Genomic DNA, 57,671 nt, shown 5'->3' on the forward strand with positions numbered 1-57,671 from the left:
AGCTCATAGTGCAAACGTTCAGTTAATTTTTTGTTTGACATGGTAGTCTCCTTTTCGCTTTTTTTCAGTGTAAAACAAGCAAGCTTAAGGATTGATTAACAAAGAGCTTTTTTACATAAAAATTATTTTCACCGTTGTTGAAACAACCTCTTTGCGTAGTCTCTTTAGCAATTGCAGCCTCTTAATGAACCCTTAATGTTCATGACGTATAATTTATAATCAATTATAAGTTTTTCCGTCTTGGAGACGTTATGTTACCTCTTAATTTTAAGACACAAGGAAGTCTTGTTGTTCCACCCAACATTTCAGTTCCTTTAGTTTTCCCTGGAGTACGCGGAAAAATAAGAAAAACCATTCAATTACCTAATGGCAAGTCATTAAACGAGAATAGCTTAGCAATAATACAGCCACTGAATTTAGATAAGCCAGAAGAGGCTCAGAGATTTAGGATAACTCCTTATGTACCTATGGGGGCAAGCCGCGACGATTTACCTGAAAATCAAAGAAATATCTCCATTGATGAGAAAAACAGTTGTGACATTGAATTAGATGATCCTGAAAAGTATTTAGGATATAACATCGAGCAATATCAACAATCCAACGCGCCTTTATTTGCTGAGGGTTCTCCTTCGATAGAAGATGTTAGGCAAAGCAAAGTTCCTGACTGCTTTTTTTTAGCGTCGCTAGCAGCCCTTTTGAGCCAGCCTGATGGAGCCAGCTACATACGCAGTATGTTGCGACAAAATGATGATGGCACAACGACCGTTCGTTTATTTAATCCTAAAACGTTAGAACCATTTTATATTCGAGTTCAAAATTCGTATATTGTAGATCAACAAGGTAGCTTAAATAGACACACTGGCTTATGGGTCGATATACTTGAGAAAGCAGCAGCATCCGTCCCTGAGTTCTTCGGAAACACGAATCAATCCATGAGTGGTGCGCTGAAAGGTGGTTCAGAATCTCTGGCATTGAAAGTATTAACAGGTCGTCCTTCTAAAGAAAAATATATTAATTATGATAAATTTTTTGCTTGGGATATAGAACACTTTTTTGCTGATGAGCTGGTACAGCTTACTGTGTTAAATCAACAAAAGAAGCTCATGCAAGAAGAGTTAGGAGAAGAACATCAATCAGGAACAGATGAAATTATTACAGAAATGTTATCAACAAGAATTCGAGTATTTGAAGAAATTTTTGATGAACACGCAGAAGAAAACTGTTTGAAATTAATCGACTTTTATTCAGAAAACACGGCAGAGTGGGAAAGAATATACAATCAATACAGTAATAGCCAACAGCGTCTTGAACACTTAATAGCACACTTCTCACAAGATGAGAAAAACAAACCCGTAGTGGATATCTTACAAAAACTCTTTACTTATTATCATGAAGACGTAGAAAAAGGCGTGCGACGAGATAATCAAGAGCTCTTTAGTGGCGTTTATTCACCTGAAGAACTTCATGTTTTTAACGATATAAAAGAAAAAATTGCTCAGGGTGAATCCTTAACCGCCGGCACACCCCACCGATATGACGAAAAAGTACCAGGCTTAAGAGCGATGCATGCCTATACCATTGTTGGTGTTGTTGAAACGCTCCGACCAGTCGATAAAGATGGGGATGAAATGCGTCCAATTAAAATGATACGCATTAGAAATCCATGGGGCGTAACTGGGCGGCTTTATTTACCGAACATGGAAAATCCTGAGCAAATTGACATCAAAGAAGAACGCGTTGCAGGTACTTTTGATTTAGAACTTAAAGATTTTTGTCGTTATTATGAAAGTTACACCAGCACGCAACAATTTCCTAATGTTCGAGTAGTGACTGAAAAAAGAGAACGCTTGGCTTTAAAAATGCAAAACCTCTTAAAAAGAGATGATACTTCTGTAGAGAAAGATGTCCAGCATGATGTATTGTCAAAAATAGATGCTTATTTTGAATGCAGGAATGATTTAGTTGATATTCAAATAAGTGCTGCTGAACTATTGGACGATAAAATTAAAGAGCAAATCACGGAGGTATTCAGTGACAAGCAAAAAACACATCTAGAGGTTCAGGACTCATTAAATAGAATTATTGAAGCAAACAAAATAGTAATGATGAACATTTTTCAAACTTCAGATTGTGCATTAATTGCTGCATCAATTACCTACTGGTGGAAAAACTCGAACCAAAAGCTTTCCCAAGAAGAGCAACAAGCCTACCAACATCAATTGATTGATTCTGTTAGTAAAAACAATTTGCTTTGGGGTAAATTCATTGAAAACCATCAGATAAATGCTTCTCTAGCGTTCGTACCCTTGAATAAATCACGGCGATTAATTGATGACTTATTTGCAAGTATTCAGGAAACACAACGATTGCTGCAAACATTATCTCCAGGTGATGAGGGTTATGAACAATCGCTAAAGGCACTATTGCTCCAGAACGATTTGCTTCAGCAACATTTTAATTGTCTTGAAAAAAATGAAGAACTGTTACAACGATGGAATATTGAAATAGATACCATTCGCGAGAAACTAGCACAACTTCATGCTTATCTAGAAGAGTTGGAAAAAAATCCGATAGTCCATCAGCTTAAAACAAAATTACCGCAACAAAGTGACGATTTGACTTCTAATACTCAATCAATTTTAAAGAATTTAAAGGAGATGCAATTAGTTTTACACCAATATCATGAAGTAGAACAAAACACCACTACCTCAAGCGAACACCATGAAAGTGAACAACAAAAATCGAAATACTTACCCCAATGGCTAGTTTCTTTAGAAAACATAATAGAGCGAGTTATTAAGGCAATTGCGAGATGGAAAACCCCTCAGCCAATTCAGCATGAACAATTGCCTGGGTATAATCGTCCTGCATCGGATTCAAAATATCCTGGTCGAACGGAATTTGGCTTTTTTGAGCCGATCCATACTGAAGAGTCCGCCCCTTCTGATGCGCTCTTAAAAACAAACTCACCAATTCAGAGCAGTAATTAAGCTTCAAGCGGCCTGATAAGCCGCTTTATTTTTTGATTGAAGTCATTTGCTGCAGATAAATCAAAATCAATAAAATCCCTTGCATTAAAGTGAAAACTATATTCAGTGATGTTATGATTTGCGCATGCAATTAACAATGGATTGATATAAAAATGCCCAACGCTAAAGAACTATTATTAAATGTCTTAAATAGAAAAAAAACGACTCTTGAAGGCAAAATCCCCCCCTTTCAAATAGAATGCCTCGATATGTTTCAAAAAAAGATTATGGCCATTCAAGTGGATGAAACTGCAGAAATGGATTTACAAATTTGTAGTGTTCTTCTCGATAAGTGTTTTTGTGACTTAGATAATGTAGTGCCAAGTGAAAGTAGAATTATCGGCCTTATAAATAAAGCAAATTGTACTAATGATGATTTTTATACGAAAGTAACCGAAATTTTTGATAGTGAAATTCAAAGATTAAATCATTCTGTAAAAGACACATTTTATGACCAAACATTTAAATACGTAAAAACGATCTTGGTTGATATGAAAGCTGAATTGGCGCGTTTAAAAGTTGCATTGGCCCAACAAGATCTTGATATAACAACGTCCAACAATTATTAATTCAGTAATGAATGGAGTCTCAAAATGTCACAAATTGCAATGATTACGGGAGCAAGTAGTGGTATAGGACAAGCACTCACATTAGAGCTCGTCTCACAAGGAGTCACAGTAATCGCGATTGCAAGAAATAACACAGAGTTACTTAAATTAAAGGATAAGCATTCGGAGAAAATTAGGATAATACCAGCAGATATTACTACTGATGAAAGTTTAAAAAGAATTGTAAATGAAATTAAAAATTTAAAAATCAATTACTTGATTCATAATGCGGGTACTATTTCCCCTCTTGGCTCATTACATCAAGCAGCGGCTGACGATATAAAGAAAATAATTGAAACCAACCTTATAGCACCTATATTGCTCACCCAAAGCGTACTCCCTTATTTTTCAACAAAAGACGGTCGTATTTTAAATATCACTTCTGTGGCAGGAGAAACAGCCGTTCTAGGTGCAGGTGCTTACTGCATTTCCAAATCAGCACTGAACATGTGGACCCGCGTATTACAGATTGAATTACCCCATGGAATTGTAGCAACAGATGTGATTCCTGGTGAAGTCGACACCGGGATGCAAAAGAATTTGCGCGAATGTCCTGTAGAACAGTTTCCATTGGCTGTCGAGTTTCAAGAGGCTTACCAAGAAAAAACCTTGATATCACCTGCTGTCTGCGCTGAGTTTTTAGCTTTTATCTTATTAAAAACAACTCCTAAAGAATTTTCCGAGAAAAGGTGGAATATTTATAAACACCATACAAAGCCAATTCCACTTCCCTTAAATAAAGAAAAACTTAATGATTAGGCGCCGTTACAATTTTATTATCATGAACGAATTATAAACAGCCCCTAAGAATGCCTCAATTGAAATGGCTCAACTATTCAAAAAGCAAAGCCATAAAAATATGATGTTCGTATATACCATCAATACGGACAGCATTTTTATGTACCCCTTCTTTGACAAATCCATATTTTTCATACAACGAGATTGCCGCTTTATTTTGTTCGCGCACCGTAAGCTCTATACGCGTTAAGCCTTTTAACTGAGCCATTTGCAATGCAGTGCTTAATAAAGCCTCACCAATTCCCTGTCCTCGGTATGAGGCAAGCACACCAATCCCTAAACTGCCAACATGGGCAAAAACCGGTCGATCTAGCGCGCTGATATCACACCAACCAATTACTTGGTCCTCATGCATCGCGACAACTTGGGGCCAGCCCTCTTTAATATGCTCTAAAACGAAATCTCGAGTTAATTCAATAGGAGGTCCTTCTAAAAAAGCTAAAAATTTACGTTCACGTGCAACGCTATCTACAGCGGTCCAAAATGCTTCAATATGTTTTTCTTCGATGGGGACAATAGTAAATTGCATAGAAGTCCAAATAATTAATCTTAATGTTAGGGTCTGTAAACAGACTCTAGTAAAAAGGAGATTCATTCTGGAGTCAATAAACGATTACCAGATGGCTGTAATGCGAGCAGCCAAAATTAAAGATCAAGTGATAAGAACATGTTATAGTGTAAAATCTAATCTCAGTAAAAACGAGAAGCATATGCAAGAAATTACTATTTATCATAATCCTCGATGCTCTAAATCAAGACAAGCTTTGGAGCTTTTGCAAAGTAAAGGTTTTAAACCCGTTATTATTGAATACCTAAAAACCCCTCTGAGTTTGGAGCAATTAAACGTCTTAAAAAAACACTTTATGCTTAAAGATTTTGTTCGTACCGATGAGCATGTTTTTAAAGAATTGGGATTATCGCTGGATAATGAAACTCAGGTATTAAATGCGATGTTCAAAGAGCCCATATTAATGCAACGCCCCATTGTCACCTATAAAGACCAAGCAGTTATTGGACGCCCACCTGAGAAAGTTCTGGAGTTGTTTGAATAGTATTTAGATAGATTAATCTACCATAGCAGAAAAGCGCCCTCTCCCACAAACAGGATCAGGGATCTACACGTGCGTTTATATCCCTTCTCTATAGCAGGAAGAAGGTGCCCACCAGAGCCGATGAGGGGCACCAATTGTTTATCTTGATATTTCGTGTGTCTACAAAGTCACTACTTCAACGCAAACTGATTGGGGCAACCTGATTCGTGGAAGGATACCAACGCATTATAGATCTCTTGGTAATCTGCAAATGCATTTTTATTCGCTTTGATGTCATCAAAAACTAAGTTTGTTCGGCTACAAGTTCCTTGTTCTGCAATATTTAAATGATCACCACTCGCTTTTTTGTAAGCAATAAATTTCTCACCACAATGTAAATGGGGGCGTTTGCTCCCAGCATTTCCTAAATATTCCTGATTACCACAGAACGTTTTCTTGAAATTGAGCATAAGATCAGACGCATTGGCAAATGAAGAAACAGAAGCCAAAAAAATAGCGCAACTTACTGTCAAAATTGATTTTTTATTTATCATAGAGCACCAGAAAAAATGTTAAAAAGCAAATTTAACACATCCAAGCTCAGTAACCAAGCTCACTTTGAGTGGTGCTCTATTCTGTCGCACACGGTTTATGATAATACCGTCAAATACTCCAAAAATAACTTCGTTGGCAAATGCTCTCCTACGCCAAAAATATTCATCCAAATCACAATAACTCCTTGGCTTTGTGGGTTGTACATCACTACAGCAGAATACCCGAAAAACTCTGCGGTATGTCCTATCCACCCCGAAAGTTCACCTATTCCCAGCCCATAACGGTTATATTCAGGACAAGTGACCAACGGTCGACCAGGTACAGTATCTGGACACGGAGCAAACACGATAGGCTGCAAACTGGCAATACGTTGTGCTTGCATGGCAGGAGTTAATACAAGTCCCTGTCCTAAAGCTACAGCCCATCGCTTTAAATCGTCAAGACGTGAAATCATTGCTCCTGACGCGCCAGCAAAAGAGGGATTAGTATTGGTTACATCTTCTAAAGGTGAGAAACCATAGCCATGAGCAAAAGGAGTTGGTAAATCAAGCGTTAACGGATAAAACGTATTTTTTAGACCTAAAGGCGTAAGGATTCGCTGTTCAATTTCTTGCCATATAGGGCGTTGACTTAACTGCTCTATAATGGACCCTATAATTACCGTATTCGTATTTGAATAATGCCAATCAGCGCCTGCTGGAAAATAAGGCAAATTCTGATTTGCCGCATTAATTAATTGCGCTGGAAGCCAGAAACGAGTCAGATCTTGAAATAACTCTTCATCAAGTGCAGCATCTTCAGTGAAATTAAAAATACCACTACGCATGTCAGCTAATTGAGCCATAGTTGCGTTGCTGTTTTGCAAAGCGGGCATAAACGCGCTTAGCATGGTTTGCAATGACAGTTTACCCTCACTAATCAATTGCAACATCACAGTGACAGTAAATGACTTTGTAATACTGCCAATACGCACATGATCAAGACGTGATACAGGTGTTAAGCTGTTCAGATCAGCATAACCCTCCTCAATAATCAGCTCGCCTTGTCCAGGTAACCAAACCCCCGCGACAACAGCAGGGATCCCAAATTGTTGACGATATGCCGTCGTTAATTGACGCAATGACGAAGCCAAAGCGTTAGGCAAACAACGACCGCTTGTACAAGGCAATACCTTCACATCCAAACTGTCGCTTTCTGAGGGTTGAGCACATAGAAATGAACTAGGTCTAGGATCATTAGGACCGCGTGTCTTACAGATGACAGGACCTTTTTTCCTTATTCCTCTCCCCATTTGACTCGCATTAAGTTTTAAATTGAGCTGACAACTCTCCCCGGGTGCTAATGTGAATGGCAAAGTGCACGCTTCACTTTGTCCAGGATTGTATACGGTAACGCCAGAAATGGAGCGCATGGTTAATTGTCGCGTATGTAATGTTTCATTCTTTACTAAATATTGAATGGAAAGAATGCTGTTGGCCATCACCTCTTTGGGTAAATTATTCTGTGTAACAATGGTAAATACCGGTTTGGCAGCAATCAGCTCCGAAGCACAAAATAAAAGCCCACAAAAAAAACCATATAAACCCATTTTGTTGCATTTTTTTGACGACATAGTTCCCTCATGATGTTCGAATTTTTCATTTTGATTTTTAACATTTAGTATGAAAAAAAATGAGGAAAGAAACAATAAACAAATACCCTATCTCTCTGAAAGATAGGGTATTAAAGCGATTTAGTTCATTTTTGCATCACATACTTTCCTGGAGCAGGAGGTAATGATGAATCAATCTTGGGAGGTGAAACATGCCTTTGCGAGCTGTTGTTGACCAACCAATCATGCCATGCAATCCACCAAGAGCCATCTCTTTTTTTTGCTTTACTTATCCATTTCTTCGGCCCCATATAGGGCATTTTCTTTTTGCTTTCCAAAATAGAATAATAACGTCCAGGATGATTGGGTTCACTGACAATTCCTGCATTGTGACCACCACTTGCTAACACAAAGGTAATATCCGTATGCATCATTAAGTGAATTTTGTATACAGACTCCCATGGTGCAATATGGTCATGCTCTGTACTCACTGCAAAAATAGGTAAATGAACATTTTTAGGAGCCACTATTTCATCTTCGACACGAAAATGCCCCTCAGAAAAATCATTTTGCAAAAATAGTTTTTCCAGATATTCCGTATGCATTTTATAAGGCATACGGGTGGCATCGGCATTCCAGGCAAGCAGATCGATCATCCCGCGCTTTTCACCAGTCATATAATCATCAATCATTTTTGACCAAATCAAATCATAAGTACGTAACATTTGAAACGAACCGGCCATATGTTTAGGATCAAGATAACCTTTTTCCCACATCATATTCTTGAGGAAAGCTATTTCACTCTCTGTAATAAACAGCATAAGCTCACCTGCTTTTGTAAAATCGCCTTGTGCCGCCAATAGTGAAAGACTTTTAAGGCGATGATCTTTATCGCGTGCCATGGCTGCAGCAGTAATCATTGCTAAAGTGCCACCAAGGCAATATCCCATTAAATGAATTTTGGGATTCGATAAAATAGCACTCACAGCATCGATTGCAGCCATCGCACCTTGACGATAATAATCATCCATTCCTAAATCACTGTCTTTCTCATCGGGATTACGCCATGAAATGATGAATACCGTATGCCCTTGTCCCACGAGCCATTTAACTAACGAGTTTCCAGGAGATAAATCCAAAATATAATATTTCATGATCCATGCAGGTATGATGAGGATTGGCTCTTTAAAAACAGTTTCTGTTTGCGGCTCATATTGAATTAATTCAATTAAATGGTTACTAAATACTACTTTCCCTGGAGTAATCGCCACATTCTTACCTGGTTTGAATTTTCCAGCACCAGGAGGAGGTAGACCTGCCAATCGTCTCAAAGTATGTTCAAACGCAATTTCCGTACCTTGAATCAAGTTGACACCACCAGAACGAATTGTTTCGTAAAAAAGATCTGGATTGGTTAAGACAAAGTTGGAAGGCGATAACGCATCAAGTAGCTGGCGAATATAAAATGAAACCGTACGCTCGGCTCTCCCTGAAAGGCCTGGAACCTTTCGCGTTGCATAACCCCACCACTCTTCACTCTGAAGAAAAACCTCAGCATAAAGACGCCAGGGCATCAATTGCCAATTCTCTTTATGAAAACGAACATCTGTTCCTTGAGCGGGTTGTCTATCACACAGTAGATGCGAAAGAAACTCATCGGAGTGTGTTAGATGATAAAAAAGCAATGCCAATAGATGTCCAGGTGATTGAGCTAATTGTAAAAGCCAAGCACAATGAGCAGTTCCTATTACGGCAGGACTCATCCCCATGGTGAACTTACCAAGATTTGCTTGATATAGTTTATTGATATAGTAAAAAAAATCATCCAATTGATTCTTATATTGTACATACTGAGGTTTAGTAACACTCTCAGTTGGAAGAGCAGATTGATGCGTAGCGCGTCGTAATCGTGTTGGAGCGTTCTTCTTCTCAGTTCCTTTCATAGTCAATGTCCTTGGGATCCATCCCGCAATGATTGGGTGATTTAAGTGTGTGCTATAAATTATAGTATTCTTTTCCAGAGAGTGCGTGATTCATCCTAAATACTGCCCTACACCGACACATAAGCTTCCATTCCTTTAGGTTGTAGCGCTTTGGTCACAATTTTCAACGTAACATCTTCTGCATCTTGTTTAATTGCAAAACCAAAGTGGGTGGCCAATTTCAACATATCGGCATTCACGGAAAGCACCGAACCTTCCATAATTTTTAAATTTTGGATTTCGGCGGCACGAATTAAACACGCCATTAAACGACTGCCAATACCCTTATTTTGCCATTCATCTGCAACAACTACAGCGAACTCACAGGTGTGCATATCCAAATTAGCAACATATTCGGCAATCCCTATAATAAAATCTTTTGCATCACGCTGAATCACCGCGACCATCGCCATTTCTCGGTCGTAATCAATCTGAGTTGTCCGACGCAGCATTTCAGGACTTAAGACTTGCAATATACCCATAAAACGGAAACGTTTCGTATTGTCTGATAAATGACGAATAAATTTCTGCTTCACATGAGCATCTTCAGGACGAATAGGACGAATCAGCAAGCGTTCCCTTCCAGGTAATTGGCATTCTGAAACTAAATAATGAGGATAGGAGTGAATGGATATATGACTGTAAGGAATAGTCATAACTTCATTATTAATTGCCATATGGGTATTACAGGCGCTAATTTTCTTATCACTGACGATCAAGGGGTCAATAACCATTTCTTGAATTTGTGGTAATTCACACACCATTTCTGAAACACGTAATAACAGATCTTCCAAACCTTGGATAGTTACTGGCGGCTTATTACGAAACGCACCAAGAATTGGCGCGATGTGTAATTGCGCAATCAAACTCTTAAGCTCATGCTGATTTAATGGAGGTAGGGCCAAAACACGTTCTGGTACTAATTCTGCGAGCTTTCCACCAGCGCCCAAAGTGATGATACGGCCAAAGGTAGGATCATTTAAAATACCCACCATTAACTCCCTATCATTTACCGTTAGATTGGGGCTTTGCACTGACTTTATCCCAAAGGCCGTGAGAATATCCTGTGACTCGATTGGTGTTAATAAATTTCTCTGTTCGAGTATGGCCTTCTCTATGATTAATTGGGCACCAGCAATATCAGGTTGGTTAGAGGGCAATCGCGTATCGGGTATTTGCATCAATAATTGTTGATTATGATAATAATCCGCTAAATAAGAACAAGCTTTTATCGCACTCTCTGGGGAACTAAAATGAGGAATTTCATGTTTTGCAAACAAAGCCCAGGATGATTTAACCTGCTGTTGTCCGATCCAACACGCAAGGATGGGTTTATTAGTCTGTTTACTTAACTCAATGAGTTTTTTGGCTACTTTAAAAGGCTGCGATAAAGCAGTAGGAATTAATAAGACCAGTAAGGCATGACTCTGTTCATCTTGTAAACAAGCCTCCATAACGGTGAAATAATCCTCAGGGCTCGCATGCTCCGATATATCAATTGGATTGTAGCCAGCTTCCTGATTAGGCCATGATGCCTTTATTTTCTCTACGGTATAGGTACTCAACTTAGGTAATTGGATTTTTAAATCCATCGCAAAATCAGCAGCTATAATTCCCGCACTGCGACTATTGGTGATAATGGTTAAACCTTCCCCTTTGCTCCGGCATTTGCTTGCAAACACTTCCGCCGCCGAAAAAAACTCTTTCATCCCCATCACCCGTATGGCGCCAGTTCGACTTAGCGCGGTATCAAAAACATCGTCTTCAGAAATAACAGTACCTGTATGAGATAAGATCGTATTAGTACTCTGCGCATTGCGCCCTGATTTAATCACCACCACGGGTTTAAGCTGTGACGCAGCGCGAAGACCGCCTATAAAGCGGCGTGCATCGCGAATGCGTTCCACATACAGCAAAATGCAATCCGTCTGATTATCGAGTGCTAAATAATCAAGCAACTCACCAAAACTAAGATCTGCCGTATTACCTAGGGAAACTAGAGTAGAGAATCCGATTTGTTTTGCCGCAGCCCAATCCAAAACTGCCGCCATTAACGTCTTTGATTGTGAAATAAAAGCCAGATTTCCTCTTAAAACAGAATGAGACTCAAAAGTTGCATTTAACCCCACCCATGGCCGCATTATCCCTAAGCTATTGGGACCAATAAAGCGAATATTAAACTGACGTGCTATGGCACAAAGCTGCTCTTCTAAATGCGCTCCCCGCTCCCCCTGCTCACTAAACCCATCGGAAAGAATAATGGCCTTTTGAATACGTTTTTTCCCACAATCAGTTAATATTTGCGGTGTTGTGGCCGCTGGAGTCGCAATAATCGCCAGATCAATGTCTTGTGGAATCGCTTTGACAGAAGAAAAACATGATTTTCCTTGAATAGAGGCATGATGCAAATTAACAGGAAATAAAGCGCCAGAAAAACCATGATGCAACAAATTACCAAACACCGTCGCACCTGGTGATGGTTTATTGCTAGCACCTATCACAGCAATAGAGCGAGGATTAAATAGCCTCTCCAGATAATTTTTTTCCATAGTAATTCTCTAGGATACCCAACGAAAGTAAATGCCCCTCATCATTCATCCTATACCTTCAACTATAGTGTCTGCTCTTAAAAAGTCAAAATGCGATCAGATTACAAAATGTGAAGACAGTATTGACTCTTTTAATCCATTTTACCCTAAATTGCTGTCATTCCCGCGTAGGCGTGAATGACATGTTATTGAGATAAGAGAGGTTTGACAGAAAAAGCTTTTTAAATCACGTAATTGGAGGGCGCATGCCCTCCGATATTTTAGTTCCGAATCACTAATATAAATACACAATAGAAGAAGATTTACTCATTGTTATGGCCGAGATGAATCGATGATTTTGGCTCGTCTGCTTCTGGTTTAACACTTGCTAGTTCTCCCTTCAATCTTGTTTGTTGCTCGAAGCGTTGTCTTTCTGCGATTTCAGCAGGATTATCCGCAAAATACTTCTTATCCCAATTAACTAGAGCGTCCCATAGTCTTTCTAATCCACCCCGAACATTAGCAGGCTGTACTTTTAAAACATCCTCAGGTAATTCTCTTTTAAACTGCTTCACAGCAGCTGCGTACTGCTCAAACGATTGTGCTTTATCTAATGCGCTCTGGAAATTCAACAATGCCTGATAAGGTGTTGGTTTACCAAATAAAGATGGATCTTCTGTTCTCTTACGATGTTTTGTTTTCTCATATGGCTCAAGGGCTGCTGTTATCATAGGTTGCAAAAGGACTTTGTTTGCTGCAGCCAGTTCATTTAAATTTTTCCTGTCTTTCCCTAACGCTATATCGGTGATGCCAGTCCGCAACTCCTCAATGCCTACCCCATTTTTAGCGCTCGTTTCAATCGTCTCAGATACAATTTTTTTTCTCTTTTTGAGATCTTCAATTTCTTCATTTGTAACTGCTCTTTCGGCTTCTCTATCCATTTGCGTAAGGACAATAACAATTTTAGCATTCTCACCGTGCACTTTTTGAATTGAATCTATATAGCCTTCAGCTTGCTTTAATGAAGCCTTATCACAAGAATTGATGCAAACAACACTTATGTCTGACATTGGCATATACGCATGCTCTGCTACAGACTTATATCGTTCTTGTCCTGAAACATCTGAAATAGTAAGTGGAACACCTTTTACATTTGACGTCGCTGTGAAAAACGACATACCCATTGTAGGAAAATAATCCTTAAGAAATCTTGGCATTCCTTTTAAATCCGGTTCAGCTAATAACCCACGAGCAAGTTGGGTCTTTCCACTATCCGAACTGCCATAAAATCCAACTTTTATTTTTGTTTCTACTTTATCTGTAGCCATAATTATTCTCGCAATTATTTGCCATTATGTGAATTATAGATGCATATTGATTTATTTGTTGTGAAAATGAATTAATTAAGCCAACTTGACTCAATAAAAACAAAAAATGTTGTTTCTTTTTAGCAGAACAAAGAAAGCTCCATGCCAGAAATTTTCAAGGTTATGTTTGCACCTTCCTCCAGGCTACAACTGGAGTTATATTTTTTTAGCCAGCTTTACTCAAGGCTTATCATGGTATAAAACAATCAGTTCCTTACTGGAAGCACAGCCTAATAACTCCATGGTCTTCGCTAAAGTTCCTTCTACAGTTCTATATGAAATATGCATATCTCGTGCAATTTCTTTTGAGCTTTTTCCTTGTGCAAGTAATCGTAGACAGACTGCTTGTTGTGCTGACAAACGTGTTGGTATATGCGATGATTTATGGAAAAGAACTAGATCCTTTTCATTTAAGAAAATTGGCGGGTTTTTTTCTGTTTTATTTTCAGTAACATGCTTCAAGGCGTTGAATACATGTTCTTCTAATGCATTATCATTGGTATCTAGAGAGATGTTCGCTAGATTTTCGAATAATTGGTCTCGCTCCAGGTGTAGCGTATCAAAAAAGGTTTGGAGATCAGTGGTTAATAATGGCATGGGATTTCGTGAAACACGCCCTATTTGTACGGCAGTACTTACTTGTAAAAATACGACAAATTCGGCAGACAACAATTGTCGAATACCTTCGTTACAGACAATGCTTGCATCCGTGGCTGCTACAATATGTTCTTTTGCTTGCAGTGCTGTCAATATCTCTTTTTGGCATTGGTAAAACTCCTTTAGTCCCTCTGCACTAAAAATCTCATTTAAAGTACGTCCGACATGATACTCTATTCCTAGATCCGCATCGACAAACTGCCAACCCAGTTTTTCAGCCAAAAGTTTTGCAAATAAGCCTTTGCCAGCACCAGGTAAACCGACAATAAAAATACGTTTAGGTTGATTCATCATTCTCTCCCATGCGTGGCTTCTAATAAGCTTTGAATCTACTTATAGTATAAAAACGTATTCAAATTGCAGCAATACGTAGAAATACGTATCAAAAACATGTTTTTTTATACAGAAAAATCTTTTAGTTACTCGTCTCTGCTAACATTTTTTTAACTGTTAACAAATCAAGATAGGCCTTTTTCTTATCGGCTGGGTTTCGTAAAAGATATGCAGGATGATAGCTTACGACGAAAGGGATGTTGTTGTAGCGATGTAGTGTATTACGCAATTGTTTTAGAGGCAGAGGCTTATTCAGTAAGAATTGCCCCGCAAAGCGCCCTAGGGCCAAGATCAAATGCGGTTGAATCAGCTCGATTTGACGTGCAAGATAAGAACTACATTGAGTAATTTCTTCCAACTGCGGATCTCTGTTATTGGGTGGTCTGCATTTCAATACATTGGCAATGTAGACATCTGGTTCCATCATCTCAATGCTCTGCAACATGTGATTTAGTAAACTTCCCGCTTTCCCCACAAACGGTAACCCTTGTTGATCCTCATAAAAACCTGGGGCTTCACCAATAATCATCAATTTTGCATTGGAACTACCACGGCAAAAAACGGTTTGTGTGCGCGTTTTATGTAAAGAACAGCGAGTACAGGCAGCAACTTCTTTAGCTAAAACAGATAATCCCTGTGTATCCGAAGACGGCGAGCTACGTAGCTCCCAGAGATCAATTCCCATAGCCTGTAAATAATAACGATTTAAAGTGTCTGACATAAAAGACTCATTTCACACAATAAGTGCCAGAGAACAGTTGGACGCTTATTTTCGTTTTTAATTTTTGATAAATCAATGCTTACTTAATTAAAAGATCAACTGACATCTTGTAGCCTGGATGTCGCACAGCGGAGTCCGGGGATCGAACAGGTGTAAATCTACTAATCCTGGGTTTCGCTACGCTGCACATAGGCTACGAAGCACCAAGACAACAAGAGCTATCTATATAAATTGAGTTGCTTCCTCAAGCATCACCTCACGAACCTGTGCAAATCGTGCCTCATTCCAAATGTTTTCTATAAGCAATGTCCCCTGATTGAGGCATTCCTCATAAGCAGCAAGTCCAATCAAGATGTGGGAAAATTTTATTTTTCTAAACACGCTCAACGCATCAAATAAGGTCAGACGTTCAATTGTAGATCCTGAAATATCATCACCAAACTCACCGCCAACCCCTTTAAACTTCACCTGCAACCAATCTTCCAAAGGTTGCCCCGTCATGATAAACGCGTGAGATGTTTGTGACCCACCCAGTACGCGAGTATCCAGATACTGCTGAATATCCACACAAAGAGTATTTTTCTTTAGGTACGCACATGCCTCCCTAAATAACGGGGTCAATTCAAAGGGTATGACTTGCACCATAGCGCGTAGTTCAATCAATGTCCTGAACGTATTTTGCTCCCGCACTTGCCTTTCTTTAGGATGGGCCTCTATGTGTCTATCCAGTTCAGCGACTATTTTTTTTAAACGAACTGAATGAGTTCCTGCAATTAAAATGTGCTCTTGCAACCAACGGCGTAACTCTGCAGGCAAAGATTGGGCTTGCTTGCTTGATAATGCTTTTGTTAATGCGCTATTAAAATCATCTGCAGTTAATTGATCATAGAGTTCAGCTGCTTTGATATGAAGATTGGCATGCTCTTCTTCCAGATGTTCCTCTAACATTTTTCGCTCCCAAGCATCCATTTTAGCGGCGTTGCTTAGTTCAATCATCCCACCTCCAGGTAGGAGATAAAAACCATGATGCTTGGCAAAGCGAATTTGTCCCTGTGCATTGACATTAATTCTATCCACTGCCTCATTGTTAAGCTTTCCGCCCATTTGAATCTGAATTGGGTATAATTGATTGGCAGGAGGATGAGAAATATCAAGTTGATCCAAATTAAAAAGATGAGATTTGTTCGTTTTCTCCAGATGTCTCTTTTGTGCTGTACGAAATTGTTCCCAAATCGCGAAGGTGTACTCATGAAGTGGATGTTTTAATCGCATCTGCCCCGGAATTTTACCAAACTCAAACCAAGCATTTAATTCTTCATCCATCTCCATATTATAAAAATCGAATAAAATCTCAAAATACTGTTGGTTCTCGATACGTTGCAACACATCCGCATAGCAAATCAAGGTCGCTGCATAAGCCAATACTGCATAATGCGTTGTTGCCTGACGCTTATGAGTCACCTGCCCCGAAAGCTTTTTAATGTCCGCAACTTTATTCCGCATCATGGCTTGTCGCGCTTGAGCGTCGGCTTCTTTATATTGAATCAACATCGGACCGATATCAGTAAATAACTGCACCATGATTTTCCTTATCAGATATTTAATGTCAGTTTATAACAAAAATGTAAAATTTGAACACATTGCGCAGGAATCAATTTACAATCCAATTTGGCCATATTTTATACCCACATTATGCCTATAGTTATAGATTCGCAAAATATTGCACATAATGAATGGATTTGGAATTTTCTAGAGTCTCAGCGTCGTATAGGGAAGGCGTTTTGGAAACCCAATGAAGTATATCACTACAATGGTACTTCTTTTACATTCCAACAAACCGTTTTCGCAAGGCAAAGAAAAAATGCAACCCGAGGATGCGCCTATGAAATGATATCCCCAACATGCCTGGGATCAGGGGCATTTGGGGCCGTGTTTCGCATTTCCTGCACAATAAGCCTTGGAAAAACAAATACGTTCCAGGCTAAAGACAAGCATCGAGTGGTCAAATATCAATATTCTAACAGTGCTCTATATGAGTATCAAATTGCACGTTATGCCAAACATTTGCATGTTAAAGCACCAACCGGGCCCTTTCTCGTGATGAAAGAAATGCCAGGAGAAACCCTCTCTAGCCTTTTAAGAAGACATCCACTAAGCCGCCAAGAAAAATTAGAGTTAACTAAAACATTGGCGCATGTAATCAAAGAACAACTTATTGAGCAAAAACTTCTGCATAAGGATCTTCATACGAGAAACATTTTAGTAGCTTATAATCCCCAATCATTACAAAACCCGTTTACAGCAAACATCATTGACTTTGGCCTCGCATCTTATCGCCCCGACTTAAGTATCAAAAACTACAATTTTGATGTTCAAGACTTCAGCTATATCTTCGAGATTATGTGGTTATACGAACCGGACAGACCTGAACAGATTAATCGATTATTAGAGAGCAGATCCGCTCACTTAATTGATTACCTTATTCTTGATGAAGTAGTTTTATCCCCTATTCCAAGCTTCCAAAAACAATTGGATCGCATGCTTTCTTATCTTAAAGAGTTAGCAAAAACACATAAAGAATTAGCGGAAGAATTGCGAAATAATTTATTGGAAGCGGTAAAACATTCAAGTTCGAATGAGCTAACTTTGATTAAACACACTGTCAAACAATGCCATGATATGCTAATCGAACACCACATTGATCTTCAGACCTTTCCTTATCCCATTATTACAGAACACTTAGAAAAACAAAGGCTGTTTAACGATATTTGTGACTATTTTAGTCTCCTAGAAAATAAAGGAAAATTCCTGATGAACACGCAGCAAAAAGCGGAAGGAAAAAAACTTTGTGATCTGGTACACGACTTAAGACAGAAGACATATGATGCGGCGATGAAGCCTTCCCAAGAACAAAGAGAGGCCTTAGTTGAGTGTAGCGAACAATGCAAAAGAATCGTAAAAGACAACCAAAAACTGCTGGATATTCATCGTGATTATAATTATGTTTGGGCCGAAATAGCTGTTGCTTTCTGCTCTCTAATAGTGCTCTACCCTCTAGTTGGCGGTATTCATTACCTTGCAACGGGAAGATTTAGGTTTTTTAATCAAACAGAATCGGCCGCGGGAGCCAAAAAAATGGAAAAGAATTTTAATCAGTTAAATACCATTTCGGTTCATTGAGAATACGTTTTAAAGCATTAATATTAAGTTTTTGTGTCATGATGGTTAATGATTCTTAATTATTTTGTTACTATATCCGCAGTTGTCATTATAAAAAGAATAATAGTTTATGACATTGGCAAAAAACTCAAATCCACATTCTGCAGATACTGCATTTCATGATGGCAGGTTACGCCAAGCACAGCTCAAAATGCTTGCCATGCTTGAAGTAGTAGATTCCATTTGCAGGAAGCACAATTTGGATTATTGGCTGGATGCAGGAACTCTGTTAGGCGCCGTTCGCCATCAAGGATTCATACCCTGGGATGATGATGTGGATATTGCTATGCCACGTGCCAGTTATGAACTGTTTCTACGTGTTGCCCCTGCAGAAATTCCACACTGGATGTGGTTACAAACCGTCCATAGTGACCCAGGTTACTTTAATATGGCAACCCCTTTAAAAATCAGGGATCGATCCAGTCGCTTCATTGAAAAACACGAAAAAGGTAATGAGCCTTACGTCCAAGGTATTTTTATTGATGTTTTTGTCTACGACAGCATGCCTGTAGACCCTAAACAACGAAAGCGATATAAATTCTATGCTAAAAAACTCTCACGCTTATTAAGCACCAAATACAGTAAAGTAAAAATAGGTCACTATCCTATCCTCTATAAGTTTATCGCCTCATTTTTGCCTAAACCGCTGCTTGAGTATTGTTTGCAAAAAATTATCCATCAAGCCAATACCAGCCACAGCCCATATGTAGGACGAGGTTATAATTGTGTCGGCAAAAATTTAATTAAAAAAGACGAAATTTATCCTTTGCAACGCGTTGCATTTGAAACTAAAGAATTTAATATCCCTCGAAACGCAGAAGCTTTTCTCATCCAACAATACGGTGATTATTGGCAATTACCTCCTGAGGAACAAAGGGTCATGCGGCATTGTAAAGAGCTGATTCCACATCTGGAAGAAACAGTATAGAACATCCTCCCACGAAAGTTCTCTGTGCATGTAAAACACGACAAAAAAATTTGTCATGTCCACGCAAGCGCTACTTCCAATTAGCTTTAAGTTTTTATTGAAAATTGTGATGTTATTATGAGCAATCAGAACCGTTCGGGCTGAGGAGGCGTTTACGCCGTCTCGAAGCCTATTTCAACAAGCCAACCAGGAATAACTATGTTTTGGGTTTATATTTTGAAGTGTAAAGACAACAGTTATTATATTGGACATACAGACAATTTGGACAATCGTCTATTTCAGCATCAAAATAAATTGATCCCTGGATGTTATACAAGTACAAAACTGCCTATTCAGTTAGTTTATACACAAGACTTTCCAACTCGTGAAGAAGCATTAGCTGCTGAAAGACAACTTAAGGGATGGAGTCGAAGAAAAAAAGAGGCTTTTATTAATGGTGATTGGACAGCTTTATCAGAATATTCCAAACGTTTAATTAAGTTCTAAGGCTTCGAGATGGCGCTGACGCGCCTCCTCAGCCCGAACGGTTCCGGAACTTATGGCTAATTGGACCGCACGCACGGGCATGACAAATTTCTTTGTTTTCATGTACAAAACCAATCAATAAATACAATATTGACATATAATCATGCAATCGGTTACAATTGTACTCAATATCAAACAAGCACATCTCTAAGAGGCTTAAACACATCATGGACATAATTTCTTAAGTACACCCTACGCCTAGGGCAATAACGGAAGCAGTCAAAAACACTGCCCCATTTAGAATACTTAAGAGAATTACATGATGCACAAGCCTATTCGATTTCAAAATCTTGGTCTTTCGTTCCCCCACAAAACATGCTTTGTGGACTTTAGTGGCCAAGTTTCCAACGGCAGTCGCATTGCGATTATTGGACGTAATGGCACTGGAAAATCAACCCTGCTCAAATTACTTGCAGGATTACTTGAACCAACTGATGGTGACATACATTTTCCACACACATTGAATATTGGTTATGTCCCACAAGTCATAGAAGAATATAACTCATTAAGTGGAGGACAACGTTTTCAAAAATTATTAACACGCGCATTGGCTTCTGATCCAAATCTCTTAATGCTTGATGAGCCCAGTAATCACTTGGATCGTAAAAATCGACATTCTTTGATGAGAATGCTTTCTGATTATAAAGGAACCTTGATTATGGTGACTCACGATATCGAGTTACTGCAATCCACAGTAGATACTATTTGGCATATTGAGCATGGTAAAGTGCACGTCTTTACAGGATGTTATGAAGATTACTTGCGGGAAATCACCATTCAGCGCAACGCAATTGAAGGAGAATTTGCAGAGCTGATACGTCAAAAAAAACAACTGCATGCAGATATGATGAAAGAACAAACCCGAGCCAAAAGCAGTAGAGCTCAAGGTGAAAAGCACATTCAGCAGAGGAAATGGCCAACCATTGTTTCAAACAGCAAAGCGCGGAATGCACAAGAGACTTCTGGACGCAAAAAAAGCGCCATCAGCCATAAGAAACAAGAATTGAGCCAACGTTTATCAGAGCTTTACATACCTGAAACGATTCATCCTAAATTTGCAATGCATGGAGTAGAAACAAAGCAAACGTTGGTAACCATCAGCGATGGCACTATCGGTTATGACAAAAAAAATCCTATTTTGCGCGAATTGAGCTTCTCAATCAAAGCACGAGATCGAATTGCAATTGGTGGTAATAATGGTTCAGGAAAATCCACTTTGCTCAGAGCCATTTTGGATAATCCGTCCGTAATAAAAACAGGAAATTGGACTGTCCCTCATGCTTATGAGATTGGCTACCTTGATCAACATTACACAACGCTGTCAGCAGATAAAACCGTATGGGAAACAATCAGCAGTTTCTTTATGAATAAATCCTATACTGAAATCCGGGAGCATCTAAATGATTTCTTATTTAGCAAAAATGAAGAAGTTAATGCTTTGGTTTCCACCTTATCAGGTGGAGAAAAGGCTAGGCTCTCCTTGGCACAGATTGCGGCAATGATGCCCAAAATACTTATTTTGGATGAAATGACAAACAACCTGGATAGAGAAACACGCGCTCATGTCATGCAGGTGCTCAAGGTTTATCCTGGAGCCATGATTGTTATTTCCCATGATGCTGATTTTTTGAATGCTATCCAGGTCACTGATCGGTATGAAATTAAAGATGGACTATTAAGTTCTTTATAGTTGTACCCAAAACTGAGTAAAAATTATGAATAAAAACAATATGTCACTAAACAAGTTTTTCCTGAGCCTTATAAAACCATACAGATGGTATGTTATTGGTTTATTGCTCACAGCTGCTTATTGGGGAATCAATAACGCACTCGCTCCTTATGTATTAAAACTAATTATTGATAAGGTTGCCGCATTTTCTGGTGATAAATCAGCTATATTGAATGCCATCAAACCTAATGTCATTTTATATATCGCGTTGTGGGTGTTAATTGCCGTAGACATGCGTCTTTCGGATTGGCTACGATTAAAGCTATTTCCCTACATACGATATGATCTGGTTAATCACATGTTTGCTTATTTGAATCAGCATTCACATCGTTTTTTCCAAAATAACTTTGCGGGCAGTCTATCCAATAAAATCTCGGATATGACTGCGGGCACCATCGCGATTTTTACAACCATCGATGATGCAGCAGCACAAATTGTCGGTCTTATTATTGCGATTATCAGCTTGCTGCTTGTGCAACCGATATTTGCATTGATTTTACTTATTTGGGCCATTGCTTTTTTGGGTGTCGCAATCGTTTATTTCAAACCAGTTCAAGATCTTTCTAATTTTTTTGCGACCAGTAAAACCACTTTAGTCGGAAAAATTGTTGATAGCATTAGCAATATCACCAACCTACGCTTGTTTTCCAGAGCTGCCTTTGAAAACCAAGTCATTCGCAATGCAACTCAGGATACCACAGATAAGGATCAGACCATGCAATGGAGTATCCTGAAAATGCGTGCCTATTGGGATATAAGTATTATTGTGCTGATTGCAGCCAACTTATATATGCTGGTCGTTATGTACAGTAAAGGCCAAGTATCCATTGGTGATTTCAGTTTCGTTATCTCTTTATCAATCAGCATTTTTTATAATTTATGGTATTTGGCAAGCCAATTCGTGCATTTTGCAGAAGAACTAGGTAAATGCAGACAAGCCCTAACCCTGATTTCAGAACCTCATGAGATCATGGATAAACCCAATGCACAACCGCTAGTTGTCACTCAAGGTCGTATTGAATTTAAAAACGTGAGCTTTCACTATGATGAAGGAGCCCATCTTTTTAAAAATAAATCCGTTGTGATTGAGCCTGGACAAAAAATTGGTTTGGTCGGTTTATCTGGGTCTGGAAAAAGTACTTTTGTCAATTTGATTCTTCGCTTGTTTGATGTGGAGTCAGGACAAATTTTGATTGATGGAAAAAATATTCGTGATGTCACTCAAGAATCATTACGTGAAAATATCGCAATGATTCCGCAGGATGTGACTTTATTTCATCGCACTTTAATAGAGAACATCCGTTATGGTCATATTGATGCAACAGATGCAGAAGTTATTGCCGCATCAAAAAAAGCACACTGTCATGAGTTTATTTCCAGACTTCCTGAAAAATATAATGCATTAGTTGGTGAACGTGGCATTAAATTATCAGGAGGACAACGACAACGGATTGCTATTGCTAGAGCCCTGTTGAAAAATGCGCCAATTCTGATTCTAGATGAAGCTACCTCAGCCTTAGACTCATTAACTGAAAAATTAATTCAGGACGGATTGCATGTGTTAATGCAAAGCAGAACAACCATTGTGGTTGCACATCGACTCTCTACATTATCCGAAATGGATCGCATCCTGGTTTTTGAAAAGGGTCGTATTATTGAAGATGGTTCACATGAGGAGCTGATCAAGATACAAAGTCATTACAGCCGCATGTGGAAGATGCAAGCTGGAGGATTTTTACCTGAGAAGATGTAAATTTAACATCCACAGGTAAATAAATGCAGGCTGGGCTGATAAGCCCAGCATGTAACAATGCCCATATATTTCTTTCTTAAGATCAATGGCTAAGCACTTGTTAATTGGACTTTTCGTAGGAGTTTCATGATGGACATCTTGGAAAGTAAGAATTAACTCAGCAAATACTGGGCTTAGCAGCCCAGCCTTGTGCTATTTTTGTTAACGAGTTACCTAATACCTACATGGATGACGTGGTCTACACTACGCTTCACCCAGGCTACATTCATGAACAGTGAAACACCTATTGTTTTACTTCAGCAACTGCTTTTTTGCTCTGCTCATACTGAATAATCATTTCCGTAAGTGCGTCGGGTGTCACATCATTTTTAGCGTCAATTGCTCGTTCACTCCATTTAGGAACTCGCACAGCCTTAAAAAGGCGATCTTCAGCTTGTTCAAAGCGCTTATCAAAATTGGGTGTATAAATCTTATTAAACCCTGTGATATTCCCCTCATCATCAGCATCTAACTCTACAATGGCTTTTTGAGTTGCAGTATTGGCCTCTAGTTTTGTACCTTTAATTCCATCTTCTAAGATCTTTTTAGCCTCTTCTATCGTATCAGAAAACAAAACGTCATGACCTAATGAGTATCCACAAACTTGCTCATACGCTAAGGTGTGCAGAGGAGAAACTAAGTATGAAGCCCAATCGGTAAAACTATCACCCATCTTACTGTAGGCAGGTTTAACTATTGCGTATATTTTTGTCATTTTATTCCCTAAAAATTTAAAATATATAGAAAGTCTGGAAACTAACCTCAATCTCCATTGAAGTATATTCGGTTAAATATTATCACATTTGTTCTATTTGTATAGAACTGTCTGCCATCACTTTTTATAATTACTGTAAGTCATTTCCAATACCACCAGGTAAAAAATAGACCCTAAGTTCTGTGTAATTTTTAAGACCAAACTCTTTAGAAAAATCTCTTCTGAAAACAAATGAACATTGAGAGTAATTTCCATCCACTCAACTATACTCAAAATAACCCAGCCAAAAAGTTTAGAACTTGCAGGATGCAATACTGGGCTGACAAAAAAGGAGTTTTTTATGAAAGTTAATTATTTGTTTGCTCTTTTTATTTTAATGCCACAATATGTTTTCAGTCAGACTCATGATAATGCGACCATCTTGACGATTTCACAAAACCCGGAGAATCAAAACAACAAAACCCTCACTTATTCAAATGAACTAGAATACTTAAAAAAAAATAAATCGTTTGTCCGCAGCGTTGATTACCCAACGCAAGTCATTCGTATGGAACAAGACATAGAGAATCAACAACTCCCTTGTGATGAGGTGCATAACCAAATTGATAAAATCTTAGTCCAACACATAGTGAACGAGCAATTTACTTATGCAATTTATATTAGTTGTCATTATAACCCCGAAACTAAATTAGCAACTCAATTTATTATTAGCAGTTATTTTGATCCTTTAAGTGATGAAGCAGTTGCATATTTGGAATCCTATCTCCGCGAATACAATGGCACAGATTTATTGGGAACAAAATATAAAATTGAGTCGGCAAAAGGCCTCGTCATTTCCTTAGAATTTGCAGCAGGAATGAAAAAAAAACCCAATAGACCTCCTTTCATCGAGTATCACAAAGACCGCAGCAATTTCTATTTCAAAAGTAATTATGAAATGAGAGCTAAATTATTTAGCGATATCTATCAAAATTTCTTTACTAATGATCCAAATAAAATACTTCCTTTCCTGGACAAATGGGTTTCCTCTCATGCAAGCTCCGTTTATAAAGCGGTATTAAGGGATTCAAATTATACTGAATTACAACCCGAAAAAATTTTTATCATGGAGAATAATGAGGAGCTATTTGTATCCAACTTTAAACAATACTTTGCACATTATTGTGAGCCTTATGAAAACCATAGATGTTTAAATCCTGGCAAAATGGATAATGAGCAAGTGGCATTGTGAATTATTGAATAATGTAGAAATTGTAGTCTGGGTGATGCGAAGCGGAACCCGGGTTCGGCTTCGCATCACCCAGGCTACATTTGTCTTAATGAATTAACCTAGTTCAGGCTCATATGGCGATACTTTGCGGGGCTTTAACTCGCCTTGCTCCTCGGCAATTGCTTTATCATTCACAACTTTAGTCACACATGCATCAGACCAAACATTTAAAGCAGTTTCCAACATATCAATTAAACCATAGAACGGTAAAATGACGCCCATGAGGACAATAGGAACGTTCATACTGGATAATAAACTAATACTCAAGAAGAAACATCCCATGGGAACCCCAGCGTTACCAATCGCAGCAACAGTAGCAACAAATACCCATAAAACCATTGTGCCGTAGGAAATTGGCATACCATGATTCTGCATTAAATAAATCACCGTAGCGAAAATAAAGGCAGCACAACCATTCATATTAATGCTGGTACATAAAGGTAGAACAAAACGACTTACAGCAGGCTTTACCTGTAAATTATTTTCTATAGTATTCATCGTGACAGGTAAAGTCCCTACAGAAGACTTAGAAAAAAAGGCAACGGATAATGCAGGCAGCATGGCGCGCATTGCAGCAAAAGGCTGAATCTTATTCTTTTTTAGCCATAAAGGTAAGATCACAAAACCTTGGACTAAATTTGCTAAAACAACGATCAGTAAATACTCACCTATCCCTTTGATGTCCATGCCTGAGCGCAGTTGCACCACGGTTGAGGTGATAAACCCGAACAATCCCAGAGGAATCACAGCAATAATCCAACGCGTCATCACTAAAAACATGCCGTGTGCACCACGGAAAAAACGAGTAATGGTGTCACGCGCTTGTTCATCAGGAATTTGGCGCGTCGCAATACCGATAATAATACTTAAGAACAATACCCCCATGACTTGTTGTTCAAGAAAAGGAGATAATAGATTAGTAGGTACAATATTTGCCAGATATCCCAAATAACCTAAACTACTCGCTGATTTGACTGCTTGCGCATCCAAATTAACTTGCACTGAGCTCGGTTGAATAATGATGTAAAGCAAGCAACTAATCACAGCGGCCACTATGGTAGTAGAAAAAGTATACTTAATGGTACGCTGCCAGATTTTTTTCATATACCCATCAGTTTTATAGTTTGCTAAGGTAACAATGATGGATAAAGAAATAATGGGTAGACTGATACACTTAAAAAGTTTAATAAATAAATCAGAAATTAATAGGCCAGTTTCTTTCAAAACGGCAATGTTTGACATACCACTAACGATACCCAAACCAATCATTAAAGCATAAATCACAGGAGTACTGAAAATGAGTTTTTTTTGTTGTTGATGCGCTGCGCACATGTTGGTGATCCTTAAAAAATAAGAAAATAAGCGATAAGAAAGAATAGATTAGCAGCAACAACAAGAAACCAGTTTAAAATGGGTGAGCGTTGAACGATGCTTTGCTTGATGCGAGTGAGTTAACATAAAAGCCTTACACTTAACTGATTAAAATATGTACAGTGAGAAATATTTTAACACATCCAGTTTGTTCGTCAAGAGATTTTAAAGTCTTTAACACGATCAGGGCAAAAACCAGGAGCTCTCTTACCTATATTTGCGTGCCCGAAAAACTAACCTTACAAGCGTAGGCTGGGCTGTTAAACCCAGCAATTCTCGGGGAAATTCGGTATATTGTGAAATACTAGGCTTAACAGCCCAGCCTAATTTTTCGAGCTCACATCCATTCTCGTAAATATGTACGATACTCTAACTTTTTGAAGTTCAGCAATCAATCAACCAATTCAATGCACTTGATTTGTTGTTTTAAACGAATAATTCGACGGTAAGCATCTTCAATACGCTGCTGCTCTATTCTTTGCTCAAAAACAAGCCGCTCAATCACCTCAATCACTTCTGGAGCCGTAATCTTTGCTAATTGATTCGCAAAAATAAGCATATCAGCCCCTGCATTGATGGTCATGCATAGAGCGTCCTCGAGTGAATAATGATCTGTAATGGCTTGCATTTGTAAATCATCAGCAATGATGACTCCGTCATAGCGAATAGTCTCACGTAACAAACCGTTTAAAATATCATAGGATAAAGTAGCAGGTAGTCCTTGCTTATCCAGCTGTTTATTCACGACATGCGCCGTCATAATCAAGGTTGGCTTATCAATATCTTTTACTAATTGGTAATAAGGAACCAACTCTTCTTTATGAAATGTATTAGTAACATCCACAAATCCTTTATGAGTATCTCCCAACGCACTGCCATGGCCAGGAAAATGTTTATAACAACATGCAATACCATAATGATGAAAAATATGCACAAATTTTTTAGCCAAATGAATTACATCATCAGGACTTGTTGAAAAACTACGGTGTAAACTGCCAATAATTCCTTGCTCTTCTTGTAAATGCAAATCAACAACTGGAGCGAAATTCAGATTAAATCCTAACGACTTTAGAGTAAATGCCATTTGCGTCAATTCAGCTTGAAGCGCCTCAGGTGATAATTGTGCCATATTGAGAGCGCTCATAGTGGGCATACATCCTTCAATTCGTGACAGACGATCGATAGCGCCCCCTTCGTAATCTATGGCAATTAATAAGGGTAATTCATTGTTTTTGTAATTTATTTCTGAAGAATAATGATTGAGTTGATGAGTTAGACGTTTAATTTGCGCCTGATTTCTTAAATTCTTACCGTATAAACCTGTAGAAATATCTTGATCAAATAACAGAACGCCACCTAATCCGTCGGCAGACAGCCATTCAGCAACAGGGCTTTTGTCGTGAATATCACAACCATCAAAACCCATAACTAACATTTGACCAATTTTATTTCTAAGAGTAATCATCAATCGCTCCGTCAACAAATATAGGAAAATCCTTCCTAAAAAATTAGTTAATGTTGTAGCGAGAATCATACACAAAGATAAAAAATAATGCCATTTATATCTTTTTTGGTGGTATCGCCGGAAGATCATCAAGATTGCAACTGCAATTACCTGATACATCCGGGGGTAGAGGAACCTGAGCAAAGTCATTTGGATAACACACTGTGACATTCCAAGCCGAATCACCAGGATTAATTGTATTTGGCAAAGACCAATAGTTTTTAGCTATATACGTTTTACCTTTATCACTTTCCCAAAAAACTGGAGAAAATTGAGCTCGATACATTAATTTTTGACCAGCATCACAAGGAAAAGTCTGTCGCATCCAAGATTTTCCAGCGGGTACGGTGACAGTGGTTAGGACTTTAGCAGATACTGCGTCCATTACATCTACAGATACATCATATTTTGTCCAGCAACTGTCTTTAACTAGCGTGTAGTAACATGTAATATTAGCCCAAAGAGAACTTGATAAAATAAGGCTCAAAATTAAAATAAAAGTTTTTGCTAACATAATTCAATCCTTTTAAGTAGAGCGCGCTAACAATTTATTCGGCCACAAGAGCAACAGTAAATGAACTGTTAACAGTCTCTTTAGAGCCATTTACTCATAGTATATACAATATCAATATAAATTATGTAGATAAGTTATGAATTTAGGCCTACACAAGGGTTGATTTTATTATCCGACCTGTATAAGCTTGCCCGAATCGGAGAGATGGCCGAGCGGTCGAAGGCGCACGCCTGGAAAGTGTGTATACGGAAACGTATCGAGGGTTCGAATCCCTCTCTCTCCGCCAAAACTCAATAAAAAGCGGTTATCTTATGCTGAAAGTGCCTGCCGTTTTTTATGTTTACTATTCCCATAGGTACTTTTGCAGTGATGGAACTAAAAAATTCTTATTATTGGCATGCAAGAGTATGATTATGAACAATTCATTTAGGGATATGGCATATGAAATTAATTATAATAGGAATTTTATTATCATTTAATGCACTCGCTGGTGATTATTTCCCTAAACTGACATCACAAGATCAGCCATGGTCTATTACCGCAAGTGGGGGTACCGGTAATTATCAAATCTCTTCCAGAGACAAAAGTGCTCCAATAGGACGATTAGCCCTCGCTAATGAGATGATGCTTGCAGGAAATATTGCATTAGGCTTGGAATTAGGCCTGCAAACTGGGACCCGATTAAAAATAAATATGCCCCGAGAAACGTTCCACGCGCTTAAAAAATGGATACCAATGCAAACCACTCTTGCTCCTACCCTGGATTTATTAATTACCACCAAAAGTGATCCCTTGGGAAATAGTCTTTTTTTTGCCCAACTTAAAGGTGGGCTTGCCTACAGACATTGGCGAGATGAGAATGAGCCTCTAAATGACATTTCTCAATTAGCAGGTGAAGTACAAGCCGGCTTTGGTTATCCAATTACCGCATTGGCAAGTTTGAACTTATTGTACCAAGGAATATTTAGTGGAAATGGGCCAAACTTTCATCTGGATAACTGCTCTAAAAAAGAACAGCTGTCAAGCATACCCACATTACATGCAGTGCTCTTAGGATTGTCTGTGAACCTCTAACCCCCCGGATTACGCTACTCTAATCCGGACCCATACCTCTTGGTTTTTGTTGCCTGGGTGCAGAACTACAAAACCCCTGTCTTTTAGCAACAAGTAACAATCTTGGAAAAAGTCAGATTTGAATGCCAAATGTGGCCTTTCGTAAGCTATAATGTAATCAAAATGGATCTACTTCTCTATTGATTTGCAGGGAGTATTATCATGAAAGAACAACATTACGCCTATAAAATAACCCATGGCACATCAGGTTTGAATTGCCCACATTCTGCCTTGAAAAATGATAAAATGGTGGACTTGTTAAAAGAAATAGAAAACCAGCATAGTGATGGAATATTCTGGATATTCAAACAATTTGGTGATCAGCCACAAGAACCACTGTGCATCATAGACTGCTCAAAAAAACGAATTTACTTTCATTATTCCGGTGAAGTTGAAGATTTAAAAGACGCCATAGCCAATTTAAGTCATTAACTTACTCGTTGAACGGTTTGTTTTTTTTAAATCAAAATGAATATTATTTTTTTATTTTGATTTCATTTAATTCATTATTGACTCTAGACAAATGTTTTTTTTTTAGTCACCATTCCCTTCTTTTTGTTTTTCCATAAAGAGAATGCTTATGTCTTTAAAAACCAGAATAATTATTTTAAGTTCTATCTTTTTTAATTTATTACCTTGTGCTTATGCAGCCACTGCAGCAAAGCATGTTGGAAATGATACCGCCATTCAAAATGCCGTTTTATTTTATATTAATGAATACAGACAACAACACGGCTTATCTAAACTCACCATGGATAATAATATTGTAATTCAAGCCAAACAGCACTCTCAGGATATGGCCAGCCACCGCATGTCTTTTGGCCATCAAGACTTTGGAAAACGCATTGCTAAACTGCGCTCACAAATTAAAAATACGGGTGGTGGTGCTGAAAATGTTGCATACAACTATAAAACGGCGCAAATCGTAGTCAGCCAATGGGTTCGTAGTCCAGGGCATAGAAGAAATATTGTAGGTAACTATAATCTAACAGGAATAGGCGTTGCTCGTGACAAACAAGGTAAACTTTACTATACCCAAATTTTTCTACAAACAGGCAAAGCGCCTCAAAAATATGCGACAAGAAGAGCCTACATGGCTGTTCCTTTTTTTGGTATTCAACGACATAGTTAAGCAAATGGTTTAAAGCTTTGTAGCCTAGGTGTAATATAGAGAAACCCGGTTTTCACTTCGTTTTGTCCAGGCTACATCACACAAATTTCTTATGCCTCTATTTTTTCTAATTAATTCAATACATTAATTACCCTCAACCCAACTTTAACGAAATCTTTGCAAAAAACCCGAGAAATCAAGTGGCATTAGCGCTCAGAGTGGCCTATCATAGAATCATAGACAGTACACATTGTTCAGCCAACATTATTACTTTGGGAGCCAGAGTGAGGGTGCGGTGAGCAAGCTTAGCATGTACTAAGAAGCCTAAAACACTCCAGAGGAGTCCACCTTGGTAAAAAGGACTGTACTCAATCTTACTGTCTATCCCCGATTCCATAAAAAGGCGTATTAAAATAATACGCCTTTTTTATTTGTATTGTAGCCTGGATGCAACGCCAGATGACGCAAGCACCTGAAACATCTCCGCTCATTACTTGTTCCATTGTCCTTTTTTATGTATAACCACTATAATCAAACAGTTAAACCTGAATTATAATTAAATACACGCTTTATAATGGACTTTCGTGCACATGGATATTTTATTAATCTTTCTTGTTCTAGTCTTTTTTAGCTTGTCTTTGCGGCTAATCCAATTCTTTGATTCTTTATCAAGGAGTGAGTCATGAGCTTGTACTTAACCTGCGGAATAATTGCTTTTTGTTTGTTAATCTATTTGTTAATAGTATTATTCAAACCAGAGTTATTCTAAACGCATGGATTTAATTTTAACATGGGAATGGATCCCTTATGACAAAACCTGCTTTTCTACAAATTGTCTTTTACTTGTTCTTTTTATTACTCCTTGTCAAACCATTGGGTTGGTACATGTCGCAAGTGTATCAAGGTCGTCCTTGTATTTTAGATGCTGTTTTAAAACCTTTTGAACGTCTCATCTACAAGCTTTGTGGGATTCATACTCAAGAAGAAATGGGATGGAAAACCTATTTAGCGGCCATGCTCTTTGTTAACCTAGCAGGTTTGCTGCTCGTTTATCTCGTACAACGTGTCCAATTCTATCTTCCACTAAATCCACAAGAATTCACCTCCCCATCTCCTGATTCAGCCTTTAATACTGCAGTAAGCTTTGCCACCAATACCAATTGGCAAACCTATGGTGGCGAAACAACAATGAGTTATTTTACGCAAATGTTTGCACTCACCGTACAAAACTTTATTTCTGCAGCAACGGGCATGTCATTACTCGTTGCATTAATACGTGGCCTCATAAAACATGAAAGCGAGGGCCTGGGAAATTTCTGGGTGGATATGGTGCGTGGAATACTTTATATTTTATTGCCTTTGTCTTTCATTTTTTCACTTATCCTATGCGCTCAAGGGGTCATTCAAAATTTTAAACCGTATCAGAAAATAAACCTGATACAGGCCTTTAGCTATCAACAACCTGTCACTGATACAACAGGTAAAACAGTATTAGATAGTCAAGGCAAGCCTGAAACAACCCCCATAAAAGTAACGGAACAAGTCATTCCTATGGGACCGGTAGCCTCGCAAATTGCCATTAAGCAACTAGGTACTAATGGAGGTGGTTTTTTCAATACAAACTCCGCCCATCCATTTGAAAATCCGACTCCATTGACCAATTTTCTGGAAATGGCAGCAATCTTGCTCATTCCAGCTGCTTTTTGTTTTACGTTTGGCACCATGGTTCATGATAAAAGACAAGGCTGGGCAATATTAATCGCTATGTCCATTCTTTTTGCTCCATGCTTAATACTTGAGGTTATAGTGGAACAAGCAGGCAATCCCGCATTTCAACAAATGGGAATTGATACCATAGCCCAATCCCAGCTTTATCCCGCGGGCAATATGGAAGGTAAAGAGACGCGTTTTGGTATTGTCAATTCAGCAATTTGGGCAACAGCTACAACAGCAGCTTCCAACGGCTCAGTCAACTCCATGCTTGATTCATTTACGCCTTTAGGTGGCTTGTTTCCCTTATGGATGATGCACCTGGGCGAAGTCAGCTTTGGAGGCGTTGGCTCTGGGCTATATGGAATGTTAATGATGGTTATTCTCACGGTGTTTGTTGCAGGACTTATGGTGGGTAGAACACCTGAATATTTAGGTAAAAAAATTGAACCTTATGAAATGAAAATGGCCTCAATTGCCGTGTTAATTATGCCTTTAGTTGTCCTCATCGTAACGGCTTACGCGTCGGTAACAACCTCTGGGACCAATTCTATTGCCAATCCAGGTGCACACGGTTTTACAGAAATACTTTATGCATTTACCTCTATGACAAATAATAACGGCAGTGCTTTTGCCGGATTAAATGCCGATACTCCTTTTTACAATATTGTCGGAGGCGTACTGATGCTGATTGGTCGATATTGGCTTGCTATTCCCGCACTCGCAATTGCAGGTTCGCTCGTTAGAAAAAAACGGATTCCTAACAGTTTGGGTACATTGGTCACTCATAGACCACTGTTTATCACCTTATTAGTCTGTATTGTTATTGTTATCAGTGCATTATCCTTTGTACCATCTCTGGCTCTTGGCCCAATTGTGGAGCATTTGATGCTTTGGAGGAACAATGGGTACTAAATCACATTCTCTTTGGGATTTTAGCATTATTAGAAATGCCCTGCTCGATGCATTTTTAAAATTAACCCCTCGCCTCCAAATAAAAAACCCGGTCATGTTCACCGTTTATGTGAGTTCAATTATCACTACGGCACTTTTTATACAAGCGCTGCTAGGAGATGGAGATGCGTCACCTTTGTTTATTCTAGCGATTAGTTTATGGCTGTGGTTTACACTTATATTTGCTAATTTTGCAGAAGCCATGGCAGAGGGTCGTGGCAAAGCTCAAGCACAAGAGCTACGTCGAGCACGACGAGAAATTCAAGCTAAAAAGTTGGCAAAGGCATCTAAAAGTGCAAAATTCACTATCATTCCATCAGTGCAATTACGTGCAGGGGATTTGGTTTTGGTTGAAGCTGGCGATTTCATTCCTAGTGATGGTGAGATTATTGAAGGGATTGCTTCGGTTAATGAAAGTGCCATCACCGGCGAAAGCGCCCCGGTAATTCGTGAAAGTGGCGGAGATCGAAGTGCGGTAACTGGAGGCACTCAAATTATCTCCGATTGGCTTATCATCCGCATTACTTCTAATCCAGGTGAAACGTTCTTAGATCGAATGATTGCCCTAGTAGAGGGCGCAAAAAGACAAAAAACGCCAAATGAGCTGGCATTAACAATTTTACTTGCCGCATTAACTATCGTGTTCTTGGTAGTCTGTAGCACCCTACTTTCTTTTTCAATTTTCAGTGTAGCTATCACGAAATCGGGATCAGCAATTTCAATCACGATACTTGTTGCACTTTTTGTGTGTTTAGCACCAACAACGATTGGCGGACTACTTTCCGCAATTGGTATTTCCGGCATGGATCGCATGATTCAAGCCAATGTCATCGCCCTATCTGGGCGCGCAGTTGAGGCCGCAGGTGATGTTGACGTTTTATTACTTGATAAAACAGGAACAATTACCTTAGGTAACCGACAAGCCACCGAATTTATTCCAGCAGAAGGAGTTGATGTCACAGCTTTAGCCGACGCAGCTCAATTAGCCTCTCTTGCTGATGAAACTCCCGAAGGTCGAAGTATTGTTATTCTTGCTAAAAGAAAATATAAGTTACGCGGCAGAGCACTTGCACGGTTGAATGCAACATTTATTCCCTTCACGGCACAAACACGTATGAGTGGTGCAAATCTTGGAACTCGGCAAATTCGCAAAGGTTCATCCGAGGCCATCGAAGAATACATCACTGAGTTAGGAGGTCACGTTCCTAAAAATGTAAAAACTAATGTTGAAATTATTTCGCGCCAAGGAGGAACAGCACTAGTTGTTGCAGAGGGCAAAAAAGTACTAGGCATTGTTCGCCTTAAAGACATCGTCAAAGGCGGAATTCGTGAGCGATTTGCGCAATTAAGACAAATGGGGATTAAAACCATCATGGTAACCGGTGATAACCCTCTAACCGCCGCCTCAATTGCCGGTGAAGCCGGTGTAGATGATTTTCTTGCCAATGCAAAGCCCGAAGATAAACTTAAATTGATTCGTGACTTACAAGCCCAAGGTCATTTAGTAGCAATGACTGGTGATGGGACCAATGACGCGCCAGCACTTGCACAAGCTGATGTTGCAGTAGCCATGAATTCAGGAACACAAGCCGCAAAAGAAGCTGGCAATTTGGTCGATCTGGATTCCAATCCTACTAAATTAATTGAAGTAGTTGAAATTGGTAAACAATTACTCATGACACGCGGCTCTCTAACGACATTTAGTATTGCCAATGATATTGCTAAATATTTTGCTATATTACCTGCTGCATTTGCAGGTACTTATCCCGCACTGAATGTCCTCAATATCATGCATCTTAATACGCCACAAACTGCGGTACTTTCCGCCGTAATCTTTAATGCAGTAATTATTGTTTTTCTCATCCCGTTAGCCTTACATGGAGTAAAATACCGACGGCTTCCTGCAGCCCAACTCCTTAGAAAAAACGTAATTATCTATGGGATAGGTGGATTAATCGTTCCATTTATTGGCATTAAACTGATTGATATGCTCTTAACAATGTTGGGTCTGATAGGATAAAAAAATGATTATAGATGCCCTAAAACAAATCAAAACAGCCTTAATCTTCCTACTACTCTTTTCACTTCTGACAGGCATAATCTATCCTGCACTTGTTACTGTGTTAGCACAAATATTTTTCCCTTATCAAGCAAATGGCAGTTTGTTACAGCACCATGGCAAACCGATTGGCTCTGCACTTATTGGACAATACTTTGATGCACCTAATTATTTTTGGGGAAGGCCTTCGGCCACTACCCCATTTCCCTATAATGCAATGAGTTCTTCAGGTTCAAATATGGGTCCTTCCAATCCAGAGTTTTTGGATACCGTAAAAAAACGACTCACTAAACTTCAGCAATACACTGCAGCAAATCAAAATGAAACGACCAAGCACTTAACCCCAGTGGATTTAGTCACTGCATCTGGTAGTGGGTTGGACCCTGAAATAAGCCCGCTCGCAGCCTTTTATCAAATACCTCGTATTGCCAAAGCACGCAATATTTCAGAACAAGAAATTCAAGTATTAGTCAATCAATTCATAAAAAAACGTACCTTGCATCTTTTAGGAGAACCTCGAATCAATGTGTTGGAGCTTAATTTAGCTCTAGATCATATAAGGACTACTAAATGACTGATAATCGCCCGGATCCCAATGCATTATTACAACAGGTTATAGAAGAGGAACAGCAAAAACAACGTGGCAAATTCAAAATTTATCTTGGTGCCGCACCAGGAGTAGGAAAAACGCACTCCATGCTACTTGAAGCAATGCAAGAACAGGCTAAAGGATTAGACATTGTAGTAGGTATCGTCGAATCACATGGACGAATTGAAATTGAAGAAATACTTAAAAACTTTGTCGTCTTGCCTAAAGTAACGATTGATTATCACGGAAAACAAATACAAGAGTTTGATCTGAATGCTGCCCTGAAAAGAAATCCGGGATTAATTCTCATGGATGAAATGGCCCATACCAATGTGAGTGGTGTCCGCCATAAAAAGCGCTGGCAAGACATTAAAGAATTATTGGACCGTGGAATTGATGTGTGTACAACCCTTAATGTGCAACATATAGAAAGCCTCAATGATGATGTCTCCCAAATCATTCACGCCCCTGTTCAGGAAACTGTTCCTGACGCTATGATAGAACGAGCCAATACAATTGAGTTAGTCGACCTAGCCCCAGAAGATTTATTAAAGCGCCTGTCCGAAGGGAAGGTCTACGTTCCCAAACAAGCACGCCTCGCAGCAGAGTTTTATTTTCGCAAAGGTAACTTGATGGCGCTACGTGAATTGGCATTACGTACTTTAGCAAAACGAGTTAATACACAGGTGCTTTTATACAGGCAAGGCCAAGGTATTAAACACATCTGGCCCATCATGGAAAAAATACTTGTTTGCGTTGGCCCAGGGCCCGAATCACATAAATTGATTCGCGCTGCCAAAAGGATGGCAACCAGCCTACAAGCCGATTGGATTGCAGTATATGTTGATTCTACTCGAACTCAATTATCCATAACGCAACGAAACCAAGCCATAAGGAATTTATTTTTTGCAGAACAGCTAGGTGCCGAAACCCATATTTTAATGGCTTATGACCTTGTTAAAGAAATTATCAATTTTGCTCGTGAGCAAAATGTCACCCTAATTATGATCTGCAAGCAAATTCGTACACGCTGGAAAAATTTTTTCTTTCGTAGTTTGGCCGATGAAATTTTACGCTATAGCGGTGAAATTGATGTGTATACCATAACTATGGCATCAAAAAGATCAAGAGAAAAATCGCCTCTCAAACCACAGACGTCTTGGTTCTACTATCTTTTATCAACCAGCATTGTCGCCGTCACGACATTGGTTAACTATTTCATTTATCCTCTGGTCAACGAAACCAGTATAACCCTAGTTTATTTAATAGGAATGATTTGTATTGCCTTATTAGGCCTTACAGGACCTGCAATTTTAGGAATTTTTCTCAGCATTTTTATTTATGATTATTGGTTTATTCCGCCTTACTACAGTTTTTTAATCGCACAATCCGATTATTTCTTCACTTTACTTATGATGTTCATTATGGCACTAATTATCTGCCAATTAACTTTAGTCACCCGCCGCCAATCAGAAATTGCGCGTCTTGCAGAATACCAAACATCCGTCTTATATACCTTAAGTCGCAGGTTATCAAGAACGCGGGGAATAGTCAGACTACTAAGAACGGGAGTCAATTTTATTTCAGAAATTTTTCACTGTGAAATTATCGCGCTCTTACCCAAGAATGAGCGCCTTGTCGTGCGCGCCAGAGCACAATCACATCAAGAATTAGATGAAAAAGAATACAGCATTGCCCAGTGGGTATTTGAACTAGGACAAAAAGCAGGCTCAGGAACTGATACGCTCTCATTTTCTAATGCATTGTTTATACCGTTACTTGGCGCCCGCGGGACAATGGGCGTTTTGAGAGTCCAACCTACTAAGAATGGTGATTACATGACACCTGAAAAAATACAGCTTCTAGAGTCATGCGCCAATCAAATTGCATTGGCTATCGAGGTAGACAGTTTGCAGGAAGAACAAAGTAAACCAAGCAATCCACCTACTTAGTTACAAAAAACATCCATACTAGATTTGTCAAAATCTAACTTCCACTATAGAAAATCAGTCTAAATTACAATAGGATAATGAAATATTTAGGTAAAAAGGATTTACCCCATGATGATTGCAACCCTACTAGCACCAGGTAATGAAACTCGAGTAGCTATCACGCCTAACTCGGCAAAACACTTTATCAAGTCAGATTTTGAAGTCGCTATAGAAAAAAATGCAGGACTCGCTGCAAGTTTTAGAGATCAAGATTATGAGCACGTTGGTGTATCGATTCAGAATAAAAATAACATATTGGAAAAAGCCAACATCCTGCTTTGCATTAATGAACCTGATCCCAAAGATCTAGAGGGTTTATCTCAAGGCGCTTTGGTCATAGGTCATATCGATAATGAGCCAGAAAGCAAATTAATTACCTGGTGTAAAGAAAATCAAATTACACTGGTTTCAATGAACCTTATACCGCGCATCAGTCGTGCCCAAAGCATGGATAGTCTATCCTCACAAGCAAACTTAGCAGGTTATAGAGCGGTCTTAGAAGCATGTTCCCAATTTCATCGAGCAATTCCTATGATGATGACAGCTGCAGGAATGATTCAACCGGCTAAAGTGCTTGTTCTCGGTGCTGGAGTCGCAGGGTTACAGGCCATAGCTACAGCCAAACGTTTAGGTGCCGTAGTTTATGCATTCGACGTACGCCGTGCAGCAAAAGAACAAGTTGAAAGTTTAGGCGCAGAATTTATTGAAGTAAGTCAGGATCAAGACAATGAAACTAAAGGCGGGTATGCCTCTGAAATGAGTGAAGAATATAAAAAACTTCAAGCAGAACTTATTGATCAATACGCTAAACTAGCCGACATCATTATTTCCACAGCCTTAATCCCTGGTAGAAAAGCACCTATATTATTATACCAAAAAACTGTAGCGCAAATGAAACCCGGTTCGATTGTCGTTGATCTTGCAACCTCCCGCGGTGGAAATTGTGAAGTCAGTGTTGTTGATAAAACAGTAAAACATGGGGAAATAACCATCATTGGTGTAAGTAACATGGCAGGACTAGTGCCAGCTACTGCAAGTGAGCTTTATGCCAATAATCTAGTACATTTAATTAATCTATTGGCCCAGAACCCACCCGAAATTACATTAAACCCCAACGATGAAATTATTCAGCAGGCAGTACTTTGTCATCAGAATCAATACCTACCGTTCCAGGTAAAAAAGGAGACGCAAAATGCATGAGATGAACTCTCTCGGAAATCCATACATTGCCATACTGACCATTTTTGTTTTGGCCTGCTTTGTTGGATATTATGTGGTTTGGAAAGTCACTCCAGCACTACATACCCCGTTAATGTCGGTGACCAACGCCATATCAAGTATTATCGTTTTAGGGGCACTTATTGCGGCGGGTAGCCAGCTCACAGGGAAGATCACCTGGATTGGGGGTCTAGCAATATTTATTACCTCAATTAATATTTTTGGTGGATTTGTTGTAACCCAACGTATGTTACGTATGTATAAAAAATAAGGATGATTTTTTATGACAACTCTGGTTCCTTTATTTTATTTATTATCAGCTGTGTGTTTTATATTAGCGCTAAAAGGTCTAGCTAGTCCTGCATCAGCACGCAGGGGAAATCTTTTAGGAATTGCCGGGATGATCCTTGCAGTAGGTTCGACCTTGATGATGCCGACAACATATCATCAGCCCCTACTTATTGGTTTAATCATCGCAGGGGGTATCATAGGAACCTACATTGCCTACAAAATTAATATGACAGCCATACCGCAACTTGTCGCAGCATTCCACTCATTAGTGGGGATGGCCGCAGTTTTAGTTGCTTTTTGTGCGTTCCTATCCCCTACTTCTTTTCATATTGGCGATCCAGGAGCAATTGCCAAAGCAAGCCTCGTCGAAATGAGTCTTGGTTTAATTATCGGAGCCATCACTTTTTCAGGCTCAGTCATTGCTTTTCTCAAATTGCAAGGCATTATGTCAGGAGTCCCCATTAAACTCATGGGTCATAATAAGATTAACCTAATTGCAGCATTAGTCATCCTCATTTTATTTGTCTTGTTTTTAATGAATCAAACACTCACACTGTTTAGTGTAATGGCTGGGATAGCCTTTTTACTGGGTGTATTACTCATTATTCCTATTGGTGGCGCAGACATGCCTGTGGTTATATCCATGCTGAACTCGTACTCAGGATGGGCCGCAGCAGGTATTGGATTTACACTCAGCAACCATTTACTGGTGATTACAGGAGCTTTAGTAGGTGCGAGTGGAGCCATTCTGAGTTACATTATGTGCGTTGGAATGAATCGTTCTATTTTTAATGTGATTTTTGGCGGCATCCAATCATCAGGGAGCCATTCGCAGGCTAATGCAACCAATGAATCGCGCACAGTACGACAAGGTAATGGTGAAGATGCTGCATTCCTCTTAAATAATGCAAAAGACGTAATCATTGTGCCTGGATATGGCATGGCCGTAGCGCATGCGCAACATGCTGTTAAAGAATTGGTTGATGCCCTAGAACACCGCAATATCAAAGTTCGTTTTGCAATCCACCCTGTTGCTGGTCGTATGCCTGGGCATATGAATGTGTTACTTGCTGAAGCCAATATTCCTTATGATAGAGTTTTTGAACAAAGTGAAATTAACCGAGACTTTGCAAGCTGTGATGTAGCGTATGTTATTGGAGCGAATGATATAACCAATCCCGCAGCAAAAACGGATCCGAGTTCGCCAATTTATGGCATGCCAGTCTTGGAAGTAGAGAAAGCAAGAAATGTATTATTTGTTAAACGAAGTATGGCTCCAGGCTATGCAGGAGTCGAAAACGATTTGTTTTATCATGATAATACATACATGCTTTTTGGTGATGCTAAAGCAATGACCGAATCGATTGCAAAGGCTTTGGAGGCATTATAGTAGATATATCTGCTATTTGAACATGGCAACATATGCGTGCCCGAAAAACTCCTGTATGCCTCTAGCTAATGTTTATATTAGCTGAGACCACTTTTTCGGGGACGTTCACGGACACGCATACGTTTACGTACATAAACCAAGATTCCACTCGATATCCAGCCCTATAATTCTACTATTCAATCTACGAATATTCGTTTGCCATACCTATGAAATAAGGGTATCTTAGCTCGTTTTACTGTTACGGAGTTATATAATGCTACGAAAACTTGGACTTGGCTTGTTGTGCGTCGCTGCATCTTTAAGTACAAACGCGTATTCTACAGAAAGTCATTTACTCCAACGAGGAGTCACTATTGAATATGAATTGCCGAGTAATGATCCGCAAATATTTCTTAACTACCTATTTTGGCCAGTAGAAGCCAATTGCAAGATCGCTACAGAAGACGAAAGCGATGAATTTGTAGTTACAGCATTAGCTAAAAAAGGAAAGGTTAATGACGTCAGTTTGTCAGCTGGAGATTCTTTACGAATCACCGTCCATCCAGGTGAAAATCTGAAGATAAGTGCCGAATCTGGTGCAAAAGTTGAAATCACAAATTTTGGTCAACATACAGTTAAAGCAATTTGTACCGCATAATCATTTAATTATATTGTAGCCTGGGTGCAGCAAAGCGGAACCCGGGCTACAATAAACTCTAATGTTCTCTTGTCGCATGAAACTTAATTTTAGGATAACGCTCTTCAGCCATTGTTAAATTAACACGCGTTGGAGCAAGATACATCAAAGCATCGCTTCCATCTAAAGCCAAATAATCATGTGCTTTGGTTCGAAACTCACTCATTGCCTTATCATCATCAGAGTAAACCCAACGTGCACAAGCGACATTCACTGTTTCATAAATACAATCCACTTTATATTCATGTTTTAAGCGATGAGCTACCACGTCAAATTGCAACACACCCACTGCTCCCAGGATTAACTGGTTGCTATTTAATGGTCGAAATACTTGTGTTGCACCCTCTTCAGATAATTCAATCAAACCTTTTAATAACGCCTTACTCTTTAAAGGATCTTTTAGACGCACCAACCGAAACAGCTCAGGGGCAAAATTAGGAATACCAGTGAATTTTAATTGCTCTCCTTGAGTAAAGGTATCACCTATGCGAATGGTTCCATGATTATGTAAACCAATAATATCACCAGGTAAAGCAACCTCTGTATGTGAGCGATCACCCGCCATAAAAGTTAATGCATTCGCAATTTGCACTTCTTTACCAATACGTAGGTGATTGAGCTTCATTCCTTTTCTATAAGCTCCGGAGCAAATTCGTAAAAAAGCAATTCTATCCCTATGCTTGGGATCCATATTAGCCTGGATTTTAAACACAAATCCGCTGAACGCATTTTCATCAGAAGATACGATACGCTCTTGGGCTGTCCGCGGTTGTGGACCTGGAGCATAGCGTACGTAATCATCCAATAATTCTTTAATACCAAAGTTATTAATCGCAGAACCAAAATAGACTGGTGTCATTTTACCTGCTAAATAAGCTTCCAAATTGAACTCATGAGAAGCCCCCTTTACTAATTCAATTTCTTCACGCAACTCTTGGGCGCTTTCGCCCAATATTTCATCCAGCTGAGGATTATCCAAGCCTTTAATTTGCATTGCTTCTTGTTTTTGTGCATTTTTTCCAGGTTGATATAGATAAACGATATCTTCATAGCGATGATAAATGCCTTTAAAACGTTTGCCCATACCTACAGGCCAAGTAACCGGAGCACATTGAATCCCTAACACAGATTCAACCTCATCCAGCAAATCAATAGGCTCACGGCCTTCACGATCCAGCTTATTAATAAAAGTCATAATCGGTGTATCGCGCAAACGACAGACTTCCATCAATTTAACTGTTCTATCCTCAACCCCTTTAGCGACGTCAATAACCATCAAGGCAGAATCTACTGCCGTCAAAGTACGATACGTATCCTCAGAAAAGTCCTCGTGTCCTGGGGTATCTAACAAATTCATGACATGTTGATTATGTACAAACTGCATTACCGAAGTAGTAATAGAAATACCACGCTCTTTTTCCATTTCCATCCAGTCTGAGGTCGCATGCCGATCGGCTTTACGTCCTTTTACAGTTCCAGCCAATTGAATTGCACCTCCGAACAAAAGTAATTTTTCGGTTACAGTTGTTTTACCTGCGTCAGGATGAGAGATAATTGCAAAGGTGCGTCGTGTATTAAAATCCTGATAAAAATCGGACATGAAGTTCTCTAAATATAATATGATTGTATGTAGTGAATTTTAAGCCATTCCTGAACAAATACAAGACGAAGCCAGTGTTTCTAAGGCAAACACTACTCGAAAAGAGGCGATTTACCTGAATAAAACGGGATTTAAATAGTCTTTACCCCTTAAAAACGCTATGATTAAGCAAATTCATGGATAAAAATTTATAGGAGATAGTTGCTCATTATGAAACGCTGCGCTTGGGTTGGGACTGGCAAACCTTATTATGAAGAATATCATGACAAGGAATGGGGCATTCCCGTACACGATGATCAAAAACACTTTGAAATGCTCATACTTGAAGGGGCACAAGCAGGTTTGAGTTGGGAAACCATACTCAAACGGCGTGAAGCATACCGCAAGGCATTCAAACAGTTTGATCCTCATGCTGTGGCAAAAATGAGCGATGAAGAATTAAACAACTTGCTTCATGATTCCGGGATTATTCGTAATCGTCTTAAAGTTTTTTCAGCACGCAAGAATGCCATAGTATTTCTGCAGATCGCCCAAGAATTTGGTTCTTTTGATAACTACATTTGGCAATTTGTAAATGGAAGTCCCAAAATAAATCATCCCAAAACACTTCAAGAAGTCCCAGCACGTACAGCTGAATCTGACGCCTTATCCAAAGACTTGAAAAAAAGAGGGATGAGTTTTGTCGGCTCAACAATTATGTATGCCCACATGCAAGCAGTAGGTTTGGTTAATGATCATGTTATCGATTGTTTTTGCAAGAATCGCGAGCACAGTGCATAGATTATGGAAAAAAATAAACTGATTTCAACAACGCACTTCGACGTGAACGTATGCGTACCCCAAAAGTATGAACGACCGCTCATCTAAGAAGACATTTTTTGCAAAATGTCTTCTATGGGCAACCCCATCACATTGTAATATGAGCCTTTTATTTCTTTAACAAACGTATCATACACATTCTGAATGCCATATCCTCCCGCTTTATCAAAGGGATCACCTGAATCAATATAATTTTGTATTTGCTGCTCTGTAAGCGTATGAAACGTAATATGGGTTGTCACACAATCAATCCACCATTTTTGCTCGGGTAAAAAAACTAGAGCATAGCCAGTGTAGACCTCATGCGAGCCACCACTTAACATGCACAGCATTCTATATGCATCTTCATGGTCGCGAGGTTTTTCTAAAATATGATTCTGATAAGCCACGGTAGTATCTGCTGCCAGAATTAAATCCGCTGAACCTGTTTCAACTTGTGATAAAATAGCTTGTGCTTTTTCCCTGGCAAGTCGCGTGACATATCCTTTGGCTTCTTCGTTTTTTTGTTGAATTTCTTCAATATTGGCTGGCATAACAACTGCAGACAGCCCATGCTCTTGCAAAATTTGCAAGCGTCTTGGGGAAGCACTGGCCAGAATTACTTTTAATAGATGATTCATTTTCATAGGTTTTATTTTTAGTTTATCCTAAATCAGCTCATGACTCTTTAACAAAGAATCTAAAAATAAAACCATTATACATACTTTATTTCTTGATCGCCGCAACAAACATCCATAGTGCGAGAATCGCTGTAATAATCAACGCAATAATACTGGCTGTCATTGAAAAATTGTGGCCTGCTACAGATACTTTCCAATGATAAATAATACGTAAAACATGGAGTACGGCAGCTAAAGCAAGAATAATTCCGGCAACAGTTAAAGGTGCTCTTTTATTCATTTTTTTCTCCGTCCATGATTTCTACCCCTAATTATAGACGAATTATGCGTTCATTTTTAATTATTGTTTGCATGTAATCGTGACGCATGAAACATTAAATGCTCTTCGATAAAGCTCGTGATAAAATAATAGCTATGATCATAATGCTCATGCATACGCAGTTTCAGCTCAACCCCTGCCTTCAAGCAAGCTTCCTGAAATAATTCGGGTTTGAGTTGCTCCTTTACAAAAGGATCCTGCTTCCCCTGATCAATTAAAATGTGTTGGTGCGGCCATCCTCTATCTATGATCAGTTCGCACGCATCATACTCTTTCCATTGATTTTTATTGTTACCCAAGTAACCTGTGAGCGCCTTTTGTCCCCATGGACATTGAGATGGAGCACAAATAGGTGCGAATGCAGAGACCGAATGATATTGCTTAGGATATTTCAATGCGAGAGTAAGCGCGCCATGCCCTCCCATTGAATGGCCGAAGATTCCGCAGGCTTGATGATTCAGCGGGAACTGTTGTTGCAACAGGCCAGGTAACTCCTCATGTACATAAGTTGCCATCTGATAGTGTTTTGACCATGGAGCTTGTGTGGCATCTACATAAAATCCGGCGCCAATACCAAAATCATAATGCTCCTGATCACCTGGCACATGAACTCCTCGTGGGCTAGTATCGGGAACAACCAGCGCAATACCTAATTGAGCAGCAACTCTTTGTGCACCAGCTTTAGTAATAAAATTTTGCTCTGTACAGGTTAGCCCAGAAAGCCAATACAATACAGGCACACTTTGTTTCTGTGCTTGAGGTGGTAAAAAAAGACCAAAACGCATCGTACAATGGGTCGAATCGGAGTGATGGGTATAGACCCGTTGAATACCACCAAAGCAATAATGTTCTTCAATAAGTTCGATAGTCATTTAATTTACTCCCCCAAACACACTTTAAAACGTGAGCACTGTACGGATTGATTGCCCTTGGCTCATTAAATCAAAAGCCTGATTAATCTCTTCAACAGGAAGAACATGGGTAATTAAATCATCTACATTAATTTTCCCTTGCATATACCAATCAACAATTTTAGGTACATCAGTGCGCCCACGTGCCCCACCAAATGCCGAGCCCTTCCATACCCTGCCTGTAACCAGTTGGAATGGTCTCGTAGAAATCTCCTGTCCTGCTCCAGCAACCCCAATCACAGTGCAAACGCCCCAACCTTTATGGCAGCACTCCAGTGCCTGGCGCATCAGCGTTACATTCCCTACACACTCAAAACTGTAATCAGCCCCTCCCTTAGTCAACTCAACAAGATGGGGTACTAAATCATTGCCGAGCTCTAAAGGATTAACAAAATCCGTCATGCCCATTTTTTCTGCCAAAGCCCGGCGCTGAGGATTAAGGTCGACCCCTACAATCTGCTCTGCACCAACCATGCGTGCACCTTGGATCACATTAAGCCCAATACCTCCCAAACCGAAAACAACAACCCGAGATCCAGGAGTCACTTTTGCAGTGTAAATAACAGCCCCAATACCTGTAGTCACACCACAGCCGATGTAACAGACTTTCTCAAAGGGAGCATCTTCGCGTATTTTAGCCACAGCAATTTCAGGTAAGACAATATAATTGGCAAACGTTGATGTCCCCATATAATGGAATATTTTTTTGCCATTAAGACTGAAACGACTCGTTCCATCAGGCATTAGCCCTTGACCTTGTGTTGTGCGAATTGATTGGCAAAGGTTGGTTTTCTGGGAAAGGCAATATTCACATTGACGGCATTCAGGAGTATACAAAGGGATCACATGATCACCTGGCTTAACGGAAGTAACCCCCGCCCCTACATCGACAATAACACCCGCACCTTCATGTCCTAAAATCGCTGGGAAAAGACCTTCAGGATCATCACCAGATAAAGTAAACGCATCCGTATGGCAAACACCTGTAGCTTTAATTTCAACAAGTACCTCACCCTTTTTAGGCCCTTCTAATTCAACCATTTCAATTGCTAATGGCTTTCCAGCCTCATAAGCTACTGCCGCCTTGACTTGCATCACCCCTCCCGTAACGATGGAAACATCATCTCAATTAACCGTAATCACGTAATTTCATTGAATCTAGGGTCTGTAAAACAGACTGAAAAGAGATAATTTAAATGCAGATGCCCCTCTTTAGCAATGAAAACCAGATCTAAAGTACAACTTATCAGTTCGCATTTATTTCCATTTAGTATTATTTTATACTTAGAGGCCAAAGTAATACTAAAGAGATTAAATAAGTCTCAACTATAGGAACTAGAGTATGATCATTCATAGTGAATTTAAGCCCGCATGGTGGCTCACCAATATGCATGGCCAAACTCTGTATCGAACGCTAACTCATCGTACAAATGCCATTGTCGACGCCTATGAACGACTTGAGTTGCCTGATGGTGATTTTATTGATTTAGCCTGGCGAACTAATGGATTAAAAAATGATGCGCCTTTAATTATTCTTTTACATGGATTAGGTGGCAGCGAGAACTCTGCTTATGTTGCAACCTTATTCGATGCATTCAATGAATCAGGTTATCGCGTTGTTTTGATGAACTTTCGTGGGGCAAGTAGAGAACCGAATCGCCTGCCACGTTTTTATCACGGAGGTGATACCGCTGATTTAGCTTTTTTGCTCAATACAATGAAACTTAGGGATCCTACAACCAAAAAAGCAGTGGTAGGTATCTCTTTGGGTGGCAATGTACTCCTTAAATGGTTAGGCGAAACAGGCTCTCAATCTCTAATTGATGCTGCCGTTGCAGTTTCGGTGCCGTTCCAACTAAAAAACGTGGTTCAGAAAATAAATAAAGGATTTTCTCGCGTGTATCAAAACCATTTGTTAGAAAAATTGCGCACGGTTTTTTTACAAAAGTTGGATGTTGTAAATGACCAATTACCACTTTCAAAACAGAGGCTTTATTCAATCAAATCCCTATATGAATTTGATGAACAAGTCACCGCCCCATTGCATGGGTTTGCCAGCGTAGATGAGTACTATCAAAAATCCAGTTCACGACAGTATCTCCCTCAAATCCAAACCCCTACGCTAATTATTCATGCTCAAGATGATCCTTTTATGACATCTGACATCCTTCCAACGTCCAAGGAATTATCTCCTGATATTCTCTTAGAATTGAGTCAATATGGAGGTCATGTAGGATTTATCGCCGAGAAAAGACAAGGTTGGTTAGAACAACGCATTCCTAATTTTTTAATGGATTATTTACTGGTTCCTACTTATAGAAAAAATTAATTAATAACAACTCATTGCCTAAACAAGGCAACCAATGTTTTTTTAAATGAGTTAAGCAAAGCCAATGTTCCGACTTCAACTACTTGTTGCATTATCTTGCCACTCCATTGCTTTCGTGCCGCTTTCCACCCTATAAAAAAAGCAGAAACAAGCAAGAGCAAAGTAGCTATGTGGCAACGTGTTACCTTGCTTTTTGCAAAATACGCTTGATGCCCAGCCACTTCATTTTTCTGAGACAGTAACATCCTGTCCATCTGCGCAATTTGTGCTAGTATCTGCTTTCTCGAGTTGTTCATGTTCTACACTCTTTTCGGAAAAATATTCTCGTGTCTTAGGAAAACTCATACATTTTAAGTTAAAAGATAAATACTTAAGCAATCCAAGTAAAAATCCTATGTTGAGTAATAAAACCAGGGAAATGGATAACAGAAAACGATTAGAAGCCCAAAACGCTAAATACCCTACTAAGAACATTGCAGTTAACCATAGTGTAATTAACACCACAAACAGCATGCATATGTTCAGTAATAAAGGAAAAACGCTGAGCCCAGCTAGTTTTGCCTCAAGACGCATTAAAGACCAGGCTGTTTTAATAACAGATACTTTTGCAGCAACTAGAGCTTCTAACTGTTTTAAAGCTTCCATTACTTTTTCATTAGCCGCGATAATAAGTAGCCGATTCCGCCAGCGATTAACACAGAGGTCAATGGATTATCCTGTATTTTCTTTGCCAAACGATCAGAGTACTCTTTGACATTGTCTTCCACTTCATTAGCCTTAGATACCCCATCCTCATACAGTTGATTTACCCGTTTTTTCCCTTCGGTCAATAATTGGCTAGCAGCTGCTTCAAGATGATCTCTAGGAGTATATTCGTGTTTCTCATTGGAGCTTTTCATGTTAATGCCCTCCTTAGTTAACAATACGCCCTATCATAAAATGTCGTGTAACTTAATATATTAAATATAGTTATTGAATGAGATAAATCAATAACTATTTCCCTTTTTATTATGCAGTATTTTTTAAAATACCCTAAAAAAACGTTTTTTTATCAATTAGTTACTCTATAGTCGCTTAATCAAGAATAATGCCCTGAAAATGAGACTTTAAATTGGGCAAGTTGATTAAAATAAAAAAAAACAATACAATAAGCAACCATGATTAATAATGAGTAAACACTGATGTACTTAATGATTCTACATAATTTACAGCGTTTAGAGGAAGCTGCAAAAACTTATTACCTAAACAAAACCCAATATTTGGGGCAACAACTTTCCTTTGATTTTGTTTTTTTTATGGATGTTTATCACTCCATTAAATCAATGCCGTTGGACAGCAAAAAAATTGAATTGATGGAGCGTTTTCACAAAAATGCGTTCACACCTGTCTCTACTTTTCATCCTAAACTTAATTACTTTTTTAATTTTACAAATGATATTGCTCATTACGGACCATTAATTACACAATTAGACTCGCTACACAAACAAGCAACCGATCTCTTCAACCATTATTTTGATATAGAAAAACCTCTCTTTGATTGGCCAAGCTTTCATGATGCTCGCGCCCAAATCAGCAATATGACTCAAGACGCAGATAAACTCCAACTCATGCAATTATTTGAAAATGTAGTAATAACCATGAGTCAAATAGAACCTAAAACATATGCAAACTTTAGTTTTGCACCTGAGCTCGAAGAGAAAACAGGCTACCAACACAATTAAAATATATCCTGCCCAGAATACTTGTTATGAGCGTACTATCGAAATGAGATTGAGTACGCGCTCAAATACTACAGCAAGTAAAAATAATCAGCTTGTAGATTGTACGTAATAAACTATATTTTATTTAAGCGATAATTATTGGAAGACATATGAAATAAGGAGATAAGTATGTTGAATATTGATACAGAAACGATTCGTGATCTTCTTGATAAAGCACGACAGTTTCAAGCAAAAGAAGAGGTTAGTTTTCCTGAAGTCACAGAGGAAATGGATGCATTCTACGTATTGGCAGATTATCAAAATGATCCTGTTTATCAAGAAACTGTTGAATACATTGATAATTTACGTCTCGACCAACAAGCAACTTTAGTTGCCTTAATGTATTTAGGCCGTGGAGATTACACTCAGGACGAATGGGAAGATGCATTTAATTTTGCTCAGGAAGAAATGACTGATCATACCGGTGAATATTTATTATCCAGACCTACAGTCGCAGATGATATTAGCCGTGGTTTAAATATGTTAGGTATTGCGCCAAACGAATAGTTCTGCAAGGAGATGGCAATGCCCTTCGTTAACATAGGGACCTCGGGATGGAGTTTTAATGGCTGGAAAGAAATTTTCTATCCTCCATCTCTTGCAGAAAAAGATACGTTGGCATATTACTCCAGTGTCTTTGGCTCAGTAGAGCTCAATAGCAGTTTTTACCGCATACCCTCTCCAACATCCATTGAAAAATGGAAAGAAACCACTCCAGATCACTTTATTTTTTCGTGTAAAGCAAGCCGCTATTTAACACATATAAAAATGCTCAAGGACGTTCGGGATACAACTCTTTACTTTCTGCAGGTAATTGAAGGATTAGAAGAAAAACTAGGGCCTGTTTTATTTCAACTTCCGCCTTATTGGCCTTTTAATCTGGAGCGTCTGGAACAGTTTATTGAGACCTTACCTACATCATTTCACTATACGTTTGAGTTTAGAAATAAAAGTTGGTTACGTCAGGAGGTCTATGATTTACTTGCTAAAAAAAATATTGCGCTGTGTTTTTATGATTTTAAGGGATATCAGTGTCCAGAGATTATCACCAGTGATTTTATCTACTTACGATTACATGGACCACATCTCGAGCCTTACTCCGGTAATTATGAAGAAAAAACCCTACTCAGCTATGCCCATAAATTTGCCACATGGCAGCAACACGTGAAACAAATTTTTTGCTACCTCGATAATGATGAAAAAGTAGTTGCCCCTCATGACGCACAAGTACTGGAGCGATTAGTACGATTGACATTTAATAATCTTGATCAATAATTTACTGCGTTTGTGTTTTATTAGGGATGATAAATGAACAGTGACAAACAATACCAACAAAAATTACGTTCGGCAAAGGAAGCAGTAAATCTGATTCCGTCAACGGCTGTAATTTCCATGGGCATGCGTGTTTCGACTCCTCCCGCCTTATGCCATGCTCTTGCTGAACGTGCAAAAGCAGGCGATCTCAAGGAGGTAAAGGTCTACTATCTTCGCTGTGGTGATGTGGCTCTAAAGACAATTTTTCAAGAGGAATTGCTCCATATTATTAGACCCTACTCTTCGATGATGTCCAAAGGAGAAGTTGAACTGGCTGAACGCGGATATGCTTTAGGTAAAAAGCATATCAACTTCGTTCCGATCAGTTTTAGTCGTTATCCTGGTACCATTAAATCCATCACCAAGCTGGATGCATTCATAGTCACAGTCTCTCCTATGGACCAATTTGGTTATTTCAATTTAGGTACTAACGGCGATTATGCTATTGAACTGGCGCGTTACGCGAATAAATTAATCGTTGAAGTGAATGAAAACATGCCTAGAACAGCAGGCTCGACGTTAATCCATGTGAGTGAGATAGATGCCATAGTCGAAAATACCACTGCATTGTTAGAAGAGCCCTCAAAGCCTGCTAGTGAATTAGATCGGCAAATTGGCCAACACATTACCTCCTTAATCCCTAATGGAGCAACCATTCAAATGGGAATAGGCGGTGTACCTAACGCAGTGTGCGAACAATTAGGTGATCATAAGGATCTTGGCATACACACAGAAGTCATTACTTCCGGAATGATTGAGCTTATCCAGAAAGGGGTAGTTACGAATGCCAATAAAACATTAAATCCTTTCGTCAATGTATTTACTTTTGCGATTGGTGATAAACATTTATATGATTTTATTAACAATAACCCTTCCATGTTCTGCCTTCCAGTCTCCTATGTTAATGAACCAAACGTGATTGGGAAGAATAACATGATGACCTCCGTTAATGCCTTCATTGAGATTGATTTTAGCGGACAAGTCAATGCAGAATTTATTGGCCATCAATTTTCGGGTGTAGGCGGACAATTGGATTTTATTCGTGGCGTTCATTATTCCGAAGGTGGGAAAACAATAATTGCCAGCAGCTCTACCGCAAAACAAGGAACCCTATCCAGAATTGTACCCCGACTCTCCTCAATCGCCACAGATACACGACTTGATATTGATTATGTGGTCACGGAATATGGGGTAGCACAATTGAAAGGCCGTTCCACCACAGAACGAACTCGCCAATTAATTAAAATTGCCCATCCAGCATTTCGTGAGCAATTAGAACAACAAGCAAAACAGCAAGGATTTATTTAAGATGGATTTATCACTCTCACCTGCACTGCTCTTTACTCCGGGAAATAAGCCAAACCTTTTTGAAAAAGCACTGGCCTCAAGAGCAAATGGCCTTATTTTAGAACTGGAAGATGCCGTCCCTGCTGACGAGAAAGACAACGCTCGTGCACATATAATTCAGTTTTTAAAAACAAAACATCCAGAGTTACTCACTATTGTACGCATCAATCATATCACCACTGATGCAGGCCTTCCTGATTTACTCGCGTTCAAGCAAGAGGATATTTATTTTGATGCCATTTTATATCCCAAAACAGAAAGTGCCGAAGAGTTAAATATCATTTATAAAGTGCTCAATTTAGAAGCACGAAACATTAAGCTGTTAGCATTGATTGAAACAGCAAAAGGCTTGCTGAACTTAAACTCTATAGTAACGAACACCCCTGTCTCTGGTCTGCTCTTTGGTGCAGCAGATTTTGCTGTCGATATAGGGTGTCAAATGAGCTGGGATGTTCTTTTGTCGGCGCGCAATCAGATAGTCCAAGCTGCTGCGCTGGCGCACATTCCCGCCATTGACTCTCCTTTTTTCGATTTTACCAACGAGGAACAATTAATTTCGGAAGTGATTCGGATTAAAGCACTAGGGTTTAAAGGAAAACTAGCAATTCATCCAAAACAAATTGCGCCCATAAAGCAACATTTTGCACCGAGCCCTGAAGAGATTGAGCGAGCAAAAGAAATTGTAGTGCTTTTCGAGCAATCTGGGGGCCAAGCATGTCAATATCATGGACAAATGATAGATATCCCTATCTATAAACATGCCCAAGAAGTGCTTAAATTATCAGCAAACTTAAGAAGGTAATGAATATGTCACATCAAAGCTATAGATCTCTTGGCAACAATCGCTTGCGTGAAGACTTCGGTTTTTATTTTGAAGATTTTGAAGTAGGACAAATTATTGAACATAGACCAGGAAGAACCATTACTCAAAATGACAATATATGGTTTACCTTACTGACCATGAACACAGCCCAATTGCATTTTGATGCACATTATGCGGAACACACGGAATGGAAAAAACCTATAGTTGATAGCACATTCACACTCGCTATTATTACGGGAATGACTGTTAATACAATCTCCAAGAAAGTAGTAGCGAATCTGGAGTGGGATAAAGTCAAACTACTAAAACCAGTATTTGAGGGGGATACCATTTACGCTGAAAGCGAAATAAAAGCAAAACGCGAGTCAAAATCAAGACCAGCTCAAGGAATAATTACCGTAGAAACACGCGGAATTAACCAGAATAAAGAATTATTTATGTCTTTTGAACGAACTGTTTTGGTATATAAGAAAGGTGGGGCGCCGGAGTACACAATTTAAATTATTGTTACCGCGTATCAGTCGGTGTAGGCTGGGCTGTTAAGCCCAGCATCTGCTAAGTTAACTCCTACTCCCAAAACTCCATTATGAAGCCCAATTGAAAAGAAATACTTCAGCGCATTGTTACATGCTGGGCTTAGCAGCCCAGCCTACGGTTATTGAGCTTTTTTTGTCAACGAATAACCTAGCACATACAGGGATGACTACGCAGTGTACCCATCCGCCTAAAAACTCAAAGAATTGAATTCAAACGCAAAGATTGTTTTATTTTCCAATAATCCTCCCATGGATCAGTCTTTAATGAAGCTAATCGTTTAGGCAACGTTTTAATTGTGAACTCCGTATCTCGTTTCTCTTTACTTAATTCATCCCAATGAATGGGAACTGCAACAGGTGCATGAATACGTGCTCGACTAGAATAAGGGCCAATTGCTGTAGCACCTCGTTGATTTCGCAAGAAATCAATAAATATCCTGTTGTTTCGCTTTGCTTTAGCCATCGTGCTTGTGTATTTGTCTGGATTCACTTGCGCCATAAACTCTGCAAAGACTTGCGTGAAATTTTTTACTTCATCCCAATTATATTCAGGTTCAATGGGCACCACTACATGTAAGCCTTTACCACCGGTTGTTTTAACAAACGAAGTGAGTTTGAACTCATCAAGATATTTCCTGATTTCAAAAGCTGCCTTTACTATTCCTGCCCAGGTAACAGATGGCCCTGGGTCCAAGTCAAAGACAATAAAGTCTGGTTTTTCTATATGATGAACCAGACTTCCCCATGGATGAATTTCCAAAACATTCATTTGCACCAAACTGAAAAGCCCTTCTTTTGTATCTAAATAAACATAAGGTTCTTTCTCCTCTTTACCTTCTTTAGCTTCTATGGAAATAGCTTTTAACGTTTTAGGGGTTGAATCAGTATAATGACGTTGAAAAAAACCCTCGTGCCAGTTTTCGGGACAGCGCAGTAATGATAAAGGTCTATTCTTTATAAACGGCATCATGTAATTACAAACACACTCGTAATAATTCAATAACTCCTTTTTGGTAATACCATCCTCTGGATAAAACACTTTATCAGGATGCGTTATTTTGAAGGAATGGGCTTTGGCATTTTGAGTTGCCTCTTTTTTCATTTTTTTGTCTTGCGTCACCACGACAATCTTTTGCTCACGCAACACTTCTTCAGGTTTCTTATCCAGGCGCAATCCTTTGAAGCTGGGATGACGTAAATGCCCCCCCTCTGTCCAATGCGTGAACTCAATTTCAGCCACTAATTTAGGTTGCACCCACACGACGCCTTGAGAACCTGGTATCTTTTTATTGAAAGGATTTTGCTGGGTCAGAATCTTTTGCAACCGAGAAAAAATGTCCTTAAGTGATGACGCTGAGAAGCCCGTTCCCACATTTCCGGTATAGTCGAGTTTTCCTTGTTCATTATATACTCCCAAATACAATGCGCGGAAATATTTACGAGAGCCTGTTGGCACAGAGTAGCCACAAATGACAAACTCTTGTCGCAACAAGGACTTGATTTTAAGCCATCTTTTACTGCGTCCTGATAGATAAGGACTATCAATTTGTTTGGAAATGATTCCTTCAAGCCCGAGTTCACATGCACGATGAAAAAGGAAATCACCTTCTCCAATAATATGATCACTAAAACGAAGCGTTTTATCCTGTCCTTCTAATATATTTTTTAAAATGGCTTTACGCTTTAATAAAGGCAATGCTCGTAAATCAAATTGATCGTAATACAAAATATCAAACAGATAATAAATAAATGGCGCCTTAGTATTTGCTTTAATTGTATTTTGTAATAATTGAAAATCAGATTTTCCATGTGCATCAAGTAAAACGACTTCTCCATCGAATATGGCTTGAGACAAGGTCAATTCTTTAAGTGCATCAACTACAGATACTAAATCATTGGTCCAATCTATATTATTACGCGATTTTAAGTGGATATGATCATTATGAATCAAGGCAATAATTCGGTACCCGTCAAATTTTATTTCATGGGCCCAATCTGAACCCTCGGGAGCCTTATCTACCAACGTAGCTAATTGTGGTGCAACAAACCCAGGGAAAGGACTGACACTTAAGTGATTAGAAAGTTCTAGTGGATGCTTATTTTTCAGTTTTTTTTTATTCGACTCGCTGCTTTTACCGTATTGTTCCCCTATTTCATCTATAGAAAGATTAGTCATCACGCTATCTGGTTCTTCTTCAGTCACATCATATTCTTGCAGTTTTCGCGCAAATTTGTCTTTAAATTTAATTAAAAACCAGTGTGCTTCATCTTTAAAACGCACTAAGTCCCAACGTCCTTTTAATTTTTTGGCCTCTAATTCAAAACGCAAGTGTCCTGATCGATACGCTTTTTCAGGATCCGTATCAAGTGGTTTCCAAATGCCTTGATCCCATAACATCACATTGCCCGCACCGTACTGGCCCTTAGGTATAACTCCTTCAAAATATCCATATTCAAGAGGATGGTCTTCTACATGCATTGCAAGCCGTTTTACAGAAGGATCAAAACATGGGCCCTTGGGAACAGCCCAACTGAGCAAAACCCCATTTAGTTCAAGACGAAAATCATAATGCAGGTGGCTGGCGGCGTGTTTTTGAATCACAAATAAATGATCATTTTCAGAAGAAACAACACCACTGGGTTCAGGAGTTTTATTAAAGTTTCTTTTTTTACGATAAGGCTCAATTCCCATGTGCCACTCCATTCACCCTGATTATTTTAATTTTAAGAAAAATATTTAGAATTTCCACTTCTCTGTATTTCTCATGCAGAACAGAGTGATATGCCCATATGACCTGTAAAAATAGTCTACGCTTTAATAAGCAATGTAATTAAAGGATTAAGCAATGCCTAGATCATTTTGGAAAGGCGAGATATCTTTTGGCCTAGTTTCAATACCAGTTTCTTTGTACTCCATTGAAGAGCAAAATGATCTCAAATTTCATTTGCTTGATAAAAAAACGAAATCAAGAGTTCATTATCAACGAGTTAGCGAAAAAACAGGGAAGGAAGTTCCTTGGGAACACATTGTCAAAGGATTTGAATTTGAAAAAGACCGTTATATCGTGGTTGATGAAAAAAAGTTTGAAAAAGCCAGCCCTGATTTATTTAAAGCAATTAACATTGAAGAATTTGTTGATTTTCAAGAAATTGACAGTCTTTACTTGATAAAGCCCTATTACCTCATCCCAGAAAGCAAAAATAAAAAAGCCTATGTTTTATTAAGAGAATCGTTAAAAAAAACCAATAAGGCAGGTGTTGCCAAAGTCATTATCCGTACCAAAGAATCTATTTGTTTAATCCTGCCTCATCAGGATGCCCTCCTTTTATATTTGATTCACTTTAAGGATGAGATTCGTGAAGAAACAGAGATGGATCTTCCTAAAGAAGATTTTAAAAATTACAAAATCTCAGCATCAGAAAT

General features: G+C 39.0%; 53 protein-coding genes, 1 tRNA gene and 1 other RNA gene (1 of these 55 running past the window's edge). 33 read left to right on the top strand and 22 right to left on the bottom strand.

Annotation, left to right across the window (positions count from 1 at the left end; genetic code table 11):
- Window positions 1–251 precede the first annotated feature (251 nt).
- The 3 genes from BGO44_RS12760 (at window position 252) to BGO44_RS12770 (ending at window position 4,396) form a co-directional block, all read left to right on the top strand.
- Window positions 252–2,990 (top strand): C2 family cysteine protease, encoded by a 2,739-nt coding sequence (locus BGO44_RS12760; protein ID WP_273197167.1) that lies wholly within the window; start codon window positions 252–254, stop codon window positions 2,988–2,990.
- 152 nt (window positions 2,991–3,142) lie between these two features.
- Window positions 3,143–3,598, top strand: coding sequence for a hypothetical protein (locus tag BGO44_RS12765; protein WP_273197170.1), 456 nt, complete (start codon window positions 3,143–3,145; stop codon window positions 3,596–3,598).
- Between the two features lie 24 nt (window positions 3,599–3,622).
- Window positions 3,623–4,396, top strand: a complete 774-nt coding sequence (locus tag BGO44_RS12770; protein ID WP_058509499.1) for an SDR family NAD(P)-dependent oxidoreductase — start codon at window positions 3,623–3,625, stop codon at window positions 4,394–4,396.
- A 73-nt stretch (window positions 4,397–4,469) separates the two neighbouring features.
- Here the strand turns inward: BGO44_RS12770 and BGO44_RS12775 are convergent, their stop codons facing one another.
- The gene (locus tag BGO44_RS12775) at window positions 4,470–4,964 is read right to left on the bottom strand and encodes a GNAT family N-acetyltransferase (protein WP_058509498.1); all 495 of its coding nucleotides are present in this window, start codon (window positions 4,962–4,964) and stop codon (window positions 4,470–4,472) included.
- 181 nt (window positions 4,965–5,145) lie between these two features.
- On the opposite strand from BGO44_RS12775, the gene arsC reads away from it, so the two are divergent.
- A complete protein-coding gene (gene arsC, locus BGO44_RS12780; RefSeq protein WP_058509518.1) occupies window positions 5,146–5,487 on the top strand; it encodes an arsenate reductase (glutaredoxin) in 342 nt (113 codons plus the stop codon).
- Window positions 5,488–5,657: 170 nt separating this feature from the next.
- Here arsC and BGO44_RS12785 read toward each other — a convergent pair whose 3' ends face one another.
- From BGO44_RS12785 to BGO44_RS12820, 8 genes are all read right to left on the bottom strand, one after another.
- Window positions 5,658–6,020: a hypothetical protein gene (locus tag BGO44_RS12785; protein ID WP_273197175.1), complete on the bottom strand. Its 363-nt coding sequence runs from the start codon at window positions 6,018–6,020 to the stop codon at window positions 5,658–5,660.
- A gap of 95 nt (window positions 6,021–6,115) precedes the next feature.
- Window positions 6,116–7,633: a serine hydrolase domain-containing protein gene (locus BGO44_RS12790; protein ID WP_273197177.1), complete on the bottom strand. Its 1,518-nt coding sequence runs from the start codon at window positions 7,631–7,633 to the stop codon at window positions 6,116–6,118.
- 125 nt (window positions 7,634–7,758) lie between these two features.
- Window positions 7,759–9,555, bottom strand: a complete 1,797-nt coding sequence (locus BGO44_RS12795) for a PHA/PHB synthase family protein (protein WP_273197180.1) — start codon at window positions 9,553–9,555, stop codon at window positions 7,759–7,761.
- Between the two features lie 107 nt (window positions 9,556–9,662).
- A complete protein-coding gene (locus BGO44_RS12800; protein ID WP_273197183.1) occupies window positions 9,663–12,143 on the bottom strand; it encodes a bifunctional acetate--CoA ligase family protein/GNAT family N-acetyltransferase in 2,481 nt (826 codons plus the stop codon).
- A 302-nt stretch (window positions 12,144–12,445) separates the two neighbouring features.
- Window positions 12,446–13,450, bottom strand: coding sequence for a Rab family GTPase (locus BGO44_RS12805; RefSeq protein WP_273197185.1), 1,005 nt, complete (start codon window positions 13,448–13,450; stop codon window positions 12,446–12,448).
- A 219-nt stretch (window positions 13,451–13,669) separates the two neighbouring features.
- Window positions 13,670–14,437 carry a shikimate kinase gene (locus BGO44_RS12810; protein WP_273197481.1) on the bottom strand — a complete coding sequence of 256 codons (768 nt, stop codon included), beginning with the start codon at window positions 14,435–14,437 and terminating at the stop codon, window positions 13,670–13,672.
- Window positions 14,438–14,561: 124 nt separating this feature from the next.
- Window positions 14,562–15,200: a uracil-DNA glycosylase gene (locus BGO44_RS12815; protein ID WP_273197188.1), complete on the bottom strand. Its 639-nt coding sequence runs from the start codon at window positions 15,198–15,200 to the stop codon at window positions 14,562–14,564.
- A gap of 222 nt (window positions 15,201–15,422) precedes the next feature.
- A complete protein-coding gene (locus BGO44_RS12820; protein ID WP_273197189.1) occupies window positions 15,423–16,781 on the bottom strand; it encodes a hypothetical protein in 1,359 nt (452 codons plus the stop codon).
- Between the two features lie 111 nt (window positions 16,782–16,892).
- Here BGO44_RS12820 and BGO44_RS12825 point away from each other — a divergent pair, with 111 nt between their 5' ends.
- The 5 genes from BGO44_RS12825 to BGO44_RS12845 all read left to right on the top strand — a co-directional run bounded on the left by BGO44_RS12825 (window position 16,893) and on the right by BGO44_RS12845 (window position 23,354).
- Window positions 16,893–18,380: a protein kinase gene (locus BGO44_RS12825; protein ID WP_273197192.1), complete on the top strand. Its 1,488-nt coding sequence runs from the start codon at window positions 16,893–16,895 to the stop codon at window positions 18,378–18,380.
- A gap of 109 nt (window positions 18,381–18,489) precedes the next feature.
- Window positions 18,490–19,347, top strand: a complete 858-nt coding sequence (locus BGO44_RS12830) for a LicD family protein (RefSeq protein ID WP_058509489.1) — start codon at window positions 18,490–18,492, stop codon at window positions 19,345–19,347.
- Window positions 19,348–19,545: 198 nt separating this feature from the next.
- Complete coding sequence (locus BGO44_RS12835) at window positions 19,546–19,833, top strand: GIY-YIG nuclease family protein (RefSeq protein WP_058509488.1); 288 nt, start codon at window positions 19,546–19,548, stop codon at window positions 19,831–19,833.
- A gap of 298 nt (window positions 19,834–20,131) precedes the next feature.
- Entirely contained in the window at window positions 20,132–21,562 is a 1,431-nt protein-coding gene (locus BGO44_RS12840) for an ATP-binding cassette domain-containing protein (RefSeq protein ID WP_273197196.1), read from the top strand.
- Between the two features lie 25 nt (window positions 21,563–21,587).
- Window positions 21,588–23,354 (top strand): ABC transporter ATP-binding protein, encoded by a 1,767-nt coding sequence (locus BGO44_RS12845; RefSeq protein ID WP_058509486.1) that lies wholly within the window; start codon window positions 21,588–21,590, stop codon window positions 23,352–23,354.
- 283 nt (window positions 23,355–23,637) lie between these two features.
- Here BGO44_RS12845 and BGO44_RS12850 read toward each other — a convergent pair whose 3' ends face one another.
- Window positions 23,638–24,108 carry a hypothetical protein gene (locus BGO44_RS12850; RefSeq protein ID WP_273197198.1) on the bottom strand — a complete coding sequence of 157 codons (471 nt, stop codon included), beginning with the start codon at window positions 24,106–24,108 and terminating at the stop codon, window positions 23,638–23,640.
- A gap of 340 nt (window positions 24,109–24,448) precedes the next feature.
- Between BGO44_RS12850 and BGO44_RS12855 the strand changes: the two genes are divergently transcribed.
- Window positions 24,449–25,339, top strand: coding sequence for an Lpg0189 family type II secretion system effector (locus BGO44_RS12855; RefSeq protein ID WP_058509484.1), 891 nt, complete (start codon window positions 24,449–24,451; stop codon window positions 25,337–25,339).
- A 93-nt stretch (window positions 25,340–25,432) separates the two neighbouring features.
- Here BGO44_RS12855 and BGO44_RS12860 read toward each other — a convergent pair whose 3' ends face one another.
- The 3 genes from BGO44_RS12860 to BGO44_RS12870 form a co-directional block, all read right to left on the bottom strand.
- The gene (locus BGO44_RS12860) at window positions 25,433–26,710 is read right to left on the bottom strand and encodes a dicarboxylate/amino acid:cation symporter (protein ID WP_058509483.1); all 1,278 of its coding nucleotides are present in this window, start codon (window positions 26,708–26,710) and stop codon (window positions 25,433–25,435) included.
- A 430-nt stretch (window positions 26,711–27,140) separates the two neighbouring features.
- Window positions 27,141–28,214 (bottom strand): glycoside hydrolase family 3 N-terminal domain-containing protein, encoded by a 1,074-nt coding sequence (locus BGO44_RS12865; RefSeq protein WP_273197202.1) that lies wholly within the window; start codon window positions 28,212–28,214, stop codon window positions 27,141–27,143.
- 94 nt (window positions 28,215–28,308) lie between these two features.
- Window positions 28,309–28,767 carry a hypothetical protein gene (locus BGO44_RS12870; protein WP_058509481.1) on the bottom strand — a complete coding sequence of 153 codons (459 nt, stop codon included), beginning with the start codon at window positions 28,765–28,767 and terminating at the stop codon, window positions 28,309–28,311.
- 198 nt (window positions 28,768–28,965) lie between these two features.
- Between BGO44_RS12870 and BGO44_RS12875 the strand changes: the two genes are divergently transcribed.
- From BGO44_RS12875 to BGO44_RS12935, 14 genes are all read left to right on the top strand, one after another.
- A tRNA-Ser gene (locus BGO44_RS12875) sits at window positions 28,966–29,053 on the top strand.
- A gap of 155 nt (window positions 29,054–29,208) precedes the next feature.
- Window positions 29,209–29,841 carry a hypothetical protein gene (locus tag BGO44_RS12880; RefSeq protein ID WP_058509480.1) on the top strand — a complete coding sequence of 211 codons (633 nt, stop codon included), beginning with the start codon at window positions 29,209–29,211 and terminating at the stop codon, window positions 29,839–29,841.
- 201 nt (window positions 29,842–30,042) lie between these two features.
- Complete coding sequence (locus tag BGO44_RS12885) at window positions 30,043–30,312, top strand: hypothetical protein (RefSeq protein ID WP_273197204.1); 270 nt, start codon at window positions 30,043–30,045, stop codon at window positions 30,310–30,312.
- A gap of 148 nt (window positions 30,313–30,460) precedes the next feature.
- Window positions 30,461–31,012 (top strand): CAP domain-containing protein, encoded by a 552-nt coding sequence (locus BGO44_RS12890; protein ID WP_273197206.1) that lies wholly within the window; start codon window positions 30,461–30,463, stop codon window positions 31,010–31,012.
- A gap of 214 nt (window positions 31,013–31,226) precedes the next feature.
- Window positions 31,227–31,378, top strand: a non-coding RNA gene (gene ssrS, locus BGO44_RS12895) — 6S RNA.
- A gap of 295 nt (window positions 31,379–31,673) precedes the next feature.
- Window positions 31,674–31,760, top strand: a complete 87-nt coding sequence (locus tag BGO44_RS18615) for a potassium-transporting ATPase subunit F (RefSeq protein WP_083503892.1) — start codon at window positions 31,674–31,676, stop codon at window positions 31,758–31,760.
- Window positions 31,761–31,798: 38 nt separating this feature from the next.
- Window positions 31,799–33,616 carry a potassium-transporting ATPase subunit KdpA gene (gene kdpA, locus BGO44_RS12900; RefSeq protein ID WP_273197209.1) on the top strand — a complete coding sequence of 606 codons (1,818 nt, stop codon included), beginning with the start codon at window positions 31,799–31,801 and terminating at the stop codon, window positions 33,614–33,616.
- Window positions 33,606–35,675, top strand: coding sequence for a potassium-transporting ATPase subunit KdpB (gene kdpB, locus BGO44_RS12905; RefSeq protein WP_273197212.1), 2,070 nt, complete (start codon window positions 33,606–33,608; stop codon window positions 35,673–35,675). The genes kdpA and kdpB overlap by 11 nt, the downstream gene beginning before the upstream one ends.
- Before the next feature lie 4 nt (window positions 35,676–35,679).
- The gene (kdpC, locus tag BGO44_RS12910; protein ID WP_273197215.1) at window positions 35,680–36,288 is read left to right on the top strand and encodes a potassium-transporting ATPase subunit KdpC; all 609 of its coding nucleotides are present in this window, start codon (window positions 35,680–35,682) and stop codon (window positions 36,286–36,288) included.
- Window positions 36,285–38,255, top strand: a complete 1,971-nt coding sequence (locus tag BGO44_RS12915) for a DUF4118 domain-containing protein (protein ID WP_058509475.1) — start codon at window positions 36,285–36,287, stop codon at window positions 38,253–38,255. Before kdpC ends, BGO44_RS12915 begins: the two co-directional genes overlap by 4 nt.
- A gap of 108 nt (window positions 38,256–38,363) precedes the next feature.
- On the top strand, window positions 38,364–39,494 hold the full coding sequence (locus tag BGO44_RS12920) for a Re/Si-specific NAD(P)(+) transhydrogenase subunit alpha (protein WP_273197218.1): 1,131 nt from the start codon (window positions 38,364–38,366) through the stop codon (window positions 39,492–39,494).
- Window positions 39,487–39,783 (top strand): proton-translocating transhydrogenase family protein, encoded by a 297-nt coding sequence (locus tag BGO44_RS12925; RefSeq protein ID WP_058509473.1) that lies wholly within the window; start codon window positions 39,487–39,489, stop codon window positions 39,781–39,783. The genes BGO44_RS12920 and BGO44_RS12925 overlap by 8 nt, the downstream gene beginning before the upstream one ends.
- A gap of 12 nt (window positions 39,784–39,795) precedes the next feature.
- On the top strand, window positions 39,796–41,193 hold the full coding sequence (locus BGO44_RS12930; protein WP_058509472.1) for an NAD(P)(+) transhydrogenase (Re/Si-specific) subunit beta: 1,398 nt from the start codon (window positions 39,796–39,798) through the stop codon (window positions 41,191–41,193).
- Window positions 41,194–41,446: 253 nt separating this feature from the next.
- Window positions 41,447–41,830: a hypothetical protein gene (locus BGO44_RS12935; RefSeq protein WP_273197220.1), complete on the top strand. Its 384-nt coding sequence runs from the start codon at window positions 41,447–41,449 to the stop codon at window positions 41,828–41,830.
- Between the two features lie 58 nt (window positions 41,831–41,888).
- On the opposite strand, the gene BGO44_RS12940 is transcribed toward BGO44_RS12935, so the two are convergent.
- Window positions 41,889–43,469, bottom strand: coding sequence for a peptide chain release factor 3 (locus BGO44_RS12940; RefSeq protein WP_058509470.1), 1,581 nt, complete (start codon window positions 43,467–43,469; stop codon window positions 41,889–41,891).
- A gap of 210 nt (window positions 43,470–43,679) precedes the next feature.
- Between BGO44_RS12940 and BGO44_RS12945 the strand changes: the two genes are divergently transcribed.
- Window positions 43,680–44,249 carry a DNA-3-methyladenine glycosylase I gene (locus BGO44_RS12945; protein WP_273197224.1) on the top strand — a complete coding sequence of 190 codons (570 nt, stop codon included), beginning with the start codon at window positions 43,680–43,682 and terminating at the stop codon, window positions 44,247–44,249.
- A gap of 83 nt (window positions 44,250–44,332) precedes the next feature.
- On the opposite strand, the gene BGO44_RS12950 is transcribed toward BGO44_RS12945, so the two are convergent.
- The 4 genes from BGO44_RS12950 to BGO44_RS12965 form a co-directional block, all read right to left on the bottom strand.
- Window positions 44,333–44,914, bottom strand: a complete 582-nt coding sequence (locus BGO44_RS12950; protein ID WP_058509468.1) for a Maf family protein — start codon at window positions 44,912–44,914, stop codon at window positions 44,333–44,335.
- 79 nt (window positions 44,915–44,993) lie between these two features.
- Entirely contained in the window at window positions 44,994–45,188 is a 195-nt protein-coding gene (locus BGO44_RS12955; RefSeq protein WP_058509467.1) for a hypothetical protein, read from the bottom strand.
- A gap of 56 nt (window positions 45,189–45,244) precedes the next feature.
- On the bottom strand, window positions 45,245–46,099 hold the full coding sequence (gene fghA, locus BGO44_RS12960) for an S-formylglutathione hydrolase (protein ID WP_416338559.1): 855 nt from the start codon (window positions 46,097–46,099) through the stop codon (window positions 45,245–45,247).
- Window positions 46,100–46,123: 24 nt separating this feature from the next.
- Window positions 46,124–47,233 carry an S-(hydroxymethyl)glutathione dehydrogenase/class III alcohol dehydrogenase gene (locus tag BGO44_RS12965; RefSeq protein ID WP_058509465.1) on the bottom strand — a complete coding sequence of 370 codons (1,110 nt, stop codon included), beginning with the start codon at window positions 47,231–47,233 and terminating at the stop codon, window positions 46,124–46,126.
- A gap of 247 nt (window positions 47,234–47,480) precedes the next feature.
- Here BGO44_RS12965 and BGO44_RS12970 point away from each other — a divergent pair, with 247 nt between their 5' ends.
- On the top strand, window positions 47,481–48,467 hold the full coding sequence (locus tag BGO44_RS12970; protein ID WP_273197226.1) for a hydrolase: 987 nt from the start codon (window positions 47,481–47,483) through the stop codon (window positions 48,465–48,467).
- Between the two features lie 11 nt (window positions 48,468–48,478).
- Here the strand turns inward: BGO44_RS12970 and BGO44_RS12975 are convergent, their stop codons facing one another.
- Genes BGO44_RS12975 through BGO44_RS12985 form a run of 3 tightly spaced genes read right to left on the bottom strand, consistent with a single transcriptional unit; the run spans window position 48,479 to window position 49,366 of the window.
- Complete coding sequence (locus BGO44_RS12975; protein WP_237760403.1) at window positions 48,479–48,712, bottom strand: hypothetical protein; 234 nt, start codon at window positions 48,710–48,712, stop codon at window positions 48,479–48,481.
- The gene (locus BGO44_RS12980; protein WP_058509462.1) at window positions 48,690–49,112 is read right to left on the bottom strand and encodes a hypothetical protein; all 423 of its coding nucleotides are present in this window, start codon (window positions 49,110–49,112) and stop codon (window positions 48,690–48,692) included. Before BGO44_RS12980 ends, BGO44_RS12975 begins: the two co-directional genes overlap by 23 nt.
- Complete coding sequence (locus BGO44_RS12985) at window positions 49,112–49,366, bottom strand: hypothetical protein (RefSeq protein WP_058509461.1); 255 nt, start codon at window positions 49,364–49,366, stop codon at window positions 49,112–49,114. The genes BGO44_RS12980 and BGO44_RS12985 overlap by 1 nt, the downstream gene beginning before the upstream one ends.
- A 282-nt stretch (window positions 49,367–49,648) precedes the next feature.
- Here BGO44_RS12985 and BGO44_RS12990 point away from each other — a divergent pair, with 282 nt between their 5' ends.
- The 6 genes from BGO44_RS12990 to BGO44_RS13015 all read left to right on the top strand — a co-directional run bounded on the left by BGO44_RS12990 (window position 49,649) and on the right by BGO44_RS13015 (window position 54,211).
- Window positions 49,649–50,188, top strand: a complete 540-nt coding sequence (locus tag BGO44_RS12990) for a hypothetical protein (RefSeq protein ID WP_273197229.1) — start codon at window positions 49,649–49,651, stop codon at window positions 50,186–50,188.
- Between the two features lie 168 nt (window positions 50,189–50,356).
- Window positions 50,357–50,734, top strand: coding sequence for a DUF3775 domain-containing protein (locus BGO44_RS12995; protein WP_058509459.1), 378 nt, complete (start codon window positions 50,357–50,359; stop codon window positions 50,732–50,734).
- An 18-nt stretch (window positions 50,735–50,752) separates the two neighbouring features.
- Window positions 50,753–51,502, top strand: coding sequence for a DUF72 domain-containing protein (locus tag BGO44_RS13000; RefSeq protein ID WP_273197233.1), 750 nt, complete (start codon window positions 50,753–50,755; stop codon window positions 51,500–51,502).
- A gap of 33 nt (window positions 51,503–51,535) precedes the next feature.
- Window positions 51,536–52,849: an acetyl-CoA hydrolase/transferase family protein gene (locus BGO44_RS13005; RefSeq protein WP_273197235.1), complete on the top strand. Its 1,314-nt coding sequence runs from the start codon at window positions 51,536–51,538 to the stop codon at window positions 52,847–52,849.
- A 1-nt stretch (window position 52,850) separates the two neighbouring features.
- Entirely contained in the window at window positions 52,851–53,690 is an 840-nt protein-coding gene (locus tag BGO44_RS13010; protein ID WP_273197237.1) for an HpcH/HpaI aldolase/citrate lyase family protein, read from the top strand.
- A gap of 5 nt (window positions 53,691–53,695) precedes the next feature.
- Window positions 53,696–54,211 (top strand): MaoC/PaaZ C-terminal domain-containing protein, encoded by a 516-nt coding sequence (locus BGO44_RS13015; RefSeq protein WP_273197240.1) that lies wholly within the window; start codon window positions 53,696–53,698, stop codon window positions 54,209–54,211.
- 232 nt (window positions 54,212–54,443) lie between these two features.
- Here the strand turns inward: BGO44_RS13015 and ligD are convergent, their stop codons facing one another.
- Window positions 54,444–56,939, bottom strand: coding sequence for a DNA ligase D (ligD, locus tag BGO44_RS13020; protein ID WP_273197243.1), 2,496 nt, complete (start codon window positions 56,937–56,939; stop codon window positions 54,444–54,446).
- 154 nt (window positions 56,940–57,093) lie between these two features.
- Between ligD and ku the strand changes: the two genes are divergently transcribed.
- Window positions 57,094–57,671 carry the 5' portion of a non-homologous end joining protein Ku gene (gene ku / locus BGO44_RS13025; RefSeq protein ID WP_273197246.1) on the top strand. 253 nt of this gene lie beyond the right edge of the window, so 578 of the gene's 831 nt are visible here — the first part of the coding sequence; it begins with the start codon at window positions 57,094–57,096; its stop codon lies off the right edge, out of view.

The sequence above is a fragment of the Legionella sp. 39-23 genome (assembly GCF_001897665.1).
In the GTDB taxonomy this organism is placed as follows: Bacteria; Pseudomonadota; Gammaproteobacteria; order Legionellales; family Legionellaceae; genus Legionella; species Legionella steelei.

Excerpts from the sequence above, each read along its gene's own strand:
- BGO44_RS12760 (WP_273197167.1), top strand. The coding sequence starts at position 252 with ATGTTACCTCTTAATTTTAAGACACAAGGAAGTCTTGTTGTTCCACCC.
- BGO44_RS12765 (WP_273197170.1), top strand. The coding sequence starts at position 3,143 with ATGCCCAACGCTAAAGAACTATTATTAAATGTCTTAAATAGAAAAAAA.
- BGO44_RS12770 (WP_058509499.1), top strand. The coding sequence starts at position 3,623 with ATGTCACAAATTGCAATGATTACGGGAGCAAGTAGTGGTATAGGACAA.
- BGO44_RS12775 (WP_058509498.1), bottom strand. The coding sequence starts at position 4,964 with ATGCAATTTACTATTGTCCCCATCGAAGAAAAACATATTGAAGCATTT.
- arsC (WP_058509518.1), top strand. The coding sequence starts at position 5,146 with ATGCAAGAAATTACTATTTATCATAATCCTCGATGCTCTAAATCAAGA.
- BGO44_RS12785 (WP_273197175.1), bottom strand. The coding sequence starts at position 6,020 with ATGATAAATAAAAAATCAATTTTGACAGTAAGTTGCGCTATTTTTTTG.
- BGO44_RS12790 (WP_273197177.1), bottom strand. The coding sequence starts at position 7,633 with ATGTCGTCAAAAAAATGCAACAAAATGGGTTTATATGGTTTTTTTTGT.
- BGO44_RS12795 (WP_273197180.1), bottom strand. The coding sequence starts at position 9,555 with ATGAAAGGAACTGAGAAGAAGAACGCTCCAACACGATTACGACGCGCT.
- BGO44_RS12800 (WP_273197183.1), bottom strand. The coding sequence starts at position 12,143 with ATGGAAAAAAATTATCTGGAGAGGCTATTTAATCCTCGCTCTATTGCT.
- BGO44_RS12805 (WP_273197185.1), bottom strand. The coding sequence starts at position 13,450 with ATGGCTACAGATAAAGTAGAAACAAAAATAAAAGTTGGATTTTATGGC.
- BGO44_RS12810 (WP_273197481.1), bottom strand. The coding sequence starts at position 14,437 with ATGAATCAACCTAAACGTATTTTTATTGTCGGTTTACCTGGTGCTGGC.
- BGO44_RS12815 (WP_273197188.1), bottom strand. The coding sequence starts at position 15,200 with ATGTCAGACACTTTAAATCGTTATTATTTACAGGCTATGGGAATTGAT.
- BGO44_RS12820 (WP_273197189.1), bottom strand. The coding sequence starts at position 16,781 with ATGGTGCAGTTATTTACTGATATCGGTCCGATGTTGATTCAATATAAA.
- BGO44_RS12825 (WP_273197192.1), top strand. The coding sequence starts at position 16,893 with ATGCCTATAGTTATAGATTCGCAAAATATTGCACATAATGAATGGATT.
- BGO44_RS12830 (WP_058509489.1), top strand. The coding sequence starts at position 18,490 with ATGACATTGGCAAAAAACTCAAATCCACATTCTGCAGATACTGCATTT.
- BGO44_RS12835 (WP_058509488.1), top strand. The coding sequence starts at position 19,546 with ATGTTTTGGGTTTATATTTTGAAGTGTAAAGACAACAGTTATTATATT.
- BGO44_RS12840 (WP_273197196.1), top strand. The coding sequence starts at position 20,132 with ATGATGCACAAGCCTATTCGATTTCAAAATCTTGGTCTTTCGTTCCCC.
- BGO44_RS12845 (WP_058509486.1), top strand. The coding sequence starts at position 21,588 with ATGAATAAAAACAATATGTCACTAAACAAGTTTTTCCTGAGCCTTATA.
- BGO44_RS12850 (WP_273197198.1), bottom strand. The coding sequence starts at position 24,108 with ATGACAAAAATATACGCAATAGTTAAACCTGCCTACAGTAAGATGGGT.
- BGO44_RS12855 (WP_058509484.1), top strand. The coding sequence starts at position 24,449 with ATGAAAGTTAATTATTTGTTTGCTCTTTTTATTTTAATGCCACAATAT.
- BGO44_RS12860 (WP_058509483.1), bottom strand. The coding sequence starts at position 26,710 with ATGTGCGCAGCGCATCAACAACAAAAAAAACTCATTTTCAGTACTCCT.
- BGO44_RS12865 (WP_273197202.1), bottom strand. The coding sequence starts at position 28,214 with ATGATTACTCTTAGAAATAAAATTGGTCAAATGTTAGTTATGGGTTTT.
- BGO44_RS12870 (WP_058509481.1), bottom strand. The coding sequence starts at position 28,767 with ATGTTAGCAAAAACTTTTATTTTAATTTTGAGCCTTATTTTATCAAGT.
- BGO44_RS12880 (WP_058509480.1), top strand. The coding sequence starts at position 29,209 with ATGAAATTAATTATAATAGGAATTTTATTATCATTTAATGCACTCGCT.
- BGO44_RS12885 (WP_273197204.1), top strand. The coding sequence starts at position 30,043 with ATGAAAGAACAACATTACGCCTATAAAATAACCCATGGCACATCAGGT.
- BGO44_RS12890 (WP_273197206.1), top strand. The coding sequence starts at position 30,461 with ATGTCTTTAAAAACCAGAATAATTATTTTAAGTTCTATCTTTTTTAAT.
- BGO44_RS18615 (WP_083503892.1), top strand. The coding sequence starts at position 31,674 with ATGAGCTTGTACTTAACCTGCGGAATAATTGCTTTTTGTTTGTTAATC.
- kdpA (WP_273197209.1), top strand. The coding sequence starts at position 31,799 with ATGACAAAACCTGCTTTTCTACAAATTGTCTTTTACTTGTTCTTTTTA.
- kdpB (WP_273197212.1), top strand. The coding sequence starts at position 33,606 with ATGGGTACTAAATCACATTCTCTTTGGGATTTTAGCATTATTAGAAAT.
- kdpC (WP_273197215.1), top strand. The coding sequence starts at position 35,680 with ATGATTATAGATGCCCTAAAACAAATCAAAACAGCCTTAATCTTCCTA.
- BGO44_RS12915 (WP_058509475.1), top strand. The coding sequence starts at position 36,285 with ATGACTGATAATCGCCCGGATCCCAATGCATTATTACAACAGGTTATA.
- BGO44_RS12920 (WP_273197218.1), top strand. The coding sequence starts at position 38,364 with ATGATGATTGCAACCCTACTAGCACCAGGTAATGAAACTCGAGTAGCT.
- BGO44_RS12925 (WP_058509473.1), top strand. The coding sequence starts at position 39,487 with ATGCATGAGATGAACTCTCTCGGAAATCCATACATTGCCATACTGACC.
- BGO44_RS12930 (WP_058509472.1), top strand. The coding sequence starts at position 39,796 with ATGACAACTCTGGTTCCTTTATTTTATTTATTATCAGCTGTGTGTTTT.
- BGO44_RS12935 (WP_273197220.1), top strand. The coding sequence starts at position 41,447 with ATGCTACGAAAACTTGGACTTGGCTTGTTGTGCGTCGCTGCATCTTTA.
- BGO44_RS12940 (WP_058509470.1), bottom strand. The coding sequence starts at position 43,469 with ATGTCCGATTTTTATCAGGATTTTAATACACGACGCACCTTTGCAATT.
- BGO44_RS12945 (WP_273197224.1), top strand. The coding sequence starts at position 43,680 with ATGAAACGCTGCGCTTGGGTTGGGACTGGCAAACCTTATTATGAAGAA.
- BGO44_RS12950 (WP_058509468.1), bottom strand. The coding sequence starts at position 44,914 with ATGAAAATGAATCATCTATTAAAAGTAATTCTGGCCAGTGCTTCCCCA.
- BGO44_RS12955 (WP_058509467.1), bottom strand. The coding sequence starts at position 45,188 with ATGAATAAAAGAGCACCTTTAACTGTTGCCGGAATTATTCTTGCTTTA.
- fghA (WP_416338559.1), bottom strand. The coding sequence starts at position 46,099 with ATGACTATCGAACTTATTGAAGAACATTATTGCTTTGGTGGTATTCAA.
- BGO44_RS12965 (WP_058509465.1), bottom strand. The coding sequence starts at position 47,233 with ATGCAAGTCAAGGCGGCAGTAGCTTATGAGGCTGGAAAGCCATTAGCA.
- BGO44_RS12970 (WP_273197226.1), top strand. The coding sequence starts at position 47,481 with ATGATCATTCATAGTGAATTTAAGCCCGCATGGTGGCTCACCAATATG.
- BGO44_RS12975 (WP_237760403.1), bottom strand. The coding sequence starts at position 48,712 with ATGTTACTGTCTCAGAAAAATGAAGTGGCTGGGCATCAAGCGTATTTT.
- BGO44_RS12980 (WP_058509462.1), bottom strand. The coding sequence starts at position 49,112 with ATGGAAGCTTTAAAACAGTTAGAAGCTCTAGTTGCTGCAAAAGTATCT.
- BGO44_RS12985 (WP_058509461.1), bottom strand. The coding sequence starts at position 49,366 with ATGAAAAGCTCCAATGAGAAACACGAATATACTCCTAGAGATCATCTT.
- BGO44_RS12990 (WP_273197229.1), top strand. The coding sequence starts at position 49,649 with ATGTACTTAATGATTCTACATAATTTACAGCGTTTAGAGGAAGCTGCA.
- BGO44_RS12995 (WP_058509459.1), top strand. The coding sequence starts at position 50,357 with ATGTTGAATATTGATACAGAAACGATTCGTGATCTTCTTGATAAAGCA.
- BGO44_RS13000 (WP_273197233.1), top strand. The coding sequence starts at position 50,753 with ATGCCCTTCGTTAACATAGGGACCTCGGGATGGAGTTTTAATGGCTGG.
- BGO44_RS13005 (WP_273197235.1), top strand. The coding sequence starts at position 51,536 with ATGAACAGTGACAAACAATACCAACAAAAATTACGTTCGGCAAAGGAA.
- BGO44_RS13010 (WP_273197237.1), top strand. The coding sequence starts at position 52,851 with ATGGATTTATCACTCTCACCTGCACTGCTCTTTACTCCGGGAAATAAG.
- BGO44_RS13015 (WP_273197240.1), top strand. The coding sequence starts at position 53,696 with ATGTCACATCAAAGCTATAGATCTCTTGGCAACAATCGCTTGCGTGAA.
- ligD (WP_273197243.1), bottom strand. The coding sequence starts at position 56,939 with ATGGGAATTGAGCCTTATCGTAAAAAAAGAAACTTTAATAAAACTCCT.